42 protein-coding genes, 1 tRNA gene and 1 pseudogene (1 of these 44 only partly in view) are annotated in these 44,711 nt (G+C 63.6%); 21 read left to right on the top strand and 23 right to left on the bottom strand.

All coding sequences use genetic code 11. The features are described from left to right. From JV551A3_RS05195 to JV551A3_RS05185, 3 genes are all read left to right on the top strand, one after another. Positions 1-213 (top strand): aldehyde dehydrogenase family protein (locus tag JV551A3_RS05195; protein WP_133978394.1); only part of this gene is annotated, 213 nt, incomplete at its 5' end. 384 nt (positions 214-597) lie between these two features. Continuing rightward, on the top strand, positions 598-828 hold the full coding sequence (locus JV551A3_RS05190; protein ID WP_235874544.1) for a hypothetical protein: 231 nt from the start codon (positions 598-600) through the stop codon (positions 826-828). 223 nt (positions 829-1,051) lie between these two features. After that, positions 1,052-2,269, top strand: a complete 1,218-nt coding sequence (locus JV551A3_RS05185; RefSeq protein ID WP_133970232.1) for a DUF3422 domain-containing protein — start codon at positions 1,052-1,054, stop codon at positions 2,267-2,269. Between the two features lie 129 nt (positions 2,270-2,398). Here the strand turns inward: JV551A3_RS05185 and JV551A3_RS05180 are convergent, their stop codons facing one another. The 3 genes from JV551A3_RS05180 to JV551A3_RS05170 form a co-directional block, all read right to left on the bottom strand. After that, complete coding sequence (locus tag JV551A3_RS05180; protein WP_133970231.1) at positions 2,399-4,810, bottom strand: DUF3772 domain-containing protein; 2,412 nt, start codon at positions 4,808-4,810, stop codon at positions 2,399-2,401. 56 nt (positions 4,811-4,866) lie between these two features. Next, on the bottom strand, positions 4,867-5,919 hold the full coding sequence (gene ada / locus JV551A3_RS05175) for a bifunctional DNA-binding transcriptional regulator/O6-methylguanine-DNA methyltransferase Ada (RefSeq protein WP_133970238.1): 1,053 nt from the start codon (positions 5,917-5,919) through the stop codon (positions 4,867-4,869). A 148-nt stretch (positions 5,920-6,067) separates the two neighbouring features. Beyond that, the gene (locus JV551A3_RS05170; RefSeq protein ID WP_133970230.1) at positions 6,068-6,694 is read right to left on the bottom strand and encodes a DNA-3-methyladenine glycosylase family protein; all 627 of its coding nucleotides are present in this window, start codon (positions 6,692-6,694) and stop codon (positions 6,068-6,070) included. A gap of 172 nt (positions 6,695-6,866) precedes the next feature. Here JV551A3_RS05170 and JV551A3_RS05165 point away from each other — a divergent pair, with 172 nt between their 5' ends. The 3 genes from JV551A3_RS05165 (at position 6,867) to JV551A3_RS05155 (ending at position 10,890) form a co-directional block, all read left to right on the top strand. Then, a complete protein-coding gene (locus tag JV551A3_RS05165; protein WP_133970229.1) occupies positions 6,867-7,382 on the top strand; it encodes a sigma-70 family RNA polymerase sigma factor in 516 nt (171 codons plus the stop codon). Beyond that, positions 7,369-8,325, top strand: a complete 957-nt coding sequence (locus JV551A3_RS05160; RefSeq protein ID WP_133970228.1) for a FecR domain-containing protein — start codon at positions 7,369-7,371, stop codon at positions 8,323-8,325. The genes JV551A3_RS05165 and JV551A3_RS05160 overlap by 14 nt, the downstream gene beginning before the upstream one ends. Before the next feature lie 96 nt (positions 8,326-8,421). Beyond that, entirely contained in the window at positions 8,422-10,890 is a 2,469-nt protein-coding gene (locus JV551A3_RS05155; protein WP_133970227.1) for a TonB-dependent siderophore receptor, read from the top strand. Positions 10,891-11,050: 160 nt separating this feature from the next. Here the strand turns inward: JV551A3_RS05155 and JV551A3_RS05145 are convergent, their stop codons facing one another. The 3 genes from JV551A3_RS05145 to JV551A3_RS05140 all read right to left on the bottom strand — a co-directional run bounded on the left by JV551A3_RS05145 (position 11,051) and on the right by JV551A3_RS05140 (position 13,830). Then, entirely contained in the window at positions 11,051-12,208 is a 1,158-nt protein-coding gene (locus tag JV551A3_RS05145; protein WP_133970226.1) for an MFS transporter, read from the bottom strand. A gap of 83 nt (positions 12,209-12,291) precedes the next feature. Then, entirely contained in the window at positions 12,292-12,429 is a 138-nt protein-coding gene (locus tag JV551A3_RS30610; protein ID WP_166674214.1) for a hypothetical protein, read from the bottom strand. A 186-nt stretch (positions 12,430-12,615) separates the two neighbouring features. After that, complete coding sequence (locus tag JV551A3_RS05140) at positions 12,616-13,830, bottom strand: MFS transporter (protein WP_133970225.1); 1,215 nt, start codon at positions 13,828-13,830, stop codon at positions 12,616-12,618. 182 nt (positions 13,831-14,012) lie between these two features. Between JV551A3_RS05140 and JV551A3_RS05135 the strand changes: the two are divergent. Together JV551A3_RS05135 and JV551A3_RS05130 are read left to right on the top strand one after the other, a co-directional pair. Continuing rightward, positions 14,013-14,585: pseudogene (locus JV551A3_RS05135) on the top strand (FecR family protein); the annotation flags it as partial. Positions 14,586-14,685: 100 nt separating this feature from the next. Continuing rightward, a tRNA-Met gene (locus JV551A3_RS05130) sits at positions 14,686-14,762 on the top strand. Between the two features lie 102 nt (positions 14,763-14,864). Here JV551A3_RS05130 and JV551A3_RS05125 read toward each other — a convergent pair. Continuing rightward, positions 14,865-15,482, bottom strand: coding sequence for a LysE family translocator (locus JV551A3_RS05125; RefSeq protein WP_133970223.1), 618 nt, complete (start codon positions 15,480-15,482; stop codon positions 14,865-14,867). 246 nt (positions 15,483-15,728) lie between these two features. Here JV551A3_RS05125 and JV551A3_RS05120 point away from each other — a divergent pair, with 246 nt between their 5' ends. Then, complete coding sequence (locus JV551A3_RS05120; protein WP_133978392.1) at positions 15,729-16,646, top strand: LysR substrate-binding domain-containing protein; 918 nt, start codon at positions 15,729-15,731, stop codon at positions 16,644-16,646. On the opposite strand, the gene JV551A3_RS05115 is transcribed toward JV551A3_RS05120, so the two are convergent. Then, positions 16,586-17,167 carry a D-Ala-D-Ala carboxypeptidase family metallohydrolase gene (locus JV551A3_RS05115; protein ID WP_205125930.1) on the bottom strand — a complete coding sequence of 194 codons (582 nt, stop codon included), beginning with the start codon at positions 17,165-17,167 and terminating at the stop codon, positions 16,586-16,588. The genes JV551A3_RS05120 and JV551A3_RS05115 overlap by 61 nt on opposite strands. A gap of 67 nt (positions 17,168-17,234) precedes the next feature. Between JV551A3_RS05115 and JV551A3_RS05110 the strand changes: the two genes are divergently transcribed. Further along, the gene (locus JV551A3_RS05110) at positions 17,235-18,392 is read left to right on the top strand and encodes a hypothetical protein (RefSeq protein ID WP_133978390.1); all 1,158 of its coding nucleotides are present in this window, start codon (positions 17,235-17,237) and stop codon (positions 18,390-18,392) included. Positions 18,393-18,447: 55 nt separating this feature from the next. Here the strand turns inward: JV551A3_RS05110 and rimI are convergent, their stop codons facing one another. Further along, positions 18,448-18,903: a ribosomal protein S18-alanine N-acetyltransferase gene (gene rimI / locus JV551A3_RS05105; protein ID WP_046616794.1), complete on the bottom strand. Its 456-nt coding sequence runs from the start codon at positions 18,901-18,903 to the stop codon at positions 18,448-18,450. Then, positions 18,900-19,685 (bottom strand): energy transducer TonB, encoded by a 786-nt coding sequence (locus JV551A3_RS05100; protein ID WP_133970220.1) that lies wholly within the window; start codon positions 19,683-19,685, stop codon positions 18,900-18,902. Before JV551A3_RS05100 ends, rimI begins: the two co-directional genes overlap by 4 nt. A gap of 284 nt (positions 19,686-19,969) precedes the next feature. On the opposite strand from JV551A3_RS05100, the gene mksB reads away from it, so the two are divergent. Genes mksB through mksF form a run of 3 tightly spaced genes read left to right on the top strand, consistent with a single transcriptional unit; the run spans position 19,970 to position 24,784 of the window. Further along, a complete protein-coding gene (mksB, locus tag JV551A3_RS05090) occupies positions 19,970-21,259 on the top strand; it encodes an Mks condensin complex protein MksB (protein ID WP_112251945.1) in 1,290 nt (429 codons plus the stop codon). Continuing rightward, a complete protein-coding gene (mksE, locus tag JV551A3_RS05085; protein WP_013970824.1) occupies positions 21,249-21,956 on the top strand; it encodes an Mks condensin complex protein MksE in 708 nt (235 codons plus the stop codon). The genes mksB and mksE overlap by 11 nt, the downstream gene beginning before the upstream one ends. Then, positions 21,953-24,784 (top strand): Mks condensin complex protein MksF, encoded by a 2,832-nt coding sequence (gene mksF / locus JV551A3_RS05080; RefSeq protein ID WP_133978388.1) that lies wholly within the window; start codon positions 21,953-21,955, stop codon positions 24,782-24,784. The genes mksE and mksF overlap by 4 nt, the downstream gene beginning before the upstream one ends. A 134-nt stretch (positions 24,785-24,918) precedes the next feature. Here mksF and JV551A3_RS05075 read toward each other — a convergent pair whose 3' ends face one another. From JV551A3_RS05075 to rplU, 5 genes are all read right to left on the bottom strand, one after another. Continuing rightward, on the bottom strand, positions 24,919-25,362 hold the full coding sequence (locus JV551A3_RS05075; RefSeq protein WP_166674215.1) for a CreA family protein: 444 nt from the start codon (positions 25,360-25,362) through the stop codon (positions 24,919-24,921). A gap of 22 nt (positions 25,363-25,384) precedes the next feature. Beyond that, positions 25,385-26,503, bottom strand: coding sequence for a glutamate 5-kinase (gene proB, locus JV551A3_RS05070; protein WP_085601883.1), 1,119 nt, complete (start codon positions 26,501-26,503; stop codon positions 25,385-25,387). An 85-nt stretch (positions 26,504-26,588) separates the two neighbouring features. Continuing rightward, positions 26,589-27,815: an Obg family GTPase CgtA gene (gene cgtA / locus JV551A3_RS05065; RefSeq protein ID WP_112251940.1), complete on the bottom strand. Its 1,227-nt coding sequence runs from the start codon at positions 27,813-27,815 to the stop codon at positions 26,589-26,591. 188 nt (positions 27,816-28,003) lie between these two features. Beyond that, positions 28,004-28,261, bottom strand: a complete 258-nt coding sequence (gene rpmA / locus JV551A3_RS05060; RefSeq protein WP_003247464.1) for a 50S ribosomal protein L27 — start codon at positions 28,259-28,261, stop codon at positions 28,004-28,006. Between the two features lie 38 nt (positions 28,262-28,299). Beyond that, the gene (gene rplU, locus JV551A3_RS05055) at positions 28,300-28,614 is read right to left on the bottom strand and encodes a 50S ribosomal protein L21 (protein ID WP_003247466.1); all 315 of its coding nucleotides are present in this window, start codon (positions 28,612-28,614) and stop codon (positions 28,300-28,302) included. Positions 28,615-28,858: 244 nt separating this feature from the next. On the opposite strand from rplU, the gene JV551A3_RS05050 reads away from it, so the two are divergent. The 3 genes from JV551A3_RS05050 to JV551A3_RS05040 all read left to right on the top strand — a co-directional run bounded on the left by JV551A3_RS05050 (position 28,859) and on the right by JV551A3_RS05040 (position 30,686). Beyond that, positions 28,859-29,827 (top strand): polyprenyl synthetase family protein, encoded by a 969-nt coding sequence (locus JV551A3_RS05050; protein ID WP_112251939.1) that lies wholly within the window; start codon positions 28,859-28,861, stop codon positions 29,825-29,827. Between the two features lie 187 nt (positions 29,828-30,014). Next, on the top strand, positions 30,015-30,356 hold the full coding sequence (locus tag JV551A3_RS05045) for a zinc ribbon domain-containing protein YjdM (RefSeq protein WP_016713349.1): 342 nt from the start codon (positions 30,015-30,017) through the stop codon (positions 30,354-30,356). Positions 30,357-30,440: 84 nt separating this feature from the next. Next, positions 30,441-30,686 carry a PA4570 family protein gene (locus JV551A3_RS05040; RefSeq protein ID WP_112251938.1) on the top strand — a complete coding sequence of 82 codons (246 nt, stop codon included), beginning with the start codon at positions 30,441-30,443 and terminating at the stop codon, positions 30,684-30,686. 129 nt (positions 30,687-30,815) lie between these two features. Here the strand turns inward: JV551A3_RS05040 and JV551A3_RS05035 are convergent, their stop codons facing one another. From JV551A3_RS05035 to JV551A3_RS05015, 5 genes are all read right to left on the bottom strand, one after another. Beyond that, positions 30,816-31,433 carry an FKBP-type peptidyl-prolyl cis-trans isomerase gene (locus JV551A3_RS05035; RefSeq protein WP_025337633.1) on the bottom strand — a complete coding sequence of 206 codons (618 nt, stop codon included), beginning with the start codon at positions 31,431-31,433 and terminating at the stop codon, positions 30,816-30,818. Between the two features lie 85 nt (positions 31,434-31,518). Further along, positions 31,519-31,824 carry a DUF6482 family protein gene (locus JV551A3_RS05030; RefSeq protein ID WP_133970217.1) on the bottom strand — a complete coding sequence of 102 codons (306 nt, stop codon included), beginning with the start codon at positions 31,822-31,824 and terminating at the stop codon, positions 31,519-31,521. A 156-nt stretch (positions 31,825-31,980) separates the two neighbouring features. Continuing rightward, positions 31,981-32,469 (bottom strand): TIGR00645 family protein, encoded by a 489-nt coding sequence (locus JV551A3_RS05025; RefSeq protein ID WP_003247486.1) that lies wholly within the window; start codon positions 32,467-32,469, stop codon positions 31,981-31,983. A 194-nt stretch (positions 32,470-32,663) separates the two neighbouring features. Next, on the bottom strand, positions 32,664-33,002 hold the full coding sequence (locus JV551A3_RS05020; protein WP_003247487.1) for a PA4575 family protein: 339 nt from the start codon (positions 33,000-33,002) through the stop codon (positions 32,664-32,666). 161 nt (positions 33,003-33,163) lie between these two features. After that, positions 33,164-35,602, bottom strand: a complete 2,439-nt coding sequence (locus tag JV551A3_RS05015) for a Lon protease family protein (protein ID WP_133970216.1) — start codon at positions 35,600-35,602, stop codon at positions 33,164-33,166. Positions 35,603-35,855: 253 nt separating this feature from the next. Between JV551A3_RS05015 and JV551A3_RS05010 the strand changes: the two genes are divergently transcribed. The 4 genes from JV551A3_RS05010 to JV551A3_RS04995 all read left to right on the top strand — a co-directional run bounded on the left by JV551A3_RS05010 (position 35,856) and on the right by JV551A3_RS04995 (position 39,434). Next, positions 35,856-36,344: a DUF3015 domain-containing protein gene (locus JV551A3_RS05010; protein WP_133970215.1), complete on the top strand. Its 489-nt coding sequence runs from the start codon at positions 35,856-35,858 to the stop codon at positions 36,342-36,344. Between the two features lie 74 nt (positions 36,345-36,418). Then, positions 36,419-38,272, top strand: coding sequence for an Lnb N-terminal periplasmic domain-containing protein (locus JV551A3_RS05005; RefSeq protein WP_133970214.1), 1,854 nt, complete (start codon positions 36,419-36,421; stop codon positions 38,270-38,272). 240 nt (positions 38,273-38,512) lie between these two features. Continuing rightward, positions 38,513-38,869 carry a hypothetical protein gene (locus JV551A3_RS05000; RefSeq protein WP_025337630.1) on the top strand — a complete coding sequence of 119 codons (357 nt, stop codon included), beginning with the start codon at positions 38,513-38,515 and terminating at the stop codon, positions 38,867-38,869. 67 nt (positions 38,870-38,936) lie between these two features. After that, positions 38,937-39,434 (top strand): GreA/GreB family elongation factor, encoded by a 498-nt coding sequence (locus JV551A3_RS04995; RefSeq protein WP_133970213.1) that lies wholly within the window; start codon positions 38,937-38,939, stop codon positions 39,432-39,434. Between the two features lie 123 nt (positions 39,435-39,557). Here the strand turns inward: JV551A3_RS04995 and gdhA are convergent, their stop codons facing one another. The 3 genes from gdhA to JV551A3_RS04980 all read right to left on the bottom strand — a co-directional run bounded on the left by gdhA (position 39,558) and on the right by JV551A3_RS04980 (position 43,777). Continuing rightward, positions 39,558-40,898, bottom strand: coding sequence for an NADP-specific glutamate dehydrogenase (gene gdhA, locus JV551A3_RS04990; RefSeq protein ID WP_133970212.1), 1,341 nt, complete (start codon positions 40,896-40,898; stop codon positions 39,558-39,560). A 314-nt stretch (positions 40,899-41,212) separates the two neighbouring features. Continuing rightward, positions 41,213-42,880 (bottom strand): energy-dependent translational throttle protein EttA, encoded by a 1,668-nt coding sequence (ettA, locus tag JV551A3_RS04985; protein ID WP_085601695.1) that lies wholly within the window; start codon positions 42,878-42,880, stop codon positions 41,213-41,215. Positions 42,881-43,363: 483 nt separating this feature from the next. Continuing rightward, positions 43,364-43,777 (bottom strand): hypothetical protein, encoded by a 414-nt coding sequence (locus tag JV551A3_RS04980; RefSeq protein WP_112251931.1) that lies wholly within the window; start codon positions 43,775-43,777, stop codon positions 43,364-43,366. Positions 43,778-44,024: 247 nt separating this feature from the next. Between JV551A3_RS04980 and JV551A3_RS04975 the strand changes: the two genes are divergently transcribed. Next, positions 44,025-44,711 carry the beginning of a sensor domain-containing protein gene (locus tag JV551A3_RS04975; RefSeq protein ID WP_133970211.1) on the top strand. Its footprint extends 3,144 nt past the window's final position, so only the first 687 of its 3,831 coding nucleotides appear in the window; the start codon lies at positions 44,025-44,027; the stop codon falls past the right edge of the window.

Here is a 44,711-nt window from a genome sequence, read left to right as displayed (position 1 = left end):
CTGGTGGCGACGGTGTGCTCCGCCGACCTGGAGCGCGCCGAGCGGGTGGCCGATGCCCTGGAGGTTGGCCATGTGTGGATCAATTCGGTACAGGCGGTGTTCGTCGAAACCTCGTGGGGCGGTACCAAGGGCAGCGGGATCGGGCGTGAACTGGGGCCTTGGGGGTTGTCGGCCTACCAGTCGGTCAAGCATGTGACGCGGTGTTTAGGCTGATATCGCAAGGGGCCGCTTTGCGGCCCATTCGCCGGCAAGCCAGCTCCCACCTCGACCACACCGGCCTCAAGCCATGTGCAAATACCTGTAGGAGCGACCTTGTGTCGCGATGGGGCGCGAAGCGGCCCCAGGTTTTCAGCTTCGCAGCAAAGATTGCCGGGGCCGCTGCGGCCCATCGCGACACAAGGCCGCTCCTAAAAGGGCCAGTGCTGGCTTGAAGAGATATCCAAGACAGTTGCTCCCACCCCGACCGCATTGACCTCAAGCCATGCGCTATCCCTGTGGGAGCTGGCTTGCCGGCGATCGAGGGCGAAGCCCTCGTCTTGGCCCTTCAAATGTAAGATTTTTCCCAACCTGAAACCAAATGCTTCAGCTGGAAGTAGCTTGGGAATCATCCAACCCACGCCGCAGCCGTTTCTCTACACCATCAACAACGACTTACCCTCACCCGAGGCGCTGCGATACGTCTCGCGGTTGCTGCTCGGCATCGAGGACACCCTGGACGAATACAACTGCGCCAACGCTGGCGAACCGGGCATCGGGTTGTTGGTCAATACTGTGCATAACGTGCAAATGACCCGGGCGCTCAACCAGTTGCTGTTGAACCGCGAGTAAAGCCTGACATTGATGCTGGATTCACCGGCCTCTTCGCGGGCACGCCCGCTCCCACAGGGACGGTGCCGCCCGTGAGTGCTGTGCAGTACCTGTGGGAGCGGGCTTGCCCGCGAAGAGGCCGGTACAAGCGACACAAAACTCTGCCCCCGCGTGACTTTCCCCTCCCCCCGCAAAGTCCCACTTCCTGGTACCCCCACAATCACAACACCAGGCCGGACCACCCATGCATCCTCAACGCACCGCCTTGCACAACGAACTGCACGCCCGCCCGTCGCTGTATTTCGACGGCCCGGCGCATGTCTTCCATCTGGCCTTGCTCGGCGGCGATGCTGCCTGTGCGGCACTGCTGCAACGCTGCTGCCCGGATGCCCTGGACACCGCAGCCGCCCAAGGCATCACCCGCCTGAATGGCCACCCGTTCAAGTGGGAGCGGCACACCGAGTTCTTCACCCTGACCCTGGTGGTGCCCTGCACTGCCGCCGACACCAAGTGGCAAACCCTGCCGCCGGTGCTGGCCGAGGCTATCGCCCCGCAAGCGGCGCAAGTGATCAACGCCGTGCAGGTGCTGGTCCGTGACGAACAGGACCTGGACTTGCCCCAATACGGCTTCAAGGACCCGTGCGGCTCCTGCGTCGGCGGTGGCGATGCGGTGGTGTGGAGCGATTTTCGCCTGACCGAGGACGGCACCAACCGCTTCCTGTTCATCAACCGTCGCCTCAATGCCTACCGTCAGGGCCGCATGATCCGCCGTCTGCTGGAGATCGAGACCTACCGCATGATGGCCTCGCTGACCCTGACCACCGCCAAGGACCTGAGCCTGGAGCTGGATGCCTTCGACAAGACCCTGGTCAGCCTCTCGGAGCGTAGTGCCGGGGTCGATGGCCATGATTCCAAAGGGTTGTTGGAGGCCATTGCCCACCTGTCACGCCAGGTGGTCAGCCGCACGGTGAAGACCCGCCACCGCTTCGGCGCCACGCAAGCCTATGCGCAACTGGTGTTCGAGCGCCTGGGCGAACTGCGGGAAAGCCATGTGGGCGACTGCCAGCGCCTGGGGGTGTTCATCGAACGCCGGTTCAAGCCGACCGTGCGTTACTGCGCGGCCACCGAACAGCGCCTGGAGCAGCTGGCGAAGAATGTGGCCAACCTGGGCGATCTGTTGCAAGCGCGGGTACAGGTGGAGATGGAAGAACAGAACGCCGAGATCCTGCGCAGCCTCAATGCCAGGGCCGATGCTCAGGTGAAGATCCAGCGGGCGGTGGAGGGGCTGTCGATCATTGCCATCACCTACTACCTGCTGAACTTGTTCAAGCTGCTGTATGGCGGGCTGAATGTGCTGGGGTTGGGGCTGACGGCGCGGGATGGGCTATTGGCCATGGCGCCGCCTGTGCTGTTGGTGTTGCTGGTGATTTTGCTGAGGATCAGGCAGGCCAAGCAGCATTGAGGCTGGGGGCGCTTTGCGCCCCATCGCGACACAAGGCCGCTCCTACAGGGATCGCGCAGCCGGTTGGATTGCACATTCCCTGTAGGAGCGGCCTTGTGTCGCGATGGGCTGCAACGCAGCCCCCAAGGCTCACACCGACTCGTCAGCCGAGCGCGCGCCCTCCTGCACCAACACCATGCTCTGCGGCGACGACAGGGAAATGCCCTCATCACGCAAACGACCAAGAATGGTGAACAACAGATCGCTACGGGTACCGGACACCTGCCGCGGCCCCGCCACGTAACCACTTACACCAATCACCATCCCGCTGCTGGTCAGGTCCTTGAACGACACTGACGTCGCCGGCGCGTCCAGAATCGCTTCGTGCTCCTGGTACGCCGCCAGCAGCAACTCGCGCACGCGGTTGGCGTCGGTCTCCAGCGGCAGCGTCAGCGTAATGCCGACCACACCCAACGCATTACCCATGGTCACGTTGCGCACGTTCTGCGAGATGAACTGCGAGTTGGGCACGATCACCGTCGAACGGTCGGACATCTGGATCTCGGTGGCGCGCACGTTGATACGGCGAATGTCGCCCTCGACGCCCGCCAGGCTGACCCAGTCGCCCACCTTCACCGGGCGCTCGGTCAGCAGGATCAGGCCGGAAATGAAGTTCTGCACGATCTGCTGCAAACCGAAACCGATACCCACCGACAGGGCACTGACTACCCAGGTCAGGCTGGTGAGGTTGATGCGCAGGGTCGACATCACCAGCATGGCCAGGAAGATGAAGCCCAGGTAGCCCACCAGGGTCACCAGCGAGGCACGCATGCCGGCGTCCATGTCGGTTTCCGGCAGCAGGCGATCGCTCAGCCAGCGCTTGACCACGCGGATGGCGAACAGGCCGCCGAGGAACATCACCACTGCCAACAGGATGTCCTGGGGGACAATGTTCATGTTGCCCAGCAGCTTGCCGCCGGTCTCGTCCCAATCACCCAGGCTCAGCAGCAGCTCGCTGGGGCTGGTGCCCGATGGCATCAGTGCCAGCAACAACGCCAGGAACAGCACCACGGTGCGGCCGATACCAGCCAGGATGGTGCTGGCCTGGGCCTGGTGACGTGGCGCCAGGCCCAGGGTCGAGGCCAGCGCCAGGCCGCCGGGTTGGCGGGGCGACAGCAGGGTTTCGCAGAGGTCGCCAAAGAACGTGGTCAGCAGGTAGGCGCAGGTGACCACCAGGCTGACCCACAGCAGCTTGGCAGTGAGGAAGTAGGCCAGTGTCAGGTACCCGGCGAGCAGGGCCAGCAGGATCAGCGTCAGCCAGATCACCATCACGAACGGGATCAGCCCGGCCAGGCCTGTGGGGCGCTCCAGGTCATGCTTGCGCAGGGTGCGGCGGTAACGCAGCAGCGCACCGGCGAAGGTGACCGCCACTACCAGCGCGGTCAGGCCGTTGACCGCCACGGTCAGCGCCAGGCTGGCACCGATCACGCTGTTGATGCGTTCCATGGTCATCATGACCATCAGCGCCAACGCCAGCACCTTGGGGAACCAGCCCAGGGCGCTGGCCACTTCGTCGTGAATCGGCGGCAGGCGCCAGGATGGGCGCTGCAGCATCAGCATGGCGCGGCCCAGGCCGGTGATGAAGGCGCTGAACACCACCAGCGCGAGCACATGGTTGGCCAGGCTGGCGATATCGGAGCCCAGCTCGGCGCTGCTCTCCAGCCCCCAACGCAGCAGCGAGACCGAGCCGGCGATGGTACCCAGGGTTGCCAGGCTCACCCCCAGCGCCAACGCACTGCGGCGCAGGCGGCCTTCGGGTAGCCAGCTGACCATGGCGCCGGCCAGCAGGCGCTCGAGCATGCGGCGCACCAGGGTCCATACCAGGATTGCCGCCACCAGGCTGGTAATGAACAGCCAGCGATGCTCGGCGCTGAAGGCGCTGGCAATGGCATCGGCAGTCTCGCCACGCAGGTCACGCAGGCGTGCCACGTCGTCCTGGGTGGGGCGAATGATGCTCTGCCAGAACGCCGGGCTCAGCGGTGAGGCCGCGCGGCTGGTGATCTGCGAGTTGAACTGGCTGCGGCGCAGGTTGACGATTTGCGTGGACAGGTCGCGGGCCGACTGGGTCAGCTTGGTCGCCTGCTCCTGCTGGGCTACCAAGGCCTTCTTCTCGGCCTCCAGCTCCTTGCGCTGCTGGGTCAGGGTGGCAGCCTCGTCCGGCTGGACCGGCCCGATGACCTTGAGCTTGTCGTCGACTTTCTCTACATCCGTGGTGCGCAGGGCACTTAAGGCATCGGCCTGGCGCTGGACCTGCATGGCGCCCAGACGCAGTTGCGACAGCAGGTCGTCGTTGGCCTCGCTGGTTACCCCCTGGCGGATCTGGTCCAGTCGATCGCTCAACTGCTCGATGCTGGCGTTTTCATCCAGCACGTTCGCTTCGGCAACCGCCAAATTGGACAAAGGCGTGGCCGGGGCCGACCAAACCGGGCTGGCAATGGCCAGCATCAGGGCCATGAAAACCATCAGGCCTGGGCAATAACGGGCAAGGCTGACACGCCTCATCGAATATTCCTCTTTACAATTCGATTTGGCGGGGGATTCTACGCGGCTTCAGGCAATCAGGAGAGTGCCGTTTCTCGCTTGAGCAGTTGTTGTTTGCGCTCGACACCCCAGCGGTAGCCGCTGATGTCGCCGTCCCGGCGCACCACCCGATGACAAGGGATGGCCACGGCGATGTGGTTGGCTGCGCAGGCCAGGGCCACCGCACGCACCGCCTTGGGCGCGCCTATGCGCTCGGCGATGTCGGTGTAGCTGACCCGGCTGCCGGCCGGCACCTCGCGCAGGGCTTGCCACACCCGTTCCTGGAACGCTGTGCCTTGCACATCCAGTGGCAAGGCCAAGCCTAGCGCGGGGGCTTCGACGAAGCCCACTACCTCGGCGACCAACCGTTCGTAAGCACTGTCGCCGCCGACCAGGTGGGCCCTGGGGAATTGGTCCTGCAGGTCGCGCAGCAAGCCCTCGGGGTCGTCGCCCAGCAGGATCGCGCAAATGCCCTTCTCGCTCTGGGCCACCAGGATCGCGCCCAGAGAGCACTGGCCTAGGGCGAAGTGGATGGTTGCCCCGGCGCCGCCGGCGCGGTATTGCCGCGGGCGCATGCCCAGGCGCTGGTCGGCGCTTTCGTAGAAACGGCTGTTGGAGTTGTAGCCGGCATCATAGATGGCATCGGTGACAGAGCGCTGGCCATCTTCCAGGTGCGCGCGCAGGCGCCGGGCGCGGAAGGCGGTGGCGTAGGCCTTGGGGGTGAGCCCGGTTTCGGCCTTGAACAGGCGGTGCAGGTGGAAAGGGCTGACGGCCAGTTGGGCGCTGAGTTGGTCGAGGCTGGGCGCAGGGTCGCTGGCTTCGATCAGCCGGCAGGCGCGGGTGACCAGCTGGCTGTGGCGCGTGGCGCTGGTGGTGGCGATGCAACGTTTGCAGGCGCGGTAGCCGGCGGCCTCGGCGGCGGCTGGGGTGTCGTAGAACTCGACGTTGGTTCGCTTGGCCAGGCGTGATTTGCAGCCGGGGTGGCAGTAGATACCGGTGGTGCGCACGGCGTAGACGAAGTGACCGGTGGCGGCGGTTTCGCGGGATGCTACGGCTTGCCAGCGTTGGTCGGGGGTGGTGTAGGAGCTCATGGGTAAATGTCCAGGTAGGTTGTTGCCTTTGCCGGCCTCTTCGCGGGTAAACCCGCTCCCACAGGTACTGCATAGACGTTCAAGGCTGTGGAAATCCCTGTGGGAGCGGGTTTACCCGCGAAAGGGCCGGCACAGGCAGTGCAAGACCTCAGGCCCGCCACAGGTACCAGGCCGCCACGGTGCGATACGGCCGCCAACCGCCGCCCAGCGAACGCATCTGCGCAGGCGTCGGTGCCTTGTCCAGCCCCTTCAGCCGCCGGTAGCCCTCGCGCACGCCAAAATCGTCGACGGGCAGTACGTCCGAACGCGCCAGGCTGTAGATCAGCAACATCTCCACCGTCCACCGCCCTACCCCGCGCAATGCCACCAGCCGTTCGATCAACGCCTCGTCAGCCAGGGCCAGTGTCTCTTCCCGAGTCGGCACCAGGCCGTCCAGCCGGCCTTGGGCAATACCCTGGATCGTCGCCATCTTGCTCGCGGAAAAACCACAAGCGCGCATGGTTTCCGGTGTAACCGCCAACAACTGCTCCGGCCCTGGGAACGCGGCATCCGGGAACAGCGCCAGCAAGCGCCCAAGAATTGCCTCGGCAGCACGGGCATGCAGTTGCTGGTAGGCAATCGCCCGCACCAACACCTCGTAAGGCTCACGCCCCGGCGTGGCCTGGTGCAGGCAAGGCCCGGTCGCCGCGATATGCCGCGACCAGTCAGGGTCGAGCGCCGCCAGGTATTCGGTGGCCTCGCGGTACGCGTCATGCGAAAGGTCGGCCAGGATCATGGCACCTCCATCAAGTCGATTGCAGGTCCAGCTTAGCGCAGCCGCTCATCGGGCAAACGCCGGTTCTTGCGCGGCTAATTCCTGGCATGCCATTGCTCCGAGCTATCGTCCCCGCATAGAATTGAGAACAATTCACAATCGCATATATCCACAGGACCGGGCCTTCACCAAGATGCAGATCAACGACACGCTCAAGCCGACCGAGGTCGCTCTGCTCTACCAGGCCCACCACAGCTGGCTTCACGGCTGGCTGCGCAGCCGGGTCGGCTGCAGCGAGCACGCCGCCGACCTGGCCCAGGATACCTTCGTGCGGCTGTTGCGGGCCCGCCAGCTGTCGCCGCTGAAGGAGCCACGCGCCTATCTCAGCAGCATCGCCCGTGGCCTGATGATCGACCAGTTCCGCCGCCGCGCGCTGGAACGGGCCTACCAGGAAAGCCTGGCTCACCTGCCCGCAGCCGAAGTACCCAGTGAAGAAGATCGACTGGTTATCCTCGATACCCTGGCGCGCCTCGACCGTGCCCTGCACCAGCTGAAACCGCGTGCCCGCCAGGCATTCCTGCTGGCTCAGCTCGACGGTTTGAGCATCGTCCAGATCGCCCTGCGCCTGGGTGTATCGCGGGCCACCGTCGAACGCGACCTGGCCAAGGCATTGGGCGTCTGCTACCGGTTGCGCTATGCCGACGCCTGACAGCGCGCCCGCGCAGGCGCAGGTCGACCAGGCCATCGACTGGCTAGTGAAATTGCGCTTCGACAGCCCCTGTCCGCGTACCGAGCAACAGTTCCAGCACTGGCTGGCCAGCCATCCGCACAATCCCTTGGCTTGGCAGCGGGTCAGCCACCTCGGTGACGAACTGGCCGGGCTGCCCAAGGCCTTGAGCCGGCGCACTCTGGATGCCAGCCAGCGCCAGCGCATCAGCCGCCGTGACCACCTCAAGCTGCTGGCCGTGCTGGCCGTGGGCGGCAGCCTGGGCTGGGCCGCGCGCGAGCCGTTGGGCATACCCCAACTGCTTGCCGACAGCAGCACTGCCACCGGCGAGCGCCGCCGGTTGCAAGGCAGCGATGGCAGCCGCATCCAGCTCAATACCGCCAGCGCCATCGACCTGAGTTACAGCGCCGAGCAGCGCAGGCTGCAACTGGTGCGTGGCGAGGTGAGCCTGGACAGCAACCCCAACGACAACCGCCCGTTCCGCATCGACACACGCATTGGCCAACTGGCCACTCTCGACAGCCACCTGCTGCTGCGCGAGAACGACCAGGGCCTGTTGCTGGCGGTACGCCGGGGCGACGTCACGCTGTTCCCCTCCTCGGCCTCGCCACGCCGGGTGCTGCCAGGCGAAACCTTGCAGGTGTGGGCCAGTGGCAGCTTCCAGGCGGTGACGCTGCACAGCGACCCCTGGGGCTGGACCGACGGCGTGCTCAGCGTGCAGCAGATGCCGCTGGGCGAGTTCATCGCCGAAGTGGCGCGCTACCGCCCAGGCCTGCTGCGCTGCGCCCCCGAAGTGGCAGAGCTGAAGGTATCTGGTACCTACCAGCTGGCCGACACCGGGCAGATCCTGCAACTGCTAACCCGCAGCCTGCCTGTGCGGGTCGAATACCGCACGCGTTATTGGGTGAGCATCGGTGCGGCCTGAAAAATTCTCGAAAATAAATGAGGTGGAATCTCATTCTCGTCCGGCCTGAAGGAACAAAACCCGAAAAGTGGTCTTCACAACCTTCAGGAGCGCTTCATGATTGCCCCGTGTTCCCCTCGCAACGACAGGCTGCGCCGTGCCGTACGCGCGGCCGTGTTCGGCCTTGGCCTGGCAGCTGGCGGCACCTTGCCGGTCATGGCCCAGGCTGCAGCGGCCAGCCAGAGCCAGCAGACCGACTGGAACATCCCGGCCGGCCCGCTGGCTCCGGCGCTGGACCAGTTGGCCCGCCAGGGCGGCCTGAACCTGTCGTTCGACGCGAACAGCCTGCAGGGCAAGACCACCCGCGGCGTACAGGGCCGACATGACGGTGCGGGGGCGCTGTCGATCCTGTTGCAGGGCAGCAACGTGCAGGTCCAGCAGGAAAGCGCAACCAGCTTCCTGCTGATGCCGGCGCTGGATGTGGGAAACGCCCTTGAGCTGGGCGCTACCAGTATTTCCAGCGACCGCCTGGGCGAAACCACCGAGCACACCGGCTCCTACACTACCGGCGAAGTGACCATCGGCAAGATGCCGCAAACCCTGCGCCACACCCCGCAATCGGTCAGCGTGATAACCCGCCAGCGCATCGATGACCAGAACATCACCAACCTGACCAACCTGCTGGAGCAGACACCCGGCGTGGTGGTCAACTACACCGACAGCGAGCGGGTGCAGTACTACTCGCGCGGCTTTGCCATCGATGCCATCCAGTACGACGGCGCCACCGTGGTGCAGAGCAGCGGTGGCGGTTCGTTCATCCAGACCGACTCGGCGTTCATCGACCGCGCTGAAGTGCTGCGCGGCGCCACCGGCATGCTGCGTGGCGCCGGCAACCCGTCGGGCACGGTGAACCTGGTGCGCAAGCGCCCGACCCATGACTTCCAGGCTACGGGCAGCGTGACCCTGGGCTCGTGGAATGCCCAGCGCTACGTGGCCGATATCTCCGGCCCGCTGACCGAAACCGGCAACGTACGCGGGCGGGTGATCGCCGTGCATGACGACCGCGACCTGTTCCAGGACTCGCGCATGGAGCGCAAGGAAGCGTTCGGCGGCTCGCTGGCCTTCGACCTGGACGACAGCACCACGCTGACCACCGGTGTCGAATGGACCAAGCTCGACGCCACCGGAGCCTGGGGCAACCTGCCCGCCGACGCCAGCGGCGCCCCCTTGCCTTTCGGACGCAGCACCTACCTGGGCGCCGACTGGAACCGCTGGGACCGCAGCAACCTGAACACCTTTGCCGAACTGGAACACCGCTTCGACAACGACTGGACCCTGAAGCTGATGGCCCTGCGTACCCACTTCGAGCTGGATGACCATGGCTTCAAGCAAACCTACATGGAACGCGCACCGGCCAACCTGAACCCCAGCGGCAACCCGTACCTGATGCAATATCAGGTTACCGAAGGCGACGGCGGCGAGAGCCTGCAGAACAACCTGAGCGCCACCCTCAACGGCCCGTTCGACCTGTTTGGCCGCACCCACGAGCTGATGGTCGGCGTCGAACGGATTCGCAACGACTCCTACGCTTCGGCCACCAACCGGGTGATTTCCGGGCTGTACGACATCCGCTACTGGGACCCGAAAACCAGCCTGCCCGAACCGGACATCGACATCACCGCGCATCCGGTGCGCACCCGTACCACCCAGCAAGCGGCGCATGCCACCTGGCGCATCTCGCTGGCCGAACCGCTGACCGCGATCATCGGCGCACGGGCCAACTGGTATGACTACGAACAGGAAAACAACACCGGTGCCAACGGCAAGTTCAGCGTCGACGAGAAGATCGTGCCGTATGCGGCGCTTATCTACGACCTGGATGACCACTTCAGCGTGTATGCCAGCTACACCGAGATATTCAGCCCGCAAACGGTGGTGGACAAGAACAACTCGGTGCTCGACCCGATCATCGGCGAAGCCTACGAAACGGGTATCAAGGGCGAGTTCTACGATGGCCGGCTGAACACCAGCCTGGCGTTTTTCCGTATCAACCAGGTCGGTACGCCGGTGGATGACCTGTCCACGCCAATCGGCTGCAACGGCACCACCGGCCGCTGCAAGATCGCCTCGGGCAAGAGCCGCAGCGAGGGCATCGACCTGGAGATTTCCGGCGAAGTGCTGCCGGGCTGGCAGGTCACCGGTGGCTACACCTACAACACCACCGAGTACCTGAAAAACTCGGCAGCCACCAATGGCAACGCGATCCGCACCACCGACCCGGAGCACATGCTGCGGCTGTTCACCAGCTACCGCCTGCCGGGCACGCTGGATGCCTGGACCATTGGCGGCGGCGTGCAGGCGCAGAGCGACATCTATTCAGAAAGCGGCACGGCCAAGGCGACCCAGGCGGGGTATGCGGTATACAACGGCATGCTCGGGTATCGCATCAACGACAACTACTCAGTACAACTGAACGCCAACAACATCTTCGACAAGAAGTACTACCGACAGATCGGCACCACGGCGACGGGGTACTACTGGGGCGAGCCGCGCAATGTGTCGGTGACCTTGCGCGGGAGTTTCTGACAGAGCAACACGGTCGCCTTGTGGGAGCGGCCTTGTGTCGCGAAAGGGCCGCGATGCGGCCCCAGGGTTTCAACTGCGCCGGATAGATTTTTGGGGCCGCTTTGCGGCCCTTTCGCGACACAAGGCCGCTCCCACATGTATTGCGCACGCCAGGAAGGCCTCAGTCCGCCACCGCCCGCAACCGCCCCGCGCGTCGGTACGACTGCCGGGCAAAGCACACGAACAACCCGGCCATCAACGCAAGCGCGATGGGCAGACCATGCGGCGCCACATCCATCGCCGCACCGCTGACCAGCGGCCCGACCAGGCTGCCCACACCCCACAGCAAGCCCACGCTGGCATTGGCGGTAACCAGGTCCTGCCCCTTGAAGCGCTGCCCGATCAGCACCAGCGCCAGGGTATAGATGCCCCCTGCCACAGCGCCCAGCAGCACCAGCAGCGGCCACAGCAACCAGGTCAGGTTCAGCAGCCAGGGCAGGCCGATACCGATCGCCATCGCCAGCAGCCCGCACACCAGGTGCAGCCCGGTGCGCTCCACCCGGTCGGCCAGCCAGCCAAGCGGCAACTGGAACAACATGTCACCGGCAAACACCACGGTCACCATCAGCGCCGCCACGCCCACGGCAAAGCCATGGCTGGTGGCATACACCGGCAGCAGCGACAGCACCACGGCATCGAAGAACGAGAAGAACAGCACCGCCACGCACAACGCCGGCGCCACACGGAAGAAACCAGCCAGGCCGAAGCTCTTTTCACCTTCTTCATGTTCCACATGGTCGTTGGGCACGGTCAGCACGATGCACAGCAGCGCCAGGCCATAACAGGCGGTGACCACACCAGTTATCCACGGGCTGTCGGCGCCCAGCACTGCCAGCATGGCCGGGCCGAGCACCTGGAAGCCGGTGAAGCTGGTGGCGTAGAGGGCCATGATCTTGCCGCGGTTGTGCTCCGGGCACAGCTCGTTGACCCACGACTCGCCAAGGATGATGGCAATACCCATGCCCAACCCCAGGCCCAGGCGCAGCAGCGCCAACTGCCACAGCGAACCGAACGCAGACTCGAGCAAGGCGATGCTGAGCGTGCACAGGCTGAAGCACAGCAGGTAGATGGTGCGCCGGGTGAGGTGGCGACAGCAGGCGTCGACCAGGAACGCCGAGAGCATCATGCCCGCAGCGGGTATGGCCGAGATGATGCCGATTTCCAGGGTGCTCGCACCGGCTTCATGCAGGCGCAACGACACCAGCGGCAGGCTGGCCCCCAGACTGAAACCCACGACCGAAACGGCGAACAACAAGCCCGCCAGAAAACGCATGTTCATGTACCACTCCTTGCAAACCGAAAAGACGTGCAGACACAGGCGCGCACGCCAGGGCGGCGAGCGACGCGAAAGCGCAGATCAGTTCAAGCGAGGTGTGGCGAGAAGGTGAAGGCAAACAGCACGCTGCGGCGACGCTTGAGCACCGTATCGCTCGGCCACGCACGACGCAGGGCCTGGAAGGCAGGCTGGCGGGCGTTTGGCAGGGACTGGGTACGGCACATTGCTTTGGCTACTACGCAGGTGGTTGGAGAAAGGGCGGACTCTAGGCCACTGCAGGCTGGGTCGTCAAATGCCGAGGGCCTCTACGAGGCCCATTCGCAGCACAAGGCTGCTCCTACAGCGGACCGCGTGCACCTTGTAGGAGCAGCCTTGTGCTGCGAATGGGCTGCAAAGCAGCCCCGGCAATATCAACGCTTGCCGGTACTCGGCAAGAACACCGCCAACAACCCGAACAACGGCAGGAACGAACACACCTCGTACACGTACTCGATGCCACGCATGTCCGCCACATACCCCAGCAAGGCCGCACCGATGCCACCAAAGCCAAACATCAGCCCGAAGAAGATCCCGGCAATCATGCCCACGCTGCCCGGCACCAGCTCCTGCGCATACACCACGATCGCGGAAAACGCCGAGGCCAGGATAAAGCCGATCACCACGCTCAACACGGTAGTCCAGAACAGGTCGGCATACGGCAATACCAAGGTAAACGGCGCCACGCCAAGGATCGAGAACCAGATCACGGCCTTGCGCCCGATGCGGTCACCGATCGGCCCGCCAAAGAAGGTACCCGCCGCCACCGCACCGAGGAACAGGAACAGGTGCAGCTGCGAGCTGGCCACCGACACATCGAACTTCTCGATCAGGTAAAAGGTGAAGTAGCTGGTAAAGCTGGCCATGTAGAAGTACTTGGAGAACACCAGCAGGCCCAGCACGATCAGCGCCGCAACCACCCGCCCGCGGGAAATGCCATGGGTCGCCTGCACTGCCTTGCGCGCCTTGGCCTGGTTCAGGTGCTCCTTGTACCAGCCACGCAGCATCAGGGTGACGCCGAGGAAGAACAGCGCAGCCAGGCCGAACCAGGCCACGTGGCTCTGACCGAACGGAATGACAATGGCCGCCGCCAGCAGTGGGCCCAGGGCAGAGCCGGTGTTGCCGCCGACCTGGAAGGTCGACTGGGCCAGGCCAAAACGCCCGCCCGAGGCCAGGCGCGCAATACGCGAGGTTTCCGGGTGGAAGGTCGACGAGCCGATCCCCACCAGCGCCGATGCCAGCAGAATCATGGGGAAGCTGCCGACGAAGGCCAGCATCACGATACCCACCAAGGTACACAGGGTGCCCAGCGGCAGCAGGTTCGGTGCCGGTCGGCGATCGGTGAAGAAGCCGACCCACGGCTGCAGCAGCGAGGCGGTGATCTGGAACGTCAGCGTGATCATGCCGATCTGGGCGAAACTCAGGTCGTAGTTGGCCTTGAGCATCGGGTAGATCGCCGGCAGCACCGACTGGATCAGGTCATTGATCAGGTGCGCCAGGGCGCAAAAGCCGATGATGCGCATCACCAGCGGCGTGGCTTGGCTCGTCGTCGCACCGGTTGGCGCCGTAGAGGCGCTACTGATAGCCATGTGCCTGAATCTCCATCCGTAGTTTGGGATCCGATTATCGGGAAACGAATAGATACATAGCTACCTTTTTTAATTCTCTGCGACAGCGTACTTGTAAATGGTTCTCAATATAATTAGCATCTTCGGCTCAATACCCTGCAATCATTGGGCGAAACAGCCCTCACCGCGAGCAGACCGAATTCATGAGCCCGATGCCTGCTCGCCCCCGTCCACGACAGATCACCACGCGCGCCAGCCATTTGAGCAAATGGCTGGCGCTACTGTTCCTGCTGGGGCTGGGCACCGCCGTCTACCTGTACTGGCCGCTGATGCAGCGTCTGGGCAGCCAATTGCACACCGATACAGGCGAACGCCGCAGTGTCCGCCTGGCCGATGGCACCACCCTGCACCTGGGCAGCGCCAGCGCTATGAACGCTGACCTGCGCGGGCGCACGCGCCAGCTGCACCTGGTGCAGGGCCGGGTGTACCTTGAGGTGACGCTCGACGGCCGGGCCATGGAGGTGGCAGTGGGCGACGCGCGCATCCAGGTGTTCGGTACTCGCCTGCAGGTCGCCCGCCATGCCGGCCATGACGAACTGGTGGTGCTCAGCGGAAAGGCCATGGTTAACCAGGGTGGCGAACAGCGCATGGTATCGGCGGGCGAGCGGGTAACCTTCGATGGCGCGCGTATCGGCCCGGTGCAGAAAGCCGACCTCAAGGCCGCCGATGGCTGGCGCAGCGGGCAGCTGAAAGCCGGCGACATGCCGTTGGGCAAGACAGAACCCGCGCCTGGCCGCTAAGTTTTTGAAAGCGTGCAAATTTTTTTTGAAATGAGTGTTGACAGGGGGGCCGTTCAAGAGAATAATGCGCGCCATCGGCTACATAGCTCAGTTGGTTAGAGCATAGCATTCATAATGCTGGGGTCCGGGGTTCAAGTCCCTGTGTAGCCACCAAACAAGACGAAGGGCTTACCGCAAGGTAAGCCCTTTTTCTTTGCCTGCAAAAAATTCCCCACAGCCCTGCCCCCTTCCTGCACAGGGCATTCGGTTGCCGGCTCAACGCATGCCGGTTACCGCCACGGCCAGCCCCAACCCGATCAGCGCCAGGCCGATTACCCGGTCCACCAGCCTTTGCCGCTCGATCATCGCCTTGCGCAATGCCGTACTGGAGAAGAACACCGCCACCAGGCTGAACCACAGCCAGTGGGCAACGGACATGAAAGCGCCGTAGGCAAAATCCAGCGCCAGCGAGCTGCCAGGTTGCACCACCTGGGTGAAGGCGCTGATGACGAACAGCATGGTCTTGGGGTTGAGGGCGTTGGTCAGAAAGCCCGTGCGCAATGCCTGCGTTACGCTGGCGGCTGATGATGCGATAACCCCGTCGAGGCTGATGCGTCGGGTGTTGGTCAGTGACTGGTAGCCCAGGTAGACCAGATAACCCGCGCCCAGCACTTTCATGGTCAGGAACAGGGTCGGGCTCTGGCTGATGATCACCGCGATGCCCAGCACCGTGTACAGGACGTGCACCTGCACTCCCAGGGCAATACCCACGGCAGCAGCCAGCCCGGCCTTGCGACCCTGTGCATAACTGCTGCGGGTGACCATGGCGAAGTCAGCACCGGGGCTGATGACGGCGAGCAAGGTGAACAGGGCGACGGCGATGATTTCGGTCATGCTGGTGGCTCTCGATAGGCGATGGAAATGCACAGACCAGGTAATTATCGAGAGCTTATGGATAGGGGAAAATCGATTTATAGTGGGGCAAATCTGATAGCTTTCCTCACAGAAATATAGAACCTGTGCGGGCCTCTTCGCGGGTAAACCCGCTCCCACAGGGACTTCACCAAACCCGAGGGGTGCGTATCACCTGTGGGAGCGGGTTTACCCGCGAAGAGGCCCGCAAAGGCATAAAGGAATGCCATGAAACTGCCGCCACTCAACGCCTTCCGCTACTTCGACATAGCCGCCGAGACCGAAAGCTTCGTGCGCGCCGCCGAGCATCTGCATGTCACCCATGGCGCAGTCAGCCGCCAGGTGCGCCTGCTTGAAGAAAGCCTTGGTGTGGAGTTGTTCGAGCGCCGCAACCGGGCCATTTTCCTCACCCCTGCCGGGCGTGCCTTGCAGGGCACCACCCAGGCGATCTTCGAGCAGCTCGAAGGCGCCGTGCAGCGCTTGCAACAACAGGCCCGCGACAACGTGCTGGTGTTGTCGTGCGAGCCGACCATCGCGATGCGCTGGCTGATTCCGCGCCTGCCCCGCTTCCATGCCGCACATCCCGACCTGCAGTTGCACCTGGTGGCCGCGGGCGGGCCACTGGACTTCGCCCGCAGTGGTGTCGACCTGGCAATACGCCGCGATGACTTCCACTGGGACGAGCAGCTGTACAACCAGAAGATCTGCGACGAATGGATCGGCCCGGTCTGCCGCCCCACCGCCCCCACCCAACTCGAAGGCCAACGCCTGCTGCACAGCGCCACCCGCCCCGGCGCCTGGCCCAACTGGCTGCGCCTGAGCGGCCAGCAGGCCCGGCACACCGAGCGCAGCGACTACGAGCATTTCTACCTGTCTATCCAGGCCGCCAGCGCTGGCCTGGGCCTGGCCATTGCCTCAGCCCTCATGGTGCGCGACGAGCTCGACAACGGGCAGTTGCAGGCACCGTTCGGCTTTGTGCGTGACGGCTCGGCCTACCATCTGCTCAGCCCCCAGCCACTGGAAGACAACGGCAAGCGCCAGCGCTTCGCCACGTGGGTGACGGGCGAATGCACAAACTGCCTGACTCATCTGGGCTTGATACAGAACGACGAACCCGCACGGCCGTCACCACCCCAGGTACGGTAACCCGCAGTATCCACATGTATGCGCCCGGACGGATAGCGCCCCAGGCCCATGTTCCAGGCCTGGCCATACTGCTGCCAGAAACGGCACAGCGGGTTGGGGTCCGCCCAGTCGGGTAGCAGGATATCGACGGCGAACGCGCGGGTATGCGCGCTGTTGGCCGCCCCGCCGGCGCAGGCGTTCAGGCGTGGATCGCGGTAGGCCGAAACCACCTCGAACTGGCGCAGGATGCCTTGCTCGTCGAGCGTCTTGATCAGCGAGAGCGTTGACCGCACTTGCGGCCAGTTGCTGGCAGGTGGCACGGCGAAGGGGGACGCGCGGCATAGCTTCCAGTCCGAAGCCGAACGCAGCAACTGATGGATCGGCACCACGCCATACAGGCGGGCATCCACCAGCATCTCGCGAAACGGCCGGGTCTGATGGTCTCCAGCCCATTGCGCGAACAACCAGATATCACGCTCATCGGCCTGCGCCCCTGCACCCAGCATGCCCAGCACCAGCGGCAGCCATCCAGCACTTTTCATCCCTGCTCCCCTTGCCACAGTATGTGCCACGCTGCCGAATACGGCTGCGCCCAACAAGGAGTTAAGCATGCACAAGATGGCATTACCGAGCCTTGCCGCCCTGGCCTTCAGCGGCCTTGCCGCCGCCGATGCGCGAATCGACCTGGGCGACGCCCAGCGCGTCACCCGCCTTTTCGCCTTCCCCAACAACTGCCACGTGATCTGTTATCGCGACTGGACCCTGGAGCAAACCGTAGAACACTACCTGACCCAGAGCGTCCGCCGCGACGGCCATGCCGCGGCCCAGGTGCATGTAAGCCGCGACAACGATCGCCTGCACGCAACCATCAGTGGCGTACCCGCCAACTATGCAAAACCCCTGCGCAAGCTGCTCGACAGCGGCGATCTTGCCTATCAGGCGGCCACCCGGCTGAACGAGGAAGGCAAATGGTCCTATGACTGGTATCTGTTCCTGCCACTGGGTATGGCCCTACAGAATCGCCGCAGCATCGAACTGCTGCACTTCCCGCCGGACTACTCGCTGACCCAGGCCCAGGACTACCTGCGCTCCAACACCACCGACCGCTGGGCGGAGCTTTTGACATTCAACGGCGTTGACGCCGGCCAGACCCCGGCCTACCAGACCATTATCGATATCGCTCCCATCGCCGCCCCCGCCAGCGCGGGTGAAACGCTGAAGGAAACCTACACCTACTTCAAGGACTACCAGGTGCGAATGGTCAGCGAGATGACTCTGCAAAACCCCGCCAGGCCTCTGCCGATGGTGGCATTCGGCGCGCCGGTACGCAGCTGGATCCAGCAGCAGTACGGGCCGCAGGTGAATGTACTGGGCCTGGTCAGCATCAGTCCGCAGCCAGGGGCCAAGGTGCCGGTGCTGGGCGCCAACCACCCCAGCGCCATATGGTATGCGGCGAACAAGGACAGCCACGGTGGCGACCAGGATGCAGCCGACGCTGCCGGGTTGAAGATGATGGGACAAGACCTGACAGCGGCCTGCTGGCAGGCAGGGATGGGGCGCAATCAACGGGCCGATGCCAAGCTGACGCTGGATGCCTGCTCGACCAAGTGGCAGGTTACACAGAAGAAACAGACCTGCGAGCTGTTCTTCCGCACCGTGCGCAAGTACACACCGGAGCAGGCGGCGGCAAAATGCAATACCGGCAGCGTGACCAGAAGCCTGCGCGAGCTGGACAAGCCGGCCGAGGTTCAGCCGCAGGATTTGTGATCGACACACCGGCCCTTTCGCGGGCGTGCCCGCGAAAGGGCCCGTGCAGGCCTGCTCAGTCTTCGAGCAGGGTACAGGCCATCACCAGCGCATCCTCACGGCCGCCGGCAACCGGGTAGTAGTCGCGGCGGCGGCCGATTTCGTTGAAACCGTAGCGCTCGTACAAACGATAGGCCGACTGGTTGCTTGCGCGCACTTCCAGGAAGCACTCGCGGCCATTGAGCTGGTAGGCCCGGGCCATCAGGTGCTCGAGCAGGCGCAGGCCCAGGCCGCGGCCCTGGTTTTCCGGCTTGACGGTGATGTTGAGCAGGTGCGCCTCGTCGATGATCACGTTGATCACGCCATGGCCCACCTGCTGCTGGCCGTCGAACATCAGCCAGACTTCGTACGATTTGAGCGCATCCTGAAAGATCCCGCGGGTCCAGGGATGACTGAACGCGGCATATTCGATCTTAAGTACAGCATCCAGATCCGCCTCGGTCATCGGGCGGAAGCTGATCGAGTCACTCATTCAACGCTCTTCCAGCGCGCCATCAGCTGGCGCATGGCTTTCCAGACGTCCGCCTTGCGCTGCGGCTCGTCCATCAACAGTTCAAGGCCCGGCAAGGCCCAGGCTTCGCCCAGGCCCTCGAGCTTCAGGGTTTGGTAATAGGCTTCGCCGTCGGCGTTGGCGGCAAAGCGCAAAGCTGGCAGGCCGATCAGCCACAGGCAGCTGCACGGGGCCTCTTCCAGGCGCGCCTGGACAAAGCCCTGGACGAAATCGCGCGCGGCCTCCGGGCCCTGGTCCATGTTGCCGCGCACCAGCAGCGGCCAGCGCACCGGCTCGCCGATGATCTGCGGGGCGTCGGGCAGCCCGGCGGCGCGCAGCATGTCCTTGAGCAGCAGGTAGGACGGATCGCGGCTCTGGAACGGTTGGCCGGTGGCCAGCTCCACCAGCAGCAGGCAGCTGCCGGCGCGCAGCAGCTGCAGCGAAAAGCGCGGAGGCGGCACCGGGGCCGGGCGCGGTGGCGCGGCCTGCTCCTCGGCCTCGGCTGGTTTGGTGGCCGGTTTTGGCGCACTGCCCGGGCGCGGAATCTCGATTTTCGGCCGCTCGCCGGAGCGAGCCTGGGGGGCGGCTGGTGCCTCGGTAGCAGCCGGTGCCGGCCTGACGTCGAAATCGAGGTCCTCGACCGGCGCCACCGGCATCAGCAGCTCGGGCCGCGACGGTGCGGCGAACGGCAGCTCGGCGCGCGGCAGCCAGTGCACCACTTGCATGGCGGAAAGGTAGGCGCGGCGACGGGGTTCGGTGAGCAAGAGCGGGTATCCGAGGGGTGGAGACAGTGGGGCATTCTAACGCTGTTGGCATTCTAGTGCCGCAACTGGTCAGCGGATTTTTGTTGTCTGTACCGGCCTCTTCGCGGGTGAACCCGCTCCCACAGGGCCTTGTGCAGTGCCTGTGGGAGCGGGTTCACCCGCGAAGAGGCCAGTGAATCCCCTGCACGGATCAAGGTTATCGCTCATTACAGACCAAGGGGTGAAAACCTCCCCCCCGGATGCAGTACAATCGCCCCCTTTTTCTTGGCAACGAGTCGAAGCCAATGATCGAACCCAAGCGCGTCCTGCGCGCCCTAGCCGAACACTGGGCCCTGATCGAGCCGCTGTGCGAGCGTTTCGACCAGGGCACCCTGAGCCTGGTCGAATTGCGTCAGCATGTGGGCCGCCAGCAGGTCGAGAGCACCCCGCAGGACATCACCCAGCTGCTCGACGTGTGGATCCGTCTGGATATCCTGGTCCCCGTGGCCAAGAGCCCGAACCGTTTCGAGCTCAACGCGCAGATCCATGACTTCCTCGCCTACCTGCGCCGCGAACACCGGCTGGGCCTGTGCCTGGAGATCGAAGCCTACCTGCGCCACCTGGAACGCCTGGCCGGGCATATCCAGGACGCCTTCGACAACCGCGACAGCGACGACCTGGCACGCCAGCTGCGCCTGCTCGACATGCGCGTGCGCGATGTACTGAAGAAGCTCGACAACGACGAGCAGGCACTGGTGGCCGTGGCCGAGCGGGCCAAGACCAGCAACCGCCAGATCCCGCTGCGCCAGCGCTATGCCGAAGTACTGGCGACCTGGGACGAGTACGTCGAGCCGATGATCCAGCTGGTCAACGCCGACGGCGCCTTCGAACAGGGCGTGCGCAAGGTCGAGACCGTGCTGCTGAAGCTGCTGGGCGAACAGGCGCGCCTGGGCCACCTGGTCGACGACGACATGCTGCTGCGCACTCACGCGCGCATCCTGGAAATGCAGACCAGCGCCCAGCTGACCCTGCGTCACGCCCGCGAACTGTTGCTGCCGCTGCGTGAAGAAGCCCGCCGGCACAACGCCGTGACCCGTGGCGCCGCGCTGGCCCTGTCGGTGATCCGGCGCAAGGGCATCGACGCCGTACCGCAAGCGGCCATGCCGATGTTCACCCGCCCGCAAAGCACCTTCCTCGGCAGCGCCAGCCAGGTGGAAGCCTATGTCTACGCCCTGGCCCGCTTCGAGCCCAAGCCGGCGCGCTTCCCCAAGGCCCACAAGACCCAGTCCGGCGCCCTGCCCCGTGCACCGCGTACGGTCAAGGAAATGGCCGAACGCTGCGAACAGGCCCTGCCGCTGCCCGACCTGATGGTCTGGCTGCTGGAGCAGGAACCCGAAGGCGCCACCGACGAGCTGCTGTACTGGTTCTCGCGCCTGTCGCGGGAAAAGCGCTTCAAGCGCGAACGCCTCGACCGCCGCGAGTACATCACCCAGGAACACCTGGTCAGCCTGCGCTCGTTCGCCCTGACCTCCAGCCGCGAAGACGCCGCCAGCGCGCCTACCGAATCCAACGCGAGCCCAGCCCATGCATCTTGATCTTTCCGAACTGTCCCAGCTCGCGCCGATCTTCCGCGAGCTGTTCAAAGGCTTCCACGTCAGCCGCCGCGACCCCGAGCTGTACGCCCAGCTGTCGAACTTCCAGGACCAGTACCGCACCCTGTTCAAGGCCCTGGGCTTCGAACTGGTGTGCGATACCCGTGGCTTCTACTACTTCGTGCCGGACATGACTGCCGCGCAGGTCAACAAGACCGCGCAGCGCCTGTCGCTATTCACCTTCATCCTGGTCGAACACCTGGCCGACCAGGGCCGCGACCCGATGGCCGTGCTCGATGGCGGCAGCATCGGCCGTGACGAACTGCCCTCGCTGCTGGACAAGTACCGCGACCTGTTCCTGCAGGCCGAAGTGCAGACCGTGGACGAGCTGGAAGAAAAAATCCTGCGCCGCATGACCCAGCTAGGCTTCGCCTTCGAGGAAGGCGGCATCTACCGCTTCCTGCCGCCGATGCACCGGTTCCTCGATGTGTGCCTGGCCGTGCAGCAGGACCGCGACCTGGCGGCCACCCTGCACAGCGACCTGCCGCTGCCGACCCCGGTGCTGGTCGAGGAAGAAAGCCCCGAAGAACTCAACCGCACCGACGACCCGCTCGACCTCAGCCCCTTCGAGGGCGAGGAAAGCGAAGAGGAAGCCCTGGCCCGGGCGATCCGCGAAGAGCAACAGGAGATTGACGCATGAGCCAGGAACGCTACGGCATCCGCCGCTTCGCACTGCTCAACACCGCCGGCTACAGCCTTGGCCTGTTCCCGCTGGAGCATCCACTGTCGGTATACGGTGCCAACAACCTGGGTAAATCGGCGTCGATCAACGCCCTGCAGTTCCCGATCCTGGCGCGCATGTCGGACATGAGCTTCGGCAAGTACAGCCTCGAGCAGTCGCGCCGCTTCTACTTCGCCAGCGACACCTCGTACATTCTCTGCGAACTGAGCCTGCCCCACGGCCCGCATGTCATCGGCGTGGTCGGCCGCGGCCCGGGCGGCGGTTTCGGCCACCAGTTCTTTGCCTACAAGGGCGAACTGGACCTGGCCCACTACCAGAAGAACGACACCTGCCTGCGCCAGAAAGAGCTGTTCACCAACCTCGAGCGCCTGGGGATCAAGGCCTACGAGCTGAAGCCGGACGAACTGCGCCGGCTGCTGGTCGGCGGCCACACCTCGGTGCCGCTGGACCTGACCATGATCCCGCTGCGCTCGACCAGCGAGCAAAGCCTGAAAACCTTCCGTGCGCTGTTCATCAACCTGTTGCACATGCGCGAAATCACCGCCGCCAAGCTCAAGCAGCTGTTCCTCGACGCCTTCGAGCACAGCCTGCGCTCCGGCAGCGTCGACTACATCGCCGCCTGCGAGGAAGCCTTCCGCGACGTGCGCCGCATGGAGCAGGACTACAACGCCCTGGTCGCCGCCGGCCCGCTGGTCGAGGCCCTGGCCGGTGGCGTGGCCCAGCGCGACATCTTGCGCGGCAAGCTGCACCGCATTTCGCCAGTGCTCGACACCCTGCTGGGCACCTGGCAGGAATACGCCATGGCGCGCAAGGAAGAGCTGGTGATCCAGGCCGAGCACTACCGTGGCGAGCAGGACCGCCTGCAGAACGACCAGCGCGGCGGCACCCAGGAACTGATGCGCCTGGAGCGTGAAATCACCGGTATCCAGCGCTGGCTGGGCGAGTTGTCGGTGCTCAAGCACCGCTTCGCCCTGGTCGATGACGTCAAGGTGCTGGAGCAGCAACTGCTGGCGGCCAAGGACGCCCACGACGAACTGGCCGGCGCCCTGGCCCAGTCGCGACAGTTCAGCGCCGAAGACCTCGACGAACGCGTCCGCGACCTGGAAAAACGCCTGAAGCAGGTCAAGCAACAGCTCGACCACGCCGACAACAACAGCTACGCCCGCCTGCGCGAAGAGTTCTCGCAGCAGGACGTCGACCGCCTGATGCGCCTGTTCAACGGCGCGCTGTTCAGTCTGCCGCTGGGTGACCGTGGTATCGAACTGGACGACAGCGACCTGTGGGTAAAATCGCTGGAGGCGGTGCTCGACGGCTTCAAGGGCGAACGCTTCGAAGCCCCGGGGTTGTCCATCGACCTGTCGCACATCGACCCGCCAGCACTGCAGGCCCTGGCCGACCGTGCCGCCCTGCGCGACCAGAAAGAGCGCCTGGAAAAGGAGCTCAAGCAGCTCAAGACCCAGCAAGCCGTGGCCGCCGACCGCTCCGCCTCCAAGGCGCAGACCGAAACCCTGTACCAGGAAGTACTGGACGCGCAAAAAGCGCTGGAAGACTTCCGCCGCAGCGAAACCCTGGCCGCCGAAGAGCCCGAGAAGCTGGAGCAGCTGTCGCAGCTCGAAGCCGCCCAGGACGAACTCAAGCGCTCCAGCGACGCCTTCACCGAACGTGTCCAGCAACTGTCGGCCAAGCTGCAGCTGGTCGGCCGGCAGATCGGCGACCTCGAAGCCAAGCAGCGCACCCTGGAAGACGCCCTGCGCCGTCGTCAGCTGTTGCCGGCCGACCTGCCCTACGGCACGCCGTACATGGAAGCCGTCGACGACTCGATGGACAACCTGCTGCCACTGCTCAACGACTACCAGGACAGCTGGCAGGGCCTGCAGCGGGTGGACAACCAGATCGAGGCGCTGTACGCCCAGGTGCGCCTGAAAGGCGTGGCCAAGTTCGACAGCGAAGACGACATGGAGCGCCGCCTGCAACTGCTGGTGAATGCCTATGCGCACCGCACCGACGAAGCCCTGACCTTGGCCAAGGCCCGCCGCGCGGCAGTCACCGACATCGCCCGGACCCTGCGCAACATCCGCAGCGACTACGACAGCCTCGAGCACCAGCTGGCTCTGTTCAACCGCGAGATCAACAAGCGCCAGGTATCCAACCTGGAGAGCTTCCGTGTGGTGCTGGCGCCGAACAAGGAAGCGCTCAAGCACATCGACCAGATCATCCACAGCGCTGGTCAGTACGAAGAAGGCGAAACCCTGTCGGTATTCGACCTGACCCAGAGCGCCGAGCAGGACAACAAGAACGAAGAGGCCAAGGAATACCTGGCACGGCTGGTGGCGGCCAACCACAACCAGCTGGGCCTGAAGGACCTGTTCGAGCTGGCGTTCGAGATCACCAAGGTCAACGGCCAGCCGGTGATCCATGCCGACATCGACGGCGCGGCATCCAACGGCACCACCATGACCATCAAGGCGCTAACCAACATGTACCTGTTGCTGCACCTGATGGACCGCGACCTGGCCGGCCGCATCCGCCTGCCGTACTACCTGGACGAAGCGGCGGACATCGACGAACGCAACCAGGCTGCGCTGCTGGAAACCAGCCTGCAGCTGGGCTTCGTGCCGATCCTGGCGAGCGTGAAGCCGCAGGTGTCGGCGCGTGTGGCGATCGACCTGGAAGGCGGCAGCGGGCCGAATGGCATCTATATCGACGAGGCGGACTGGAAGTTCATCAGCCGTCGGGATGAAGTGAAAGCGATTGTGCGGGAGGATCAGGCCGAGGAATTGGCCTGAGGTAATTGGGGCCGCTTTGCGGCCCATTCGCAGCACAAGGCTGCTCCTACATCGATCGGCGTACGCATACCTTTGTAGGAGCAGCCTTGTGCTGCGAATGGAGGCCAAAGGCCTCCCAAAAATCTACCAGGCGATCAATGCGCCCAAGGCAGAATCGGAATCGCGGTCACCGCATTCTGCGGACTACCTTCAACGATGCGGTCGCTATACACCAGGTACACCAGGGTATTGCGCTTCTTGTCGAGGAAGCGCACCACCTGCATGGTCTTGAACACCAGCGAAGTGCGTTCCTTGAACACTTCCTCGCCATCCTTCAGCTCACCCTTGAAACTGATCGGCCCGACCTGACGGCAGGCAATCGATGCCTCCGCCCGGTCCTCCGCCAGCCCCAACCCACCCTTCACACCGCCCGTCTTGGCCCGCGACAGGTAGCAGGTCACGCCCTCGACCTTGGGGTCGTCGAACGCCTCGACCACAATACGGTCATTCGGCCCGAGGAACTTGAACACGGTGGACACCTGGCCAATTTCCTCGGCCCCGGCCAGCATCGGCAACGCCAGTGCCGCCAGGGCAATCATCCTTTTCAGCACGCGCACGTCCTCAGACCAGAACCAGATTGTCACGGTGCACCAGCTCGGGCTCCGCGATATAGCCCAGGATGCTTTCGATGGCATCGGAAGGCTGGCCGATGATCTTCTGCGCCTCCAGGGCGCTGTAGTTGGCCAGGCCCCGTGCCACTTCAAGGCCGTCCGGGCCGACGCACACCACCATCTCGCCACGACGGAAGCTGCCCTGCACGGTCTTCACGCCAACCGGCAGCAGGCTCTTGTTGGCCTGGCGCAGCGCCTGCACGGCACCGGCATCCAGTACCAGGGTGCCACGGGTCTGCAGGTGGCCAGCCAGCCACTGCTTGCGCGCCGCAAGCATGCCGCGCTCGGGCGACAGCAAGGTACCCAGGCGTTCGCCAGCCTTGAGGCGATCCAGCACGCGCTCGATGCGGCCACCGATGATGATGGTGTGGGCACCGGAACGGGCTGCCAGGCGCGCGGCGCGCAGCTTGGTCTGCATGCCGCCACGGCCCAGGGCACCACCGGTACCGCCGGCTACGGCGTCCAGTGCCGGGTCGTCGGCGCGGGCCTCGTAGATCAGCTGGGCTTCGGGGTTGTTGCGCGGGTCGGCGTCGAACATGCCATCGCGGTCGGTAAGGATCACCAGCAGGTCAGCCTCGACCAGGTTGGCCACCAGCGCCGCCAGGGTGTCGTTGTCGCCGAAGCGGATCTCGTCGGTGACCACGGTATCGTTTTCGTTGATCACCGGCACCACGCCCAGGTCGACCAGCGTGCGCAGGGTGCTGCGGGCGTTCAGGTAGCGCTTGCGGTCGGACAGGTCGTCATGGGTCAGCAGGATCTGCGCGGTGTGCTTGCCGTGCTCGCCGAAGCTCGATTCCCAGGCCTGCACCAGACGCATCTGGCCGATCGAGGCAGCCGCCTGCAGCTCGTTCATCGCACTCGGTCGCGACGTCCAGCCCAGCTGGCTCATGCCGGCAGCCACGGCCCCGGAGGAGACCAGTACCAACTCCACGCCCGCCTCACGCAGCGCAACCATCTGCTCGACCCAAACGGCCATGGCACCGCGATCGAGGCCTTTGCCATCGGCGGTCAGCAGAGCACTGCCAATCTTCACGACCCAGCGCTTGGCGCCCGTCACCTTGCTTCGCATCTTCTTCCAACCTATGTCGAATCTGTAGATACCGTGGATACAAAAACGCCGCTCCAAAGAGCGGCGTTTAGTGTACTGCAACCGGTCAGTCGCGCACGTAAATGATTTCCGGGCCGTCTTCGTCGTCCTCGAAATCATCGTCCCAACCGTCATCGTCGCCGATGTCGTGCACGCTCTTGACGCCGGTACGGCGCAGGGTACGGGCGTCGTCCAGGGCCTGCAGCTGGGCGCGGGCTTCGTCTTCGATGCGCTGGTCGAGATCGGCCAGCTCTTCGGCGTAGGCCGGGTCGTTGGCCAGGCGGTCGGCGCGGTCTTCGAGGTAGCGCATCAGGTCGTGGCTGAGCTTTTCGGTGCCCTGCTTGGAGATGGCCGAGATCACGTAGACCGGGCCTTCCCACTGCAGGCGCTCGACCACTTCCTTGACCCGCTCGTCGCGCTCGTCGTCCATGACCATGTCGGCCTTGTTCAGCACCAGCCAGCGCTCACGCTCGGCCAGCGAAGGGCTGAAGCGGGTCAGCTCGTTGACGATGACTTCGGCGGCATCGGCCGGGCTGCTTTCGTCCAGCGGCGCCATGTCCACCAGGTGCAGCAGCACGCGGGTACGCGCCAGGTGCTTGAGGAAGCGGATACCCAGGCCGGCGCCTTCGGAAGCACCTTCGATCAGGCCGGGGATGTCGGCGATGACGAAGCTCTTCCAGCGGTCGACACTGACAACACCCAGGTTCGGCACCAGGGTGGTGAACGGGTAGTCGGCCACTTTCGGCTTGGCGGCCGAAACCGAGCGAATGAAGGTGCTCTTGCCAGCATTCGGCAGGCCCAGCAGGCCGACGTCGGCCAGCACTTTCATTTCCATCTTCAGGTCGCGCTGCTCACCCGGCTTGCCAGGGGTGGTCTGGCGCGGCGCACGGTTGGTGCTGGACTTGAAACGGGTGTTGCCCAGGCCGTGCCAGCCGCCCTGGGCGACCATCAGCTTCTGGCCCGGGGTAACCAGGTCACCGATCACTTCCTGGGTGGAGGCGTCGATCACGGTCGTACCGACCGGCACACGCAGGAACAGGTCTTCGCCCTTCTTGCCGGTGCAGTCGGTGCTGCCACCGTTGGCGCCACGCTGGGCCTCGTGGTGACGGGTGTAGCGATAGTCGACCAGGGTGTTGAGGTTTTCGTCGGCGATCATGTACACCGAACCACCGTCGCCACCGTCACCACCGTTGGGGCCACCGTTCTCGATGAACTTCTCACGACGGAAGCTCATGCAACCGTTGCCGCCGTCACCGGCCTTGACCCGAATGGATACTTCGTCAACAAACTTCATTAAAACCGCCTCTCGTCGGTAGACGAGCTGAATGACTCAAAAACATGAGGCTCTTGCAAAAATGAGCGCGGCGGCCCCGTACGACCGTAGAAACTCACGCCGGCAGCCCATACAAACAGCTTTGCAAGAGGCTCACCACAAACGAAAAAGCCCCGTCGCGTGACGGGGCTTCTGGAGCGACGTCGCGATTAAGCGGCGACGATGCTCACGTAACGGCGCATGAACTCGCCTTTCTTCTCGAACTTGATCACGCCTTCGATCTTGGCGAACAAGGTGTGATCCTTGCCCATGCCAACGCCGTAGCCAGCGTGGAATTCGGTGCCGCGCTGACGGACGATGATGTTGCCTGGCTTGATAACCTGGCCGCCATACATCTTCACGCCAAGGCGTTTCGATTCTGAGTCGCGACCGTTACGAGTACTACCACCAGCCTTCTTGTGAGCCATGGTTCAATTCTCCAAATAAATTCAGGGGATCTAGGGGATTAAGCCTGGATGCCGGTGATTTTGATCTCGGTGAACCACTGGCGGTGGCCCATACGCTTCATGTGGTGCTTACGACGACGGAACTTGATGATGCGAACCTTGTCGTGGCGGCCTTGCGATACGACTTCGGCCACTACTTTAGCGCCAGCAACAACTGGAGCACCGATGGTGACTTCTTCACCGTTGGCGACCAGCAGGACGCGATCGAAGGTCACGGATTCGCCAGTGGCGACTTCCAGTTTTTCGATCTTGAGGAATTCACCTTCAGCGACTTTGTACTGCTTGCCGCCGGTAACGATTACTGCGTAAGACATGGTATTTCTCCGATAATCCTGCTCACCCAGCGCTTTATATGATGAGTATTGGCTGGCATGGCTGCACAGGGCTGGAACGGCCCGGCGCAATTGCGTAAGGCAGGTGCTGCCCAGGAAGTTAGGGTGCGCGATTGTACGCAACCGCGGTTTTGCTTGCAAGTACCGCCCCCGGCGCGCTGGCACCGCGCCTTGACACACCGGGACCCGCGACCTAGCATGCCGCGCAACCTCACTGGAGCAGCCGATGCAACCCCAATCCTTCTACCGCGCGGTGGCTGATGATTTCAGCGCCGTCGACGAGATCATCAAGAAGCAGCTGACCTCGCGCGTGCCGCTGGTATCGAAGATCGGCGACTATATCACGTCCGCCGGTGGCAAGCGCCTGCGCCCCCTGCTGGTGCTGCTGTGTGGCAAGGCCCTGGGCCGCGAAGGCGACGACCTGCGCCTGCTGGCTGCCACCATCGAATTCCTGCACACCGCTACCCTGCTGCACGACGACGTGGTCGACATGTCCGGCATGCGCCGTGGCCGCTCCACCGCCAATGCCCTGTGGGGCAACGCACCGAGCGTGCTGGTGGGCGACTTCCTCTATTCGCGCTCGTTCGAAATGATGGTCGAACTGGGCTCGATGCCGGTCATGCAGATCCTGTCCAAGGCCACCCGCGTGATTGCCGAGGGTGAAGTGCTGCAGCTGTCGCGGGTACGCGATGCCAGCACCACCGAGGAAGTCTACATGGAGGTCATCCGCGGCAAGACCGCGATGCTGTTCGAGGCCTCGACCCACAGCGCCGCCGCGCTGGCCGAGGCAACCGACGAACAGCGCGAGGCCCTGCGCACCTTTGGCGACCACCTGGGCGTGGCGTTCCAGCTGGTCGACGACCTGCTGGACTACAAGGGCGACTCGCAGACCCTGGGCAAGAACGTCGGTGACGACCTGGCCGAAGGCAAGCCCACCCTGCCGCTGATCTACACCATGCGCGAAGGCACTGCCGAACAGGCTGCGCTGGTGCGCCAGGCCATTCAGAAAGGTGGCCTGGAAGACCTGGAGCAGATTCGCGTGGCGGTAGAAGAGTCGGGTGCGCTGAAGTACACGGCGGAGCTGGCGCGTGACTATGTGAAGCGTGCCATCGCCTGCCTGGAAGTGCTGCCGGCAAGCGAATACCGGGATGCGCTGGTCGAGCTGAGCGAGTTTGCTGTCGCGCGTACTCACTGATAGACCGAGTCGCCTTCATTCGCGGGTAAACCCGCTCCCACAGGGATATCGCAGGGCTCCAGGCCTATGTTGTACCTGTGGGAGCGGGTTTACCCGCGAAGCTTTTGTCCGGACATAATCACTTTCGCAGAAATACCTTTTACAATTCGGGTTTTCAACCGCCCGTCTGTTTGTTTGAGGAACCGAAGTGAGCACTCTGCCACCCTGCCCGAAATGCAACTCCGAATACACCTATGAGGATGGCACTCAGCTGATCTGCCCTGAATGCGCCCACGAGTGGTCGGCCAGCGGTGACACCGAAGCGGCCAGCGACGAGGTGGTGAAGAAGGACTCGGTCGGCAACATCCTGCAGGATGGCGACACCGTCACCGTGATCAAGGACCTCAAGGTCAAGGGCTCGTCCCTGGTGGTCAAGGTCGGTACCAAGGTCAAGAACATCCGCCTGTGCGACGGCGACCACGACATCGACTGCAAGATCGACGGCATCGGCGCCATGAAGCTGAAGTCCGAATTCGTACGTAAGGTCTGATTTTTCAGAAAACCACCAATTGGCGCTTGCTATTCAGATAATAAGAATTATTCTCATTGGGACTGCTATCCAAGGAGAATAGCCATGACTTATCTGATCGACGCCTGGCTGGACCGCCCTCACCCCTACCTGCGCATTCTTCATCGGGAAACCGGTGAAGTGTGCGCGGTGCTTGAAGAAGAAGCGCTCGACGAGCTGCGTGACCTGGGCGACCTGGACATGAGCGGGCTGAATTCGAGTGAACCGGGGGTGCTCAAGGAGCTGGTGCGGAATCTGTTTCTGTTCTGCTATGCGCGGGCATTGCGCCCCGGGGGAACAGATTGGAACTAACGGCGAGGGCTTCGCCCTCGTTCGCAGCACAAGGCTGCTCCTACAGGGGTACGCATATCCCAGGAAAACGCGTACCCCTGTAGGAGCGGCCTTGTGCCGCGAATGGGCCGCAAAGCGGCCCCAGCGGCATTACAGAACGTCGAGCAGCTCGACGTCGAACACCAGCACGCTGTGCGGCGGGATGCTGCCAACGCCTTGGGCGCCGTAGGCCAGCTCGCTCGGCACGTACAGGCGCCATTTGCTGCCAGCGTTCATCAGCTGCAGGGCTTCGGTCCAGCCAGCGATCACACCACCTACCGGGAATTCAGCCGGCTGACCACGGTCGTAGGAGCTGTCGAACACAGTGCCGTCGATCAGGGTGCCGTGGTAGTGGGTGCGCACGTTGTCTTCGCGGGTCGGCTTGGCGCCTTCGCCAGCGGTCAGTACTTCGAACTGCAGGCCCGAAGCCAGGGTGGTGATGCCGTCACGCTTGGCGTTCTCGACCAGGAATGCCTTGCCAGCGGCAGCAGCGGCTTCAGCCTTGGCGGCTGCTTCGGCTTGCATCACATCGCGAATGACCTTGAAGCTGGCCGACAGGTCGGCTTCGCTGACGCGGCTGTCGGCGCCGTTGAAGGCGTCGGTCAGGCCGGCCAGGATGGCTTCCAGGCTGACGCCTGGTGGCGGGTTGTCGCGCAGCTGGCCGCCCAGCTGACGGCCGATGCCGTAGCTGACGCGAGTTTCGTCGGTGGACAGGTTGAGTTCGGACATTGTCGTGCTCCACTGCAGGGCGCAGTGAAGCCGCGCCCTTGATGAAAAGGGCGAGCAGCCTAGCATACTGGGGCGCTGCGAGCAGCTACCAGGCCGAGCGCTGGGAAATCGGCACCTTCAAGTCTTCTTCCGGGTGCGTGCCCATCCCGCACATTTCGTCCTGCACCGACCAGTGCACCAGGTTCATCGAGACCATGGGGATGGTTTGCAGCAACTTGCGCGTATCCTCCACCGAGTGCACGCGCAGGCGTTCACCACGGGGGTCTGAGAGGGGGTGGGCGTGGCCTTTGATCCGGGCCTCGAGCAGGTAGTCACCGCCTTCGATGGCGATCAGGTTCAGTTCGTCGACATGGCCAGCCCTGGCCTCGGTGTTGAGCTGATGCAGGTTCATGAAAGCACCTCGCGATGAGAACCACGCATGAGAGCTCATTTTTTGTACAGAATGGACGAATGCACAAGGCATGACTGACGCCGCTCGTCAGGTGGACCGTACCGGCCTCTTCGCGGGCTGCCCGCTCCCACAGGGATTGCGAAGAGGCCTGAAGGCTCAGTGCTTGGTCAGCTTGTCCAGGTAGCCCATGCAGAATGCCGAGACCACGAAGGTCATGTGGATGATCACGTACCACATCAGGTAATCGGTGGAGATGTTCTGTGCATCCATGAACACCCGCAGCAGGTGGATGGACGAGATGGCCACGATCGACGCGGCAACCTTCATCTTCAACGACGAAGAGTCCATCTTGCCCAGCCAGTTGAGCTTTTCCTTGCTCTCGTCGATGTCCAGTTGCGAGACGAAGTTCTCGTAGCCGGAGATCATCACCATCACCAGCAGGCCGCCCACCAGGGACATGTCGATCAGCGACAGGATCACCAGGATCAGGTCGGCTTCGCTGAGGGCGAAGACGTTGGGCAGGACGTGAACCACTTCCTGGAAGAATTTCAGCGCCAGGGCCAGCAGGCCGAGGGACAGGCCGAAATAGATGGGGGCGAGCAGCCAGCGCGAGGCATACATCGCGTTTTCGAGGATACGTTCCATGGAGTGTCGGGACTCATCAGGTGACTAAAAAAGCGACGGCGAGTATAGCCAGCCACCTGTTACAGCAAAAGCCCGGTGAAATGGGGGCTGCTTTGCAGCCCATCGCGACACAAGGCCGCTCCTACAAGAGATCGCGGTCCCTTGTAGGAGCGGCCTTGTGTCGCGATGGGCCGCAAAGCGGCCCCCGGCCTCAATCAGGTCTCAGGATGAAACTGGTAATCCCCCAGGTTCCGACACCGCTCCCCGTTGATCCGCCGCAACTGCGCCTGCAAATGCAAACACCAGATCTGCGGATCCTCGGCCACCTGATAGCCATGCAAGGTCAGGCTGTCGACAATGGCATTGAGCACCGATTCGGCCACCAGCGGCCCATGGAACGGCCCTTGTGCCTTGATCGCGGAGGGTTGTTCACCGGCCATGCCGGCGGCGAACAGCAGCGTCCACATACCGTTGTCCCCGGCCAGCGGACGGATGCTGCATTCGATGCGGGTCACCAGGCCCAGGCACTGGCGTGTGAGGCTGAGATTGCGCATGGCCGCGCCCCCTCCAATAAGCCTTGTTCAGCCTGAACCTCAGGCTGTTTCCATCCTGAACGCTGATACCGTCCTTAAGTTCCAGCATAGAAGAACGGTATAGAAAGATGGAAAACCGGCGCTGAACGGTAGCACATCGCCGCCAGCGCCGGTTTATTGACTCAGGCCGGCTTGGCCTGGGCTATCACCTCTTCCAGGCGTTCTTTCTCCGCCTTCTCGATTTCTTCCTCGCCGATCATCTCGGCGATCTCACGCAGGCGCTCAACCACCCGGGCGTTGACGCTGCCTTCGGTGAACTGGCCCTTGTCATCCAGCACACCGGCCTCCTCGCCCACCAGCAGGCTCAACGCCTCGTCGGCCTGGCTGACCGCGTACACGTGGAACATGCCGTTCTCCACCGCCTGCAGCACGCGCTCGTCGAGCATCAGCGTGGCAACGTTGGCACGCGGGATGATCACCCCTTGCTCGCCGGTCAGGCCACGCGCCTCGCACAGGCGGAAGAAACCTTCGATCTTCTCGTTGACCCCGCCCACTGCCTGCACTTCACCAAACTGGTTGATCGAGCCGGTGATGGCGAAGCACTGTTTGAGCGGCGTGCGCGACAAGGCCGAGATCAGTGTGCAGGCTTCACCCAGCGAGGCGCTGTCACCATCCACATAGCCGTAGGACTGTTCCAGGGCGATGCTCGCCGAGATCGCCAGCGGGAACTCCTGGGCATAGCGGCTGCCCAGGTAGCCGGTGAGGATCATCACACCCTTGGAGTGGATCGGCTGGCCGAGGTTGACCTCACGCTCGATGTCGACGATACCGCTGCCACCCGGGTACACGGTGGCGGAGATACGCGCCGGCATGCCGAACGCCGAATCGCCCACTTCCAGCACGGTCAGGCCGTTGCACTTGCCGATGGCCGCGCCTTCGGTGTCGATCAGGATGATGCCGGCGAGCATGTCGTCCAGCACCCGCTGCGAAACACGCCCGGTGCGGGTGGCCTTGGCCTTGAGCGCACGCTCGATATGCCCGGCGTCTGTCATTTCGTCACTGGCCAGCTGGCGGATGAAATCGGCTTCGCTGACCAGCTGGAACAGGTCGCCGATACGTGCCGACAGGCGCGACTGGTTTTCGGCCAGGCGGGCACTGTAGGTGGCCAGGCGCGCCACCGCGTCGCTGGTCAACGGCGCCATGCCTTCTTCGTTGGTGCGGGTGCGCAACAGCTGGGCGAACTGCTCCAGGTTCTCGTCGACCATGGGCATGTCTTCGTCGAAGTCCACCAGTACCCGGAACATCTCCTGGAAGTCCGGGTCGTGGTCCTGCAGCGCGTAGTACAGCTGGCGCGAACCGATGATGACCAGCTTGATGTTCAGCGGGATCATCTGCGGCGTCAGGCTGACGGTGGCGACCCGGCCCAGCTCGCCAAGCGGCGATTCCATCTTCAGCTTGCGCGATTGCAGCGCGCGCTTGAGCGCGTCCCAGACGAACGGCTCGCCCAGCATCTTCTCGGCTTCGAGGATCAGGAAGCCGCCATTGGCGCGGTGCAGCGCGCCCGGGCGCAGCTGGCGGTACGAGGTGTACAGCGCACCCTGGTCGGTGCTGTATTCGATACGGCCGAACAGGTTGTCGTAGGTCGGGTGCGGCTCGAATACCACCGGTGCACCGCCGTCGGCGTGGTGGCCGACCACCAGGCTTGGGGCGTACTGCTCTTCCAGCAGCTTGCGCGCGGCAGCGTCGGTCTTGCTGTCTTCGACCAGTTGCTCGACCACGGTACGCAGCAGGTTCAGCTGCACCGACTGCAGGTAGGCGCAGACGGCAGCGTTCTCGGCGTACTTCTCCGACAGCGGCGCCAGCAATGGCTGCAGGGCCAGGGTGATGGTTTCTTCGTTGAGCTGGCGCAGCTGGTTGTTCGACTCGCGTTTCCACTGCGGCAGGCTGGCCAGCTCTTCGTTCAGGCGTTCCTCGAGCAGGGCGATATCTTCGTGGAACTGCTCGCGCACCTCTTCCGGCAACTGGGCGAATTCGGCTTCATCCAGCGCCTTGCCGTCGGCCATCGGGGTGAAGGCAACGTTGCTGGCGTCGCGGTACAGGGCCACGTCCTTTTCCAGCGAGGCGCGCTCGATCACATCCAGGGCGCGGTCGTAACGCTGGTTGAAGGCGCGGTCGATGGCGCCTTTCTTCTGCTGGTACGACGGGTGCTCGAACACCGCCGGGAAGGTCGACAAGAGGTTGTCGATCAGCCCGTTCATGTCGGCGATGAACGCCCCGGCGCTGCCGGATGGCAATTCCAGCGCACGTGGTTCGCGGGTGTCGTCGAAGTGATTGACGTAGACCCAGTCGGAAGGGGTTTGCTGGCGCTTGCCCTCGGCCTTGAGGTAGCGCTTGACGAACGAGAAACGGCCGGTGCCGGGCTCGCCCATCACATACACGTTGTAACCAGGGCGCGGCATTGCCACGCCGAACTGCAGGGCCTCGACAGCACGTTCCTGGCCCAGGACTCCGCGAAACGGCTCCAGATCGTCGGTATGGGTAAAGGCAAACTGCTCGGGGGAGAAACGCCGGGTCAGGGCTTCGGGCGCGAGACGCAGGCGCGCAGCGACAGGATCGGGCATTGGGTTTCCTTACTTCGGCGGGGCAGATACGCAGCATTCTGGCGCTGCCCGCGCGCGCCTTGCAAGGCTCCGCAGGACTTTATGTCGCAGCCGAAGCGGGTCATGGAACAGCAAATTTTTCGCAATCAACAACGCAACCTTTAGATCGTGCCTAAACTCCAAGCTGCGCGGGTGGGTGAAAAGCTTTCCCGACCTGGCAACCGAGTTGCCAGAAACCCTGACCCTTGGTTAAGTCAAATAGAGAACAAATGCTATGAAACGGATTCTTCTGGGTACTCTGTTCACCGTGGTCTCACTCAATGCCATGGCCGAAGCGCCAGGCGGCCCGAACTGCGGCTGGGGCAACATGCTGTTCGAAGGCCAGCGCGGCACTCCGGCACACTTCCTGGCTTCCACCACCAACGGCACGTCCGGTAACGCCACCTTCGGCATGACCTCCGGCACCAACGGCTGCTCGACCAGGGCGTCGCTGACCTATGGCGGCAAGTCCTGGTTCGCCATGAACGGCATGATGAACGAACTGTCCGAAGACATGGCCATGGGCCAGGGTGAGGCGCTGACCACCTATGCCGTGGTCCTCGGTGTGGCTCCGGAAGACCGTGGCTACTTCGCTTCGGTCACCCACCAGCACTTCAACCAGATCTTCAGCAGCGCCGACGTCACTGCCGAAACCGTCCACAGCAACACCCTGGCCGTTCTGAAGAACGACCCACGCCTGGCCAAATACGCTACCGAGGCCTGAGTGCAGCTGCTCCCGCCCCGACCCCGGGGCGGGTTTCGCCTTTTTTCGGCATCATCAAGAAGTAGTTGCCCGATATGCTCAAACGCTTCGCTGCCCTGGCGCTGTGTGCCTGCGCCCCTGTTCATGCCGCGCCCGTGCTGGACCAAGGCCGTGTCCAGCAACTGGCCAACACCCCTTACTGGATTGCCCTGGGCCATTACGAAACCGCCAAGCTGGGTGGCTGGCGCAGCTATGTGGACGATGATGCGTTCTTCCTTGCCGAGGACGGCGCGCACCACCCCGACCAGGAGCTGCAAGCCACGGTCGAAGCGCTGTACGCCCCGGCCAACCTCGGCGACAAGCATGCCCAGTGCGTGTTCCCGGCACGCACCCGCTGGCTGCGCGAACAGCTCGACCTGCAGGATTTGCCGCAACCGGATTGCCAGGAATTCACCACCTGGTACCAGTCGATCGACCCGCACAGTGCGGCGCTGATCTTCCCGGCGGCCTACCTGAACAGCCCGTCATCGATGTTCGGCCACACCTTGCTGCGCATCGACCAGTCCAACACCCGCAGCGACGACACCACGCTGCTGAGCTACGCGATCAACTTCGGCGCCTACATCGAAGGCAGCGACAACAGCATCCTGTATGCCTGGAAAGGCCTGATGGGCGGCTACCCGGGCCTGTTCGCGCTGATGCCCTACCAGGAAAAACTGTCCGAATACCGCAGCCTGGAAAACCGCGACCTGTGGGAGTACCAGCTGGACCTGACCCCGGAAGAAACCGGGCGCATGGTCGAACACGTGTGGGAGCTGAAGCAGATCCAGTTCGACTACTTCTTCTTCGACGAGAACTGCTCGTATCGCCTGCTGGAACTGCTGCAGGTGGCCCGCCCGAGCCTGGACCTGACGTCGCAGTTCCCGCTGACCGCCATCCCGACCGACACGGTGAAGGCCGTGAAGCAGTCCGGCATGGTCGCCAGCGAGACGTACCGCCCCTCTCGCGAACGCGAACTGCTGGCCCGTGCCGAGCCGCTCGATCACGGCGAAAAGCGCCAGGTGCTGGCTGTAAGCGCCGACACCGCGCAACTGCAGAGCCCCGAATTCAAGGCCCTCCCCCGCCAGCGCCAGGCGCTGGTGCAGGATGCCGCGTACCGCCTGGAGCGTTACCGCGCCAATGGCCAGGAGCGCGACCCTGGGCAGGCCAAGCGCAGTTTCGACCTGTTGCGGGCAATCAACAGCAACCCGCCACCGCCCCTGCAGATCGAGCGCCCGGGCCTACCCGAGGACGGCCACGACTCGCGCACCTGGCAGCTGGGCGTGGGCACCCGCGAAGATCGCGCCTACGCCGAGTACGGCCTGCGCATGGCCTACCACGACCTGAATGACAACGCCTACGGCTTTCCGCTGGGTGCGCAGATCGAGATCCTGCAGCTGAAGCTGCGCCAGTACGAAGGCAATGACTGGCAGGTACAGCGCCTGGACCTGGCCACCATTCGCTCGCTGACGCCGCGCAACGAGCTGCTCAGGCCTTGGTCGTGGCAGGTGGCCGGCGGGCTGGAGCGCGTGCCGGGCAAGCATGATGACGAAGTGCTGGTGAGCCATGTGAACGGCGGGGCGGGCGGCACCTGGCAACTGGCCGACGGGTTGCTGGGCTTTGCCCTGGGCACGGTGCGGGTCGAGCACCACAATGATTTTGCCCGGTTCATCGCCCCGGCGGCGGGCTTCAATGGCGGGCTGCTGTGGCGCAACGGGCTGGGTAACATGACGCTTGAGGCCAAGGGCGATTATTTCGCCAATGGCGAGGTGCGGCGCAGTGTGAGCCTGAACCAGCAGTGGGAGATCAGCCAGAACCTGGGCGTTCGGTTGAGTGCTTCGCGGGAGTTCAGCCACCTGGCTACGGCGCAGAACGAGGTGATGCTTGAGCTGAAGTGGTACCACTACTGAAGCGGACTTTGTGGGAGCGGCCTTGCGTCGCGAAAGGGGTGCGAAGCGCCCCCAGATTGTTGCGCTCATGCAGAATTGCCGGGGCCGCTTTGCGGCCCTTTCGCGACGCAAGGCCGCTCCCACAAATGACAGCATCAAGGCTGACCTGTGTGAACCAACCGAGTCTTTGACACTGTTTTGACGGTTCCCCGACAGATCGCCACCTAGACTTTCCAGTATCAACCGGAGGGTTTTGTGGTTATGTCGCGGTACTGGTTTGGCGTGTGCATGGCGTTGTTGCTGTCTGGTTGCGAAACCACCCACGAGCAGATGGTCAATCAGGGTTATCCCCCCGCCTATGCCGATGGCTTCCAGGACGGCTGCAGCAGCGGCCGCCAGGCGGCGGGGCTGATGGTCGGTGGTTTTCGTAAGGACGTACCGCGCTACCTGCACGAGCGCCAGTACGAAAGCGGCTGGGACGACGGTTTTCGCCAGTGCCACGCCATGCAGAACAGCGAAGAACAGCGCCAGTACCACGAGCGCTTCTGGGACCAGCGCGAGCGCGACTGGGAGCAGGAAAAAGACCGCGATGCCGCACGCGCCTATCGCCACAACTGAGTCGCAAACGGACATTCCTTGAAACCGGCAGCCTGCGATGATGGTCTCCTGCACAAGGAGGCCACACATGAGCCGAGCATTCGTCAACGAAGACCAGGCCGCCGCCCAGGCTGATCAGCCGGTCGAGCGACGGGTCAGTGAACAACCCAACTACGTCACCGCCAGCGGCCTGCGCCAGCTGCAGGAGCGCGTGACCGAACTGAATGCCCTGCGCAGTGAACTGCAGGCCCAGGGTGAACGGGGCGACAAGCAGCGCCTGGCAGATACCGAACGGGACCTGCGCTACTTCAGCGCGCGGGTGCAGAGTGCCCAGGTAGTGCCGGCGGCGATGTCCCGCAGCAAGGTACAGATTGGAAGCCGGGTGCGGTTTGTCGATACGCAGGATCAGGAACATGTGGTGCGGCTGGTGGGCGAGGATGAGGCGGATGCCGGGCGGGGGCTGATCAACTGGGGTTCGCCGTTGGGGCGGGCCTTGCTCGGGGCGGGGCCTGGGGATGAGGTGCTGTGGCGTCGACCGGCGGGGGATCAGATGATCGAAGTGGTTGAGGTTATGGGTGAAGAGTGAGGGCCGTGGGGGCTGCTTTGCAGCCCATCGCGACACAAGGCCGCTCCCACAAGAGTACGCAATTCCCTGTGGGAGCGGCCTTGTGTCGCGAAAGGGCCGCAAAGCGGCCCCAACGGCATCTGCTCAAACGACGCCTTGCGCCAGCATCGCATCAGCCACTTTCACGAAGCCTGCGATATTCGCACCTTTGACATAGTTGATGCTGCCATCGGCCTCTTCACCATAATGCACGCAAGCATGGTGAATCGACTGCATGATGTTGTGCAGCTTGCTGTCCACCTCACCGGCAGTCCATAGCAGGCGCATGGCGTTCTGAGACATCTCCAGGCCCGACACGGCCACGCCGCCGGCGTTGGAGGCCTTGCCCGGGGCGTACAGGATGCCGGCTTCGAGGAAGATATCCACAGCCTCCAGGGTAGTCGGCATGTTGGCGCCTTCGGCCACGCAGATGCAGCCATTGCGCAGCAAGGTGCGGGCGTCTTCGGCGTCCAGCTCGTTCTGCGTGGCACACGGCAGGGCGATGTCGCACGGCAGGCTCCACGGGGTCTGGCCCTTGCGGAACTCCAGGCCGAACTGCGCGGCCAGCTCGCTGATGCGGCCACGCTTGACGTTCTTCAGCTCCATCACCGCATCCCACTGGGCATCGGTCAGGCCAGCTTCGGCGTACAGGGTGCCTTCGGAATCAGACAGCGACACCACCTTGCCGCCCAGGTCCATGACCTTGCGCGCAGCATACTGGGCCACGTTACCCGAACCGGAAATCGCCACGCGGCAGCCATCGATACGCTTGTCCTGGCGCTTGAGCATTTCTTCGGCAAAGTACACGCAGCCGTAGCCAGTGGCTTCCGGGCGGATCAGGCTGCCGCCGTAGGTCATGCCCTTGCCGGTCAGCACCGAAGTGAACTGGTTGGCCAGGCGCTTGTACTGGCCGAACATGAAGCCGATTTCGCGGGCACCCACGCCGATGTCGCCGGCCGGGACGTCCAGGTCAGCACCAATGTGGCGGTACAGCTCGCTCATGAACGCCTGGCAGAAGCGCATGACTTCGGCGTCGCTCTTGCCTTTGGGGTCGAAGTCCGAGCCGCCTTTGCCGCCGCCCATGGGCAGCGAGGTGAGGGAGTTCTTGAATACCTGCTCAAAGGCCAGGAACTTGAGCACGCCCAAGTTGACCGACGGGTGGAAGCGCAGGCCGCCTTTGTACGGGCCGATGGCGCTGCTCATCTGGATGCGGTAGCCGCGGTTGACCTGCACCTTGCCCTGGTCATCGACCCAGGACACGCGGAACAGTACGGCACGCTCGGGCTCGACCATGCGTTCCAGAATGCCCGCCTGCAGGTAATGCGGGTTGGCCTCGAGGAATGGCCACAGGCTGCGCAGCACTTCTTCCACCGCCTGGTGGAATTCTGGTTGGCCTGGGTCGCGTTGCTTCAGGCGCGCGAGGAAATTGTCGACAGATTCGATCATGGTAGACATCTCACCAAGAGGATTGGACTTATTGGTTTTTTTCAGGAATGTACCAAGAAGCAATCGCACCGGAATAGGGCGAGATGTCGTTTTTTTGAAATTATTTGGTGCGTTTTCTATAACTGTATACAAACCAGCCATCAGTGGTGGCATCTTCGCGGGTAAACCCGCTCCCACAGGGTTTTTGCAAAAGTTTAAAACTGTGGGCTTTCCTGTGGGAGCGGGTTCACCCGCGAAGAACCCCACACCGCTTTCCAGCCAGGCACAAAAATGGGGCCTCAAAGGGCCCCATTCCTGTGCATCAGAACACCGGCTTACTGGGCCAGCTTCTTGTGCCGTACACGGTGCGGCTGGGCAGCAGCATCGCCCAGGCGCTTCTTGCGGTCGGCTTCGTACTCGGTGTAGTTACCCTCGAAGAACACCACGTTAGAGTCGTCTTCGTAGGCCAGGATGTGAGTAGCCACACGGTCCAGGAACCAACGGTCGTGGGAGATCACGATCGCCGCGCCCGGGAAGTCCAGCAGGGCTTCTTCCAGCGAACGCAGGGTTTCGACGTCGAGGTCGTTGGACGGTTCGTCGAGCAGCAGGACGTTACCGCCCTCCTTCAGGGTCAGGGCCAGGTGCAGGCGGCCACGTTCACCACCGGACAGGTCCTTGACGAACTTCTGCTGGTCGCCACCCTTGAAGTTGAAGCGGCCCACATAGGTACGCGACGGGATCTCGTAGTTGCCGATGCGGATCATGTCGGAACCGTCGGAAATCTGCTGGAACACGGTCTTGGCACCGTCCAGGTCCTCGCGGCTCTGGTCGACGCAGGCCAGCTGCACGGTTTCACCGATCTCGATGCTGCCCGAGTCTGGTTGTTCCTTGCCCATCAGCATGCGGAACAGAGTCGACTTACCGGCACCGTTACCACCGATCACGCCGACGATGGCGCCTTTAGGCATGGAGAACGACAGGTTGTCGATCAGCACGCGATCGCCGTAGCCCTTGGTGACGTTCTTGAACTCGATGACCTTGTCGCCCAGGCGCGGACCGGCCGGGATGTAGATCTCGTTGGTTTCGCTGCGCTTCTGGAATTCCTGCGACTGCATTTCTTCAAAGCGCTGCAAACGGGCCTTGGACTTAGACTGGCGGGCCTTGGCGCCTTTGCGCACCCACTCCAGTTCCTCTTTCATGGCCTTTTCGTGGGCGCTCTGCTGCTTGGATTCCTGCGCCAGGCGCTCGGACTTGGCTTCCAGCCAGCCCGAGTAGTTGCCTTCGTACGGGATGCCAGCGCCGCGGTCCAGTTCCAGGATCCAGCCGGCGACGTTGTCGAGGAAGTAACGGTCGTGGGTAATGGCTACCACGGTACCTGGGAAGTCGTGCAGGAAGCGCTCCAGCCAGGCCACCGAGTCGGCGTCCAGGTGGTTGGTCGGTTCGTCCAGCAGCAGCATGTCGGGGGCCGACAGCAGCAGGCGGCACAGGGCCACGCGGCGCTTCTCACCACCGGACAGGTGCTCGATGCGCGCATCCCAGGCCGGCAGGCGCAGGGCGTCGGCGGCAACGTCCAGCTGGCGCTCAAGGTTGTGGCCGTCGGCAGCCTGCAGGATGGCTTCCAGCTTGGCCTGCTCGGCGGCCAGCTTGTCGAAGTCGGCATCCGGTTCGGCGTAGGCTGCATAGACCTCGTCCAGGCGCGCCTGGGCGTCCTTGATCACGCTGACCGCTTCCTCGACCACTTCGCGCACCGACTTGTTCGGGTCCAGTTGCGGTTCCTGCGGCAGGTAGCCAACGTTGATGTCGGGCATCGGACGGGCTTCGCCGTCGAATTCCTTGTCGACGCCCGCCATGATCCGCAGCAGGGTCGATTTACCCGCGCCGTTCAGGCCGAGCACGCCGATCTTGGCGCCCGGGAAGAACGACAGGGAAATGTTCTTGAGAATTTCCCGCTTCGGCGGCACGACCTTGCTCAGCCGATGCATGGTGTAGACGTATTGAGCCAAAACCAAGCCCTCTAATCAGATAGGTAAAGACATCGACGATCGCCCCGGCGCGCTGGCCAGGGGGATGTATTTACGGGGTGTCATTGAACAAAGTCGACCATTCTACGCCAACGCGCGGCGTTGCATAGGAGGGGCGGATGGTGGGGTGGAATCGGAAGGAATCTATTGCCTGGACCGGCCTCTTCGCGGCTAAAGCCGCTCCCACAGGTACTGCACAGTATTCAAAGGCAGTGATATCCCTGAGGAGCCCCACAGGAACTGCACAGAACTCAAAGGCAGTGATATCCCTGAGGAGCCCCACAGGAACTGCACAGAACTCAAAGGCAGTGATATCCCTGAGGAGTCCCACAGGAACTGCACAGAACTCAAAGGCAGTGATATCCCTGAGGAGTCCCACGGGAACTGCACAGAACTCAAAGGCAGTGATATCCCTGTGGGAGCGGCTTTAGCCGCGAAAGGGCCGGCACAGCAGCCAACTATGGCTCAGACGTGACGCTGCCTGGCCTTGCCGCGCGGCAACCGGCAACGCTCGCCCTGCTCGGCCAGGCGCGCGGCCCAGGCGGACTTCACGCTGAAGCCACCGCTGCGAGCCGGCTGCTGCTCGGCAGCCTTGGCCGGTTTGGCCGGTTTGGCGGCCGCAGGCACATTGCTGACGACCTTGGCCGCCGGCTTGGCCTCGGCCACGGCAACTGCCGGCTCTGCTGCCGCCTTGGCGGTCTTGCGCAGTTCAGCCAGCGACGGGCTTTTGCTCTTGGCGACAGCTGCCGCCTCCGGTTTGCTCAGCGAACGCTGGCAAGACTTGCAGGATACGTCCTCGGTCACGGCAGTGCTGACAAGGGTCTGACTGCTGCGCCCGCAGGCGGAATCGAGGCCATTGGAGGAAAAGTGAGTAACCAAAACCGAACATCTCCGATGCGTTGTCATTTGAAGCGGGCGCATTCTCGCACAGGTTGCAGGGGCTTGCCGAACCACCGGGCAGGCACCATCGGTCATATCGGCTGGCACTTTGCCATAATTCTCGGCATGCTAGCTCGTTTCGGGTGTCCGGCCTTATAGTGCGCCACCGCGGTCTGGCAACCAGACACCGGCACACACCGTGCATGATCCATCCCTGCCATCGCCAGCCAAATCGCAGGATCAACGCTTGACCAATCTTACTCATCCGTCGTCATTGCGTTCCGCGCCACAGACGCCCGCCGCCTCGCTGCGCGGGTCGATCAAGGGTGCGTTGGCGCTGCTGGCCCTGATCCTGCTGGGCCTGCTGCTGTGGCAACTGTTCGCCCAGTTCAACCATACCCAGGCCGACCTGCGCAAACAGAGCCTGGACGCCACCGCCGAACTGGCCGACCACCTGAGCCTGAACATGGCGTTCAAGGCCCAGCAGGCCGTGAATGTGGTGCAGCCCTACGTCAAGGCGCCGACGCCCTCGGCCTTGCCCAGCCTGCTGGCCACCCTGCGCGAACGCCTACCGGCCCTGCAAAACGTGGCCTGGCTGGACGCCACCGGGCAGGTGCAGGCCGACAGCCTGGCCGGCAGCCCCGATCGCCATTTGCTTGACGAACTGCTCAGGCTGAACCAGGGCAGCCCGTACTTCTTCACCAATTCGGCCGACAACCGCACCCTCTACCTGTTGCTACGCCAGGCCACCGAACAGGGTCGCGGCTACTGGCTGCTGCGCCTGTCACCGGATTACTACCGCACCCTCACCCTCCACCTGGATAGTGCCGGCCACCCGCTGTGGCTGCTGGAAAACAGCCGCAACGGCGAAGTACTGCAAAGCCATGCGCCAGCCGATACCAGCAACGAGCCGCTGCAAAGCGTGATGCTGGCC

It is taken from the genome of Pseudomonas inefficax (genome assembly GCF_900277125.1).
Classification (GTDB): domain Bacteria; phylum Pseudomonadota; class Gammaproteobacteria; order Pseudomonadales; family Pseudomonadaceae; genus Aquipseudomonas; species Aquipseudomonas inefficax.
Note: the sequence above shows the minus strand (reverse complement) of the source record. Positions and strands in the feature narration are given on the sequence as shown.

Excerpts from the sequence above, each read along its gene's own strand:
- JV551A3_RS05185 (WP_133970232.1), top strand. The coding sequence starts at position 1,052 with ATGCATCCTCAACGCACCGCCTTGCACAACGAACTGCACGCCCGCCCG.
- JV551A3_RS05180 (WP_133970231.1), bottom strand. The coding sequence starts at position 4,810 with ATGAGGCGTGTCAGCCTTGCCCGTTATTGCCCAGGCCTGATGGTTTTC.
- ada (WP_133970238.1), bottom strand. The coding sequence starts at position 5,919 with ATGAGCTCCTACACCACCCCCGACCAACGCTGGCAAGCCGTAGCATCC.
- JV551A3_RS05170 (WP_133970230.1), bottom strand. The coding sequence starts at position 6,694 with ATGATCCTGGCCGACCTTTCGCATGACGCGTACCGCGAGGCCACCGAA.
- JV551A3_RS05165 (WP_133970229.1), top strand. The coding sequence starts at position 6,867 with ATGCAGATCAACGACACGCTCAAGCCGACCGAGGTCGCTCTGCTCTAC.
- JV551A3_RS05160 (WP_133970228.1), top strand. The coding sequence starts at position 7,369 with ATGCCGACGCCTGACAGCGCGCCCGCGCAGGCGCAGGTCGACCAGGCC.
- JV551A3_RS05155 (WP_133970227.1), top strand. The coding sequence starts at position 8,422 with ATGATTGCCCCGTGTTCCCCTCGCAACGACAGGCTGCGCCGTGCCGTA.
- JV551A3_RS05145 (WP_133970226.1), bottom strand. The coding sequence starts at position 12,208 with ATGAACATGCGTTTTCTGGCGGGCTTGTTGTTCGCCGTTTCGGTCGTG.
- JV551A3_RS30610 (WP_166674214.1), bottom strand. The coding sequence starts at position 12,429 with ATGTGCCGTACCCAGTCCCTGCCAAACGCCCGCCAGCCTGCCTTCCAG.
- JV551A3_RS05140 (WP_133970225.1), bottom strand. The coding sequence starts at position 13,830 with ATGGCTATCAGTAGCGCCTCTACGGCGCCAACCGGTGCGACGACGAGC.
- JV551A3_RS05125 (WP_133970223.1), bottom strand. The coding sequence starts at position 15,482 with ATGACCGAAATCATCGCCGTCGCCCTGTTCACCTTGCTCGCCGTCATC.
- JV551A3_RS05120 (WP_133978392.1), top strand. The coding sequence starts at position 15,729 with ATGAAACTGCCGCCACTCAACGCCTTCCGCTACTTCGACATAGCCGCC.
- JV551A3_RS05115 (WP_205125930.1), bottom strand. The coding sequence starts at position 17,167 with ATGAAAAGTGCTGGATGGCTGCCGCTGGTGCTGGGCATGCTGGGTGCA.
- JV551A3_RS05110 (WP_133978390.1), top strand. The coding sequence starts at position 17,235 with ATGCACAAGATGGCATTACCGAGCCTTGCCGCCCTGGCCTTCAGCGGC.
- rimI (WP_046616794.1), bottom strand. The coding sequence starts at position 18,903 with ATGAGTGACTCGATCAGCTTCCGCCCGATGACCGAGGCGGATCTGGAT.
- mksB (WP_112251945.1), top strand. The coding sequence starts at position 19,970 with ATGATCGAACCCAAGCGCGTCCTGCGCGCCCTAGCCGAACACTGGGCC.
- mksE (WP_013970824.1), top strand. The coding sequence starts at position 21,249 with ATGCATCTTGATCTTTCCGAACTGTCCCAGCTCGCGCCGATCTTCCGC.
- mksF (WP_133978388.1), top strand. The coding sequence starts at position 21,953 with ATGAGCCAGGAACGCTACGGCATCCGCCGCTTCGCACTGCTCAACACC.
- JV551A3_RS05075 (WP_166674215.1), bottom strand. The coding sequence starts at position 25,362 with ATGATTGCCCTGGCGGCACTGGCGTTGCCGATGCTGGCCGGGGCCGAG.
- proB (WP_085601883.1), bottom strand. The coding sequence starts at position 26,503 with ATGCGAAGCAAGGTGACGGGCGCCAAGCGCTGGGTCGTGAAGATTGGC.
- cgtA (WP_112251940.1), bottom strand. The coding sequence starts at position 27,815 with ATGAAGTTTGTTGACGAAGTATCCATTCGGGTCAAGGCCGGTGACGGC.
- rpmA (WP_003247464.1), bottom strand. The coding sequence starts at position 28,261 with ATGGCTCACAAGAAGGCTGGTGGTAGTACTCGTAACGGTCGCGACTCA.
- rplU (WP_003247466.1), bottom strand. The coding sequence starts at position 28,614 with ATGTCTTACGCAGTAATCGTTACCGGCGGCAAGCAGTACAAAGTCGCT.
- JV551A3_RS05050 (WP_112251939.1), top strand. The coding sequence starts at position 28,859 with ATGCAACCCCAATCCTTCTACCGCGCGGTGGCTGATGATTTCAGCGCC.
- JV551A3_RS05040 (WP_112251938.1), top strand. The coding sequence starts at position 30,441 with ATGACTTATCTGATCGACGCCTGGCTGGACCGCCCTCACCCCTACCTG.
- JV551A3_RS05035 (WP_025337633.1), bottom strand. The coding sequence starts at position 31,433 with ATGTCCGAACTCAACCTGTCCACCGACGAAACTCGCGTCAGCTACGGC.
- JV551A3_RS05030 (WP_133970217.1), bottom strand. The coding sequence starts at position 31,824 with ATGAACCTGCATCAGCTCAACACCGAGGCCAGGGCTGGCCATGTCGAC.
- JV551A3_RS05025 (WP_003247486.1), bottom strand. The coding sequence starts at position 32,469 with ATGGAACGTATCCTCGAAAACGCGATGTATGCCTCGCGCTGGCTGCTC.
- JV551A3_RS05020 (WP_003247487.1), bottom strand. The coding sequence starts at position 33,002 with ATGCGCAATCTCAGCCTCACACGCCAGTGCCTGGGCCTGGTGACCCGC.
- JV551A3_RS05015 (WP_133970216.1), bottom strand. The coding sequence starts at position 35,602 with ATGCCCGATCCTGTCGCTGCGCGCCTGCGTCTCGCGCCCGAAGCCCTG.
- JV551A3_RS05010 (WP_133970215.1), top strand. The coding sequence starts at position 35,856 with ATGAAACGGATTCTTCTGGGTACTCTGTTCACCGTGGTCTCACTCAAT.
- JV551A3_RS05005 (WP_133970214.1), top strand. The coding sequence starts at position 36,419 with ATGCTCAAACGCTTCGCTGCCCTGGCGCTGTGTGCCTGCGCCCCTGTT.
- JV551A3_RS05000 (WP_025337630.1), top strand. The coding sequence starts at position 38,513 with ATGTCGCGGTACTGGTTTGGCGTGTGCATGGCGTTGTTGCTGTCTGGT.
- JV551A3_RS04995 (WP_133970213.1), top strand. The coding sequence starts at position 38,937 with ATGAGCCGAGCATTCGTCAACGAAGACCAGGCCGCCGCCCAGGCTGAT.
- gdhA (WP_133970212.1), bottom strand. The coding sequence starts at position 40,898 with ATGATCGAATCTGTCGACAATTTCCTCGCGCGCCTGAAGCAACGCGAC.